This is a genomic window from Sphingomonas sp. CCH5-D11 (assembly GCF_001557395.1).
Taxonomy (GTDB): domain Bacteria; phylum Pseudomonadota; class Alphaproteobacteria; order Sphingomonadales; family Sphingomonadaceae; genus Sphingomonas.
In genome coordinates this window covers 1-53,977 of sequence record NZ_LSKH01000304.1, presented here as the reverse complement: position 1 = coordinate 53,977, position 53,977 = coordinate 1, and the positions used below count along the sequence as shown (strand labels likewise).

Annotated in this window: 58 protein-coding genes and 1 tRNA gene; 29 read left to right on the top strand and 30 right to left on the bottom strand. The window is 64.9% G+C overall.

The features are described 5' to 3' along the window. The 3 genes from AX702_RS18480 to AX702_RS18470 all read right to left on the bottom strand — a co-directional run. Positions 1 to 223 (bottom strand): hypothetical protein (locus tag AX702_RS18480; RefSeq protein ID WP_066781906.1); only part of this gene is annotated, 223 nt, incomplete at its 3' end. A 208-nt stretch (positions 224 to 431) separates the two neighbouring features. After that, a complete protein-coding gene (locus AX702_RS18475; RefSeq protein ID WP_066781905.1) occupies positions 432 to 1,682 on the bottom strand; it encodes an argininosuccinate synthase in 1,251 nt (416 codons plus the stop codon). Positions 1,683 to 1,785: 103 nt separating this feature from the next. Then, positions 1,786 to 3,075 carry an MFS transporter gene (locus AX702_RS18470; RefSeq protein WP_066781904.1) on the bottom strand — a complete coding sequence of 430 codons (1,290 nt, stop codon included), beginning with the start codon at positions 3,073 to 3,075 and terminating at the stop codon, positions 1,786 to 1,788. A gap of 193 nt (positions 3,076 to 3,268) precedes the next feature. On the opposite strand from AX702_RS18470, the gene AX702_RS18465 reads away from it, so the two are divergent. The 5 genes from AX702_RS18465 (at position 3,269) to AX702_RS23500 (ending at position 6,447) form a co-directional block, all read left to right on the top strand. Continuing rightward, a complete protein-coding gene (locus AX702_RS18465) occupies positions 3,269 to 3,883 on the top strand; it encodes a class I SAM-dependent methyltransferase (protein WP_066781903.1) in 615 nt (204 codons plus the stop codon). A 549-nt stretch (positions 3,884 to 4,432) separates the two neighbouring features. Further along, entirely contained in the window at positions 4,433 to 4,996 is a 564-nt protein-coding gene (locus tag AX702_RS18455) for a GIY-YIG nuclease family protein (protein WP_066781902.1), read from the top strand. Further along, positions 4,993 to 5,646 (top strand): hypothetical protein, encoded by a 654-nt coding sequence (locus tag AX702_RS18450; protein ID WP_066781901.1) that lies wholly within the window; start codon positions 4,993 to 4,995, stop codon positions 5,644 to 5,646. The genes AX702_RS18455 and AX702_RS18450 overlap by 4 nt, the downstream gene beginning before the upstream one ends. 53 nt (positions 5,647 to 5,699) lie before the next feature. Next, positions 5,700 to 6,122, top strand: a complete 423-nt coding sequence (locus tag AX702_RS18445; RefSeq protein WP_066781900.1) for a hypothetical protein — start codon at positions 5,700 to 5,702, stop codon at positions 6,120 to 6,122. A 190-nt stretch (positions 6,123 to 6,312) separates the two neighbouring features. After that, a complete protein-coding gene (locus AX702_RS23500; RefSeq protein WP_269450413.1) occupies positions 6,313 to 6,447 on the top strand; it encodes a hypothetical protein in 135 nt (44 codons plus the stop codon). Positions 6,448 to 6,961: 514 nt separating this feature from the next. Here the strand turns inward: AX702_RS23500 and AX702_RS18440 are convergent. The 7 genes from AX702_RS18440 to AX702_RS18420 all read right to left on the bottom strand — a co-directional run bounded on the left by AX702_RS18440 (position 6,962) and on the right by AX702_RS18420 (position 11,104). After that, complete coding sequence (locus AX702_RS18440) at positions 6,962 to 7,231, bottom strand: hypothetical protein (protein WP_066781899.1); 270 nt, start codon at positions 7,229 to 7,231, stop codon at positions 6,962 to 6,964. Positions 7,232 to 7,587: 356 nt separating this feature from the next. Continuing rightward, positions 7,588 to 7,737, bottom strand: coding sequence for a hypothetical protein (locus AX702_RS22225; protein ID WP_156455594.1), 150 nt, complete (start codon positions 7,735 to 7,737; stop codon positions 7,588 to 7,590). A 17-nt stretch (positions 7,738 to 7,754) separates the two neighbouring features. Next, positions 7,755 to 7,934 (bottom strand): hypothetical protein, encoded by a 180-nt coding sequence (locus tag AX702_RS21815; protein WP_082746355.1) that lies wholly within the window; start codon positions 7,932 to 7,934, stop codon positions 7,755 to 7,757. 118 nt (positions 7,935 to 8,052) lie between these two features. Continuing rightward, entirely contained in the window at positions 8,053 to 8,937 is an 885-nt protein-coding gene (locus AX702_RS18435; RefSeq protein ID WP_066781898.1) for a hypothetical protein, read from the bottom strand. Positions 8,938 to 9,036: 99 nt separating this feature from the next. Then, a complete protein-coding gene (locus AX702_RS18430) occupies positions 9,037 to 9,885 on the bottom strand; it encodes a hypothetical protein (RefSeq protein WP_066781897.1) in 849 nt (282 codons plus the stop codon). Next, entirely contained in the window at positions 9,807 to 10,544 is a 738-nt protein-coding gene (locus AX702_RS18425) for a hypothetical protein (RefSeq protein ID WP_156455593.1), read from the bottom strand. The genes AX702_RS18430 and AX702_RS18425 overlap by 79 nt, the downstream gene beginning before the upstream one ends. A 5-nt stretch (positions 10,545 to 10,549) precedes the next feature. Then, positions 10,550 to 11,104, bottom strand: a complete 555-nt coding sequence (locus AX702_RS18420) for a hypothetical protein (protein WP_066781895.1) — start codon at positions 11,102 to 11,104, stop codon at positions 10,550 to 10,552. A gap of 18 nt (positions 11,105 to 11,122) precedes the next feature. On the opposite strand from AX702_RS18420, the gene AX702_RS18415 reads away from it, so the two are divergent. The 10 genes from AX702_RS18415 (at position 11,123) to AX702_RS18375 (ending at position 16,808) form a co-directional block, all read left to right on the top strand. After that, positions 11,123 to 11,773, top strand: coding sequence for a hypothetical protein (locus tag AX702_RS18415; protein WP_066781894.1), 651 nt, complete (start codon positions 11,123 to 11,125; stop codon positions 11,771 to 11,773). Beyond that, the gene (locus AX702_RS18410) at positions 11,773 to 12,561 is read left to right on the top strand and encodes a hypothetical protein (RefSeq protein WP_066781893.1); all 789 of its coding nucleotides are present in this window, start codon (positions 11,773 to 11,775) and stop codon (positions 12,559 to 12,561) included. The genes AX702_RS18415 and AX702_RS18410 overlap by 1 nt, the downstream gene beginning before the upstream one ends. Before the next feature lie 312 nt (positions 12,562 to 12,873). After that, a complete protein-coding gene (locus tag AX702_RS18405) occupies positions 12,874 to 13,563 on the top strand; it encodes a hypothetical protein (protein WP_197420681.1) in 690 nt (229 codons plus the stop codon). After that, the gene (locus AX702_RS18400) at positions 13,560 to 14,096 is read left to right on the top strand and encodes a hypothetical protein (RefSeq protein WP_066781892.1); all 537 of its coding nucleotides are present in this window, start codon (positions 13,560 to 13,562) and stop codon (positions 14,094 to 14,096) included. The genes AX702_RS18405 and AX702_RS18400 overlap by 4 nt, the downstream gene beginning before the upstream one ends. Beyond that, positions 14,086 to 14,451, top strand: a complete 366-nt coding sequence (locus AX702_RS18395) for a Lar family restriction alleviation protein (RefSeq protein ID WP_066781891.1) — start codon at positions 14,086 to 14,088, stop codon at positions 14,449 to 14,451. The genes AX702_RS18400 and AX702_RS18395 overlap by 11 nt, the downstream gene beginning before the upstream one ends. Further along, positions 14,448 to 14,717 carry a hypothetical protein gene (locus AX702_RS18390; protein WP_066781890.1) on the top strand — a complete coding sequence of 90 codons (270 nt, stop codon included), beginning with the start codon at positions 14,448 to 14,450 and terminating at the stop codon, positions 14,715 to 14,717. The genes AX702_RS18395 and AX702_RS18390 overlap by 4 nt, the downstream gene beginning before the upstream one ends. A gap of 79 nt (positions 14,718 to 14,796) precedes the next feature. Then, positions 14,797 to 15,153, top strand: a complete 357-nt coding sequence (locus AX702_RS18385) for a hypothetical protein (RefSeq protein WP_066781889.1) — start codon at positions 14,797 to 14,799, stop codon at positions 15,151 to 15,153. After that, the gene (locus AX702_RS23495; protein WP_269450412.1) at positions 15,150 to 15,281 is read left to right on the top strand and encodes a hypothetical protein; all 132 of its coding nucleotides are present in this window, start codon (positions 15,150 to 15,152) and stop codon (positions 15,279 to 15,281) included. Before AX702_RS18385 ends, AX702_RS23495 begins: the two co-directional genes overlap by 4 nt. Continuing rightward, the gene (locus AX702_RS18380; RefSeq protein ID WP_156455591.1) at positions 15,278 to 15,448 is read left to right on the top strand and encodes a hypothetical protein; all 171 of its coding nucleotides are present in this window, start codon (positions 15,278 to 15,280) and stop codon (positions 15,446 to 15,448) included. The genes AX702_RS23495 and AX702_RS18380 overlap by 4 nt, the downstream gene beginning before the upstream one ends. 139 nt (positions 15,449 to 15,587) lie before the next feature. Then, positions 15,588 to 16,808, top strand: a complete 1,221-nt coding sequence (locus tag AX702_RS18375; protein ID WP_066781887.1) for a tyrosine-type recombinase/integrase — start codon at positions 15,588 to 15,590, stop codon at positions 16,806 to 16,808. Between the two features lie 21 nt (positions 16,809 to 16,829). Here AX702_RS18375 and AX702_RS18370 read toward each other — a convergent pair. The 3 genes from AX702_RS18370 to lon form a co-directional block, all read right to left on the bottom strand. Then, a tRNA-Val gene (locus AX702_RS18370) sits at positions 16,830 to 16,904 on the bottom strand. Between the two features lie 62 nt (positions 16,905 to 16,966). After that, positions 16,967 to 17,242 carry an HU family DNA-binding protein gene (locus AX702_RS18365; protein WP_066781886.1) on the bottom strand — a complete coding sequence of 92 codons (276 nt, stop codon included), beginning with the start codon at positions 17,240 to 17,242 and terminating at the stop codon, positions 16,967 to 16,969. Positions 17,243 to 17,401: 159 nt separating this feature from the next. Further along, positions 17,402 to 19,798 (bottom strand): endopeptidase La, encoded by a 2,397-nt coding sequence (gene lon / locus AX702_RS18360; RefSeq protein WP_066781885.1) that lies wholly within the window; start codon positions 19,796 to 19,798, stop codon positions 17,402 to 17,404. 123 nt (positions 19,799 to 19,921) lie between these two features. Between lon and AX702_RS18355 the strand changes: the two genes are divergently transcribed. Then, the gene (locus tag AX702_RS18355) at positions 19,922 to 21,649 is read left to right on the top strand and encodes a M1 family metallopeptidase (protein WP_066781884.1); all 1,728 of its coding nucleotides are present in this window, start codon (positions 19,922 to 19,924) and stop codon (positions 21,647 to 21,649) included. A gap of 97 nt (positions 21,650 to 21,746) precedes the next feature. Here the strand turns inward: AX702_RS18355 and AX702_RS18350 are convergent, their stop codons facing one another. The 13 genes from AX702_RS18350 to AX702_RS18290 form a co-directional block, all read right to left on the bottom strand. Further along, the gene (locus AX702_RS18350; protein ID WP_156455590.1) at positions 21,747 to 22,610 is read right to left on the bottom strand and encodes a hypothetical protein; all 864 of its coding nucleotides are present in this window, start codon (positions 22,608 to 22,610) and stop codon (positions 21,747 to 21,749) included. Positions 22,611 to 22,832: 222 nt separating this feature from the next. Beyond that, positions 22,833 to 24,725, bottom strand: a complete 1,893-nt coding sequence (locus AX702_RS18345; protein WP_066781882.1) for an XrtA/PEP-CTERM system amidotransferase — start codon at positions 24,723 to 24,725, stop codon at positions 22,833 to 22,835. Continuing rightward, complete coding sequence (gene xrtA, locus AX702_RS18340) at positions 24,725 to 26,245, bottom strand: exosortase A (RefSeq protein ID WP_066781881.1); 1,521 nt, start codon at positions 26,243 to 26,245, stop codon at positions 24,725 to 24,727. Before xrtA ends, AX702_RS18345 begins: the two co-directional genes overlap by 1 nt. Further along, positions 26,242 to 27,393 carry a TIGR03087 family PEP-CTERM/XrtA system glycosyltransferase gene (locus AX702_RS18335; RefSeq protein ID WP_066781880.1) on the bottom strand — a complete coding sequence of 384 codons (1,152 nt, stop codon included), beginning with the start codon at positions 27,391 to 27,393 and terminating at the stop codon, positions 26,242 to 26,244. Before AX702_RS18335 ends, xrtA begins: the two co-directional genes overlap by 4 nt. 1 nt (position 27,394) lies before the next feature. Then, entirely contained in the window at positions 27,395 to 28,417 is a 1,023-nt protein-coding gene (locus AX702_RS18330; protein WP_082746353.1) for a FemAB family XrtA/PEP-CTERM system-associated protein, read from the bottom strand. Then, positions 28,414 to 29,289, bottom strand: coding sequence for an XrtA system polysaccharide deacetylase (locus AX702_RS18325; protein WP_066781879.1), 876 nt, complete (start codon positions 29,287 to 29,289; stop codon positions 28,414 to 28,416). Before AX702_RS18325 ends, AX702_RS18330 begins: the two co-directional genes overlap by 4 nt. Continuing rightward, complete coding sequence (locus AX702_RS18320; protein ID WP_066781878.1) at positions 29,289 to 30,356, bottom strand: ExeA family protein; 1,068 nt, start codon at positions 30,354 to 30,356, stop codon at positions 29,289 to 29,291. Before AX702_RS18320 ends, AX702_RS18325 begins: the two co-directional genes overlap by 1 nt. Before the next feature lie 29 nt (positions 30,357 to 30,385). After that, complete coding sequence (locus AX702_RS18315) at positions 30,386 to 32,008, bottom strand: hypothetical protein (RefSeq protein WP_231731935.1); 1,623 nt, start codon at positions 32,006 to 32,008, stop codon at positions 30,386 to 30,388. 9 nt (positions 32,009 to 32,017) lie between these two features. Further along, a complete protein-coding gene (locus tag AX702_RS18310; protein ID WP_066781876.1) occupies positions 32,018 to 33,148 on the bottom strand; it encodes an AAA family ATPase in 1,131 nt (376 codons plus the stop codon). Beyond that, on the bottom strand, positions 33,145 to 34,662 hold the full coding sequence (locus AX702_RS18305; protein ID WP_066781875.1) for an XrtA system polysaccharide chain length determinant: 1,518 nt from the start codon (positions 34,660 to 34,662) through the stop codon (positions 33,145 to 33,147). Before AX702_RS18305 ends, AX702_RS18310 begins: the two co-directional genes overlap by 4 nt. A gap of 10 nt (positions 34,663 to 34,672) precedes the next feature. Next, entirely contained in the window at positions 34,673 to 35,320 is a 648-nt protein-coding gene (locus AX702_RS18300) for an XrtA/PEP-CTERM system exopolysaccharide export protein (RefSeq protein WP_066781874.1), read from the bottom strand. Between the two features lie 98 nt (positions 35,321 to 35,418). Then, positions 35,419 to 36,648: a pyridoxal-dependent decarboxylase, exosortase A system-associated gene (locus tag AX702_RS18295; RefSeq protein ID WP_066781873.1), complete on the bottom strand. Its 1,230-nt coding sequence runs from the start codon at positions 36,646 to 36,648 to the stop codon at positions 35,419 to 35,421. Beyond that, positions 36,645 to 38,189, bottom strand: a complete 1,545-nt coding sequence (locus AX702_RS18290) for an AMP-binding protein (RefSeq protein ID WP_066781909.1) — start codon at positions 38,187 to 38,189, stop codon at positions 36,645 to 36,647. The genes AX702_RS18295 and AX702_RS18290 overlap by 4 nt, the downstream gene beginning before the upstream one ends. A gap of 78 nt (positions 38,190 to 38,267) precedes the next feature. Here AX702_RS18290 and AX702_RS18285 point away from each other — a divergent pair, with 78 nt between their 5' ends. The 3 genes from AX702_RS18285 (at position 38,268) to AX702_RS18275 (ending at position 40,037) form a co-directional block, all read left to right on the top strand. After that, positions 38,268 to 38,540 carry an acyl carrier protein gene (locus AX702_RS18285; RefSeq protein WP_066781872.1) on the top strand — a complete coding sequence of 91 codons (273 nt, stop codon included), beginning with the start codon at positions 38,268 to 38,270 and terminating at the stop codon, positions 38,538 to 38,540. Positions 38,541 to 38,639: 99 nt separating this feature from the next. Then, on the top strand, positions 38,640 to 39,212 hold the full coding sequence (locus AX702_RS18280) for a hypothetical protein (RefSeq protein ID WP_156455588.1): 573 nt from the start codon (positions 38,640 to 38,642) through the stop codon (positions 39,210 to 39,212). 39 nt (positions 39,213 to 39,251) lie between these two features. Continuing rightward, entirely contained in the window at positions 39,252 to 40,037 is a 786-nt protein-coding gene (locus AX702_RS18275) for a hydrolase 1, exosortase A system-associated (protein WP_066781870.1), read from the top strand. Here AX702_RS18275 and AX702_RS18270 read toward each other — a convergent pair. Together AX702_RS18270 and trxB are read right to left on the bottom strand one after the other, a co-directional pair. Next, positions 40,024 to 41,532 carry a S10 family peptidase gene (locus tag AX702_RS18270; RefSeq protein WP_066781869.1) on the bottom strand — a complete coding sequence of 503 codons (1,509 nt, stop codon included), beginning with the start codon at positions 41,530 to 41,532 and terminating at the stop codon, positions 40,024 to 40,026. The two genes, AX702_RS18275 and AX702_RS18270, sit on opposite strands and share 14 nt — an antisense overlap. Before the next feature lie 123 nt (positions 41,533 to 41,655). Next, positions 41,656 to 42,624, bottom strand: coding sequence for a thioredoxin-disulfide reductase (gene trxB / locus AX702_RS18265; protein ID WP_066781908.1), 969 nt, complete (start codon positions 42,622 to 42,624; stop codon positions 41,656 to 41,658). Positions 42,625 to 42,773: 149 nt separating this feature from the next. Between trxB and AX702_RS18260 the strand changes: the two genes are divergently transcribed. Both AX702_RS18260 and AX702_RS18255 read left to right on the top strand, forming a co-directional pair. Further along, the gene (locus tag AX702_RS18260; protein WP_066781868.1) at positions 42,774 to 44,156 is read left to right on the top strand and encodes a leucyl aminopeptidase family protein; all 1,383 of its coding nucleotides are present in this window, start codon (positions 42,774 to 42,776) and stop codon (positions 44,154 to 44,156) included. A 51-nt stretch (positions 44,157 to 44,207) separates the two neighbouring features. Beyond that, a complete protein-coding gene (locus AX702_RS18255; protein ID WP_197420680.1) occupies positions 44,208 to 44,681 on the top strand; it encodes a nuclear transport factor 2 family protein in 474 nt (157 codons plus the stop codon). Between the two features lie 149 nt (positions 44,682 to 44,830). On the opposite strand, the gene tpiA is transcribed toward AX702_RS18255, so the two are convergent. Beyond that, entirely contained in the window at positions 44,831 to 45,565 is a 735-nt protein-coding gene (gene tpiA / locus AX702_RS18250; RefSeq protein ID WP_082746352.1) for a triose-phosphate isomerase, read from the bottom strand. Positions 45,566 to 45,648: 83 nt separating this feature from the next. On the opposite strand from tpiA, the gene AX702_RS18245 reads away from it, so the two are divergent. From AX702_RS18245 to AX702_RS18230, 4 genes are read left to right on the top strand one after another with little or no spacing between them, the layout of a single operon-like run. After that, a complete protein-coding gene (locus AX702_RS18245; protein WP_066781865.1) occupies positions 45,649 to 47,592 on the top strand; it encodes a peptidylprolyl isomerase in 1,944 nt (647 codons plus the stop codon). Further along, the gene (gene trpE, locus AX702_RS18240; RefSeq protein ID WP_197420679.1) at positions 47,576 to 49,084 is read left to right on the top strand and encodes an anthranilate synthase component I; all 1,509 of its coding nucleotides are present in this window, start codon (positions 47,576 to 47,578) and stop codon (positions 49,082 to 49,084) included. The genes AX702_RS18245 and trpE overlap by 17 nt, the downstream gene beginning before the upstream one ends. Then, complete coding sequence (locus AX702_RS18235; protein ID WP_066781864.1) at positions 49,081 to 49,398, top strand: YciI-like protein; 318 nt, start codon at positions 49,081 to 49,083, stop codon at positions 49,396 to 49,398. Before trpE ends, AX702_RS18235 begins: the two co-directional genes overlap by 4 nt. A 41-nt stretch (positions 49,399 to 49,439) precedes the next feature. Continuing rightward, positions 49,440 to 50,561: an alpha/beta fold hydrolase gene (locus AX702_RS18230; protein ID WP_066781863.1), complete on the top strand. Its 1,122-nt coding sequence runs from the start codon at positions 49,440 to 49,442 to the stop codon at positions 50,559 to 50,561. 90 nt (positions 50,562 to 50,651) lie between these two features. On the opposite strand, the gene AX702_RS18225 is transcribed toward AX702_RS18230, so the two are convergent. Beyond that, on the bottom strand, positions 50,652 to 51,119 hold the full coding sequence (locus AX702_RS18225; protein WP_066781862.1) for a hypothetical protein: 468 nt from the start codon (positions 51,117 to 51,119) through the stop codon (positions 50,652 to 50,654). Positions 51,120 to 51,260: 141 nt separating this feature from the next. On the opposite strand from AX702_RS18225, the gene AX702_RS18220 reads away from it, so the two are divergent. The 4 genes from AX702_RS18220 to moaC form a co-directional block, all read left to right on the top strand. Next, the gene (locus AX702_RS18220; RefSeq protein ID WP_066781861.1) at positions 51,261 to 51,839 is read left to right on the top strand and encodes an anthranilate synthase component II; all 579 of its coding nucleotides are present in this window, start codon (positions 51,261 to 51,263) and stop codon (positions 51,837 to 51,839) included. Next, a complete protein-coding gene (trpD, locus tag AX702_RS18215; RefSeq protein WP_066781860.1) occupies positions 51,836 to 52,825 on the top strand; it encodes an anthranilate phosphoribosyltransferase in 990 nt (329 codons plus the stop codon). Before AX702_RS18220 ends, trpD begins: the two co-directional genes overlap by 4 nt. Beyond that, positions 52,822 to 53,625, top strand: a complete 804-nt coding sequence (gene trpC, locus AX702_RS18210; RefSeq protein ID WP_066781859.1) for an indole-3-glycerol phosphate synthase TrpC — start codon at positions 52,822 to 52,824, stop codon at positions 53,623 to 53,625. Before trpD ends, trpC begins: the two co-directional genes overlap by 4 nt. Beyond that, positions 53,622 to 53,977 (top strand): cyclic pyranopterin monophosphate synthase MoaC (gene moaC, locus AX702_RS18205; protein WP_066781858.1); only part of this gene is annotated, 356 nt, incomplete at its 3' end. The genes trpC and moaC, both read left to right, overlap by 4 nt.

The window sequence follows — 53,977 nt, the reverse complement described above, 5'->3', positions numbered from 1 at the left end:
GCGGCGGCGTGGGGCACGGCGGAGCGGTGAAGGGCACGTAGGTGCCGTCCGGCGTGTAATAGCCGTCGACCATCCCGTCGCCGTCACGGTCAGCAGCCACGGTCCCGGCCAGAGCACCCGGACCAAGCGGCGGAGCCGGCGCTACCACTTCTTCCCGGTTGTTTGCACAAGCGGTGAGCACGGTCGCGCCGAGCAACAGCGCGCCGATTGTTGCACCCTTCATCGCAATCTCCCTCGAACTAGGGGCCTTAAGCCGCCCCAGGCGAAAGAAGAACGCCGATCGAGGCAGGATCGTTCCTGAAGGGCAACGATCGGGCGGCGCGGGATACGCTGCTGTGGAGACGGGGGCGGCTGATCGGCCTGACCTTCCGCCCCCGGCGCCCCATCATCCCGGCCGCGCGCCGGAACGACGGGTGACGCCATGCGATGAGTTAATCCCGATCGCGACGGCCCAGCAGGCGCAGGCGAAGCGCGTTCAGCTTGATGAAGCCAGCCGCGTCGCGCTGGTCATAGGCGCCCTGGTCGTCCTCGAACGTCACGACCTTTTCGCTGTACAGCGAATGGGGCGACTTGCGGCCGACCACGCCGACATTGCCCTTGTAGAGCTTCAGCCGCACGGTACCGGTAACCTTTTCCTGGCTGTAATCCACGGCCGCCTGCAGCATCTCGCGCTCGGGCGAGAACCAGAAGCCGTTATAGACCAGCTCGGCATAGCGCACTGCCAGCTCGTCTTTCAGATGCGCCGCGCCGCGATCCAGCGTCAGCTGCTCGATCCCGCGATGCGCCAGGTGATAGATCGTGCCGCCCGGCGTCTCGTACATGCCGCGGCTCTTCATGCCGACGAAGCGGTTCTCGACCAGGTCGAGGCGGCCGATGCCATGCTTGCGGCCAAGCTCGTTCAGCTTGGCAAGCAGCGTCGCGGGCGAGCAGCCCTCGCCATTCAGCGCCACGCCGTCGCCGCGCTCGAAATCGATGGTGATATATTCCGGCGCGTCGGGCGCATCCTCCGGGTTCACCGTGCGCGAATAGACGTAATCGGGCACTTCCTCCCACGGATCCTCCAGCACCTTGCCCTCGGACGAGGTGTGCAGAAGGTTCGCGTCGGTCGAGAATGGCGATTCGCCGCGCTTGTCCTTGGTCACCATGATCTGGTTCTGCTCGGCGAACTCGATCAGGCGGGTGCGGCTGGTGAGATCCCATTCGCGCCAAGGCGCGATTACCTTGATGTCGGGCGCAAGCGCGTAATAACCCAGCTCGAAGCGGACCTGGTCGTTGCCCTTGCCGGTCGCGCCATGGCTGACGGCATCGGCACCCACCTGGCGCGCGATCTCGATCTGGCGCTTGGCGATCAACGGCCGCGCGATGGAGGTGCCGAGAAGATACAGCCCCTCGTACATCGCATTGGCCCGCATCATCGGGAACACGTACTCCTTGACGAACTCCTCGCGCAGATCGTCGATGAAGATATGTTCCGGCTTCACGCCGGCCTGCTCCGCCTTGCGACGCGCCGGTTCCAATTCCTCGCCCTGGCCGAGGTCGGCGGTGAACGTCACGACTTCGCAGTTGTAGGTCTGCTGCAGCCATTTCAGGATGACGCTGGTGTCGAGACCGCCTGAATAGGCGAGGACGACCCGGTTGATGCCGGCATCGCCGGCGGGGCGCTTGATGGAGGAGTCGGTCATGGCGCGCGCGTCTAGGATTAGTTGAAGCGCCCGACAAGGCTTACGGGGTCAGCCGTTGATCACCCGCGGTTATGGCCAGGCGCCATGTGCGCCTAATCTCCCTTCAGATCACCGGATCGTCAAAGGCGGCGACTTCCTGTTCATCGGGCTCGCGCAGCGCGAACCAGCAGTAGATGAACAGCGCGACGCACCCGATCCCCGCCACCAGATACGGCAGCGAATGCCACACCTCGTACAGCCCCACGCCGATCGAGGGCCCCAGCACGAAGCTTGCGCCGTTTATGCTGGTCACCTTGCCCGCAACCGAGCCCTGCGCCTGCGGCCCGACCGCCAGACTAGACCCCGCGGTGAAGCCCGGCCGCGTGAACCCGAAGCCCAGGCTGGCCAGCGCATAAGCGGTCGCGATGCCGTAAAGCGAGCTGGCCAGCCCAGTAAGCGCCGTGCCTGCCGCCGCCAGCACCAGGCCGACGAGTACCAGCGCGCGCGGCGCGAGGTTCAGCGTCGGGATGATTCCCCATTGCGCCAGCAGCGCAGTGCCCGCCCCCATCATCAGCACGATTCCGGTGGGCTCCAGGGCAAGCGCCGGCGGCAGGTTGAGCCGATCGATCACCAGAAAGCCGATCGCCTGCCCGGTCATCGCCTGTGCATGGCCCATCACCAGCCCGGCAATCATCCAGGTGCGGATACGGCGGTCGAAATAGCTGATCTTTGCGCCGCCCTTCGGCTCGGTGGCGCTGCGCACGCTGGCGCCCGTCCCCTGCCCGCCGATGGAGGGATAGCCGGTCGTGCCGCCGTGGGTCCCCCCGGCCATGGCACGGTCGTCGGGCAGCATCGCCCGGATCGTCAGGAACATGGCGACGCCGAACAGGGTGAAGACGAATGCCGGCCCGGCCAGGCCGACCTCGATCTCGCCGATACTGCCCAGGATCAGATAAGGTGCGATTGCCGGCCCCAGGATGGTGCCTAGGCCGAAGGCGCTGGCGATCAGCGTAAGGGCGCGGGTTCGCTCCTCCCGCGTGGTGTCGCCGGCCACCATCGCCTGCACGGCCGGCGGCGCGGCCGAACCGAAGGTGCCGTAGATCAGGCGCCCCATGATGAAGAGGATGAATGCCGCCGTTCCGCTGATCCAGCCATTGATCCCGGCCGCCAGGAAGACACCGCATGTGGCAAGGCTGATGCAGAAACCGCCCATGCCCAGCAGGATCATCATGCGCCGGCCATGTCGGTCGGACCGGTTGGCCCAGAATGGCGCGGCGATCACCCAGAGCAGCGCCGACACGGAAAATGCCGCGGCGACCGCACTGTCGGCCACGCCCAGCGATCGGCCCAGCGCAGGCAACACTGATTGCAGCGCCGTGTTACCGGCGGCGATGGTCAGCATGACCATGAACATCAGGGCGAATCGTTTATCAAACGTCCGGCGTGGCCGTTTGCGCCGTCTCGCGGCGCTCCTCTCCTGTGCCGGATCCACTGTCATGGAACTTCGATTAGGCGCTTGGGGGCCGCGCGCAACCCCGCTATGGCAACTCTCTTGCTCGTGCCGCGTTCGGCATGGTTACGATCTTTCGGGGAGTTGTTGTTCCTTCATGTCAAGCTCCACCAGTGCGGCCCGCCGCGTGAAAACCCGCGCCAATGGCGTGCCCAAGCCGTGGCAGATGTTCTTCTCCGGCTTTCTGAAGCACCCCGTGATGGTGGGGTCCGTCATCCCCTCGTCGGCAAAGCTGATCGACAAGATGCTGGCGCCCGTGGACTGGGCAAATTGCAAGCTGTTCGTGGAATATGGGCCGGGCGTGGGCACCTTCTGCCGCCCGATCCTCGAACGGATGGCGCCGGACGCCTCGCTTATCGCGATCGACACCAATGTGGATTTCATCCGCTATCTCAATCACACCATCTCGGATTCGCGGTTTGAGGCGGTGCATGGTTCGGCGGCCGACGTGGAGACGATCGTGGCTGATCGTGGCCACGAATCGGCCGATTACGTCCTGTCGGGTCTCCCCTTCTCAACGCTGCCGCCCGGCGTCGGCCCGGCGATCGCTGCGGCCACGCACCGCGTCATCCGTCCGGACGGCGCCTTTCTGGTCTATCAGTTCAGCCCCAAGGTCCGCGACTTCCTGTCGCCGCACTTCGCGCGCATCGATCACGACATGGAATGGTGGAACGTACCGCCGGCCCAGCTCTACTGGTGCTGGAAAGACTGAACCGATCTCGGGCCGGCCACAGCCGGCCCTCCGCGCGAAACGCTCGCCAACGACTTACCGGCAGCCCAGGCCCGCTTCGCGCCTTGATGGTCCGCCAGCGCTCCCGTGCGTCTGCAGTCGCTTCCGGCGGCAGGAAAGCATCGCAAGGTCCTCGGCATCATGGTCGCGCAGCAATGCGAGGCCTGCTCCGAGCCACACCGTCACGCCGGGCTCGCCCCGGCATCCAGGTGTCAGCACGCCCCCGGCAATCGATGATGCGGGACAGCTCGGGTTCTGAGCCTGCAAGCACCGCCTGAAGTGCGCGCACCCGCGCCTGTCACGACGGGTATGACAGACGACCAACCCTCACATGAGCCAAGAACCGTCCCAGGCGGCGGCGCCGCGACATCATCTGAAAACCAAAAAGCCCCGCAGGTCATCAAGACCGCGGGGCTTGTATATGGTGGGCGCGACAGGGATTGAACCTGTGACCCCACCCGTGTGAAGGGTCCGACACACGCCGAAACGCTCTTAACGCCGCCTTAGTGCGGCAGAACGGAGCGTGATTCTATGGCGAACAAACGCGCATCTGCTGACCATATTTTGTCCACGCGCATAGTCCCGGAGGATGTTCGCGAGTCGTTCGCGAGCCTGTTCGCCCCTCCCCTTCCATTGCCGCTTATTAATGCTGCGAGGCGGATCGAATGGAAACTAGCCCCGTGCCATCATGCCGTCACGTTCAGTGGGGTGCGTAGCGGGGACCTCATCCCGGTCTATCACGGCAACGGGGTTCTCAGCTTCGTTTATGACCTTGCGGGGGGTCGCACATACAAGGCGGTAGGTAGCGCCCCTGAACAGGAAGACGATTGCACCATTTGCTATTTCATCGGCGGTGATGACGGCCCGGTGAAGATTGGCTTCTCGGCTAAGCCAGAAAGCCGCCTCCGTGATTTGCAAGTCGGATCACCCTACCCGCTCAAGGTATTGGCCACGATCGGCAGCGGGGCGCGAATGGAAGCGCTTTACCATCGCGAGTTCGCCTCGTCCCGCCTCCATGGCGAATGGTTCGAGCGCACCCCTGCCCTCCTCGCTGAGATCACCCGCCTCAACACCATCGCAGGAGAGGTTGCATGAGCGGGCGCACGGTCGCCGCGCTCTACGTGGAGGCGGACGGCTGCTACTTCGGCCTGCCAGACGTATCCCCATGGGACGCGCAACGCGACGCCCGTCTCTATGCCGGCCCGCATCCTGTCGTCGCGCATCCGCCTTGCCAGCGGTGGGGAAAGCTGTGGGCCGGGCAGCCGCTTTTCATCAAGCGCACCGGCATCCGCAAGAAGAAGGGCGACGATGGCGGATGTTTCGCCGCGGCGCTCAATGCAGCCCGTGCCTATGGCGGCATCATCGAGCATCCGTGGGGCAGCCATGCGTGGCCGCACTTCAACATCAACGTGCCGCCGCGCGAGGGCGGATGGATCGCGGCAGACTTCTATGGCGGTTGGACCTGCTGTGTCGAGCAGGGACGCTACGGTCACTATGCCCGCAAGCCGACGCTGCTGCTGGCCTACAACTGCGACCTGCCCGAGCTGGATTGGGGCATCGGGGAAAGCCGGCTGGACCCTGCCGTGATCGAGCGCATGGGGTTGAAACGCGCCAAGCGTCTCGGCGAGGTCGGCAGCAAGGGAGGCGGAACGGACAGCACGCCTCGCATCGGCACCCCCGAACCCTTCCGCGATCTGCTGCTGTCGATCGCGCGCACCGCACAGGCCCGGAGGATCGCAGCATGACCACCCCAACCCCCGCCCAGATCGCAGAGGGGCGCCACCCCAGGAGCAACACAATGAAGGCAGATGAACTACGGGCGCTGGCGGGCAAGGTTGCTGCGGCGACGGGGCCGGATCGCGCACTTGACGCCGCAATCAGTGCAGCCGTCCGCTTGGATGCTGTTCCCGAATGGGCGCGCATGTGGGCTGGCGAGTGGCGCGGGCACGATGACGGCACGGTGCACATGATCCATGACGATGGCTCGCTTGGCCCGCATCTGAAGGCGCGCGAGTGGACCGCCAGCCTCGACGCGGCGATGTTGTTGATCCCCAAGGGGCAAGACGTGATGCTGGCTGTCATGGATGGCGTCGCCTATGCTGGGATCGGCAAGGAGCGCAGCGACGATGATCGCTCGGCCGCCACCCCCGCCCTAGCCCTCACCGCCGCCGCCTTGCTCGCCCGCGCCTCCCTTATCGACAGTCAGACGGAGACGATGTGATGGGCGGCGAAGATTGGGCTATCTTGGCAATCCTGCTTGGCGGCTATCCACTACTGGTGTTGCTGGTCGCGATAACCGGGCCGCACAACGAAACAGAGCGCCGCGAACTTGCTGAACGTCGCCGCGCGCATCTCCTTTCGTCCGATAAGTCCCCTTGCTCCTCACCCGATAACGAGAGAGACTGACGGACATGAGCCCGGAGGAAATCGCATCGCTATCCGACCGCGATCTCGTCGCCGCGTACCAGCGCACGACCGGAGAGCCTGGCGACGCGGAGGCAGACGCGCTGCTGGCCGAGATCGCGCGGCGCAACCTGGACCTGTAAAGATCATTGACCGCCGGTTCGTCACCAGCTTCCTCGCCACGCTCGCGTTGATGGCGTTCGGGGTGTGGGTGGTGGGGTAACAACCGCTAACAGAGGGTAACGAGCGCTATACCGGGAGGCGGCCCAGACTTAATCCCTCGTGTTGTGTTTGGTCAGGTCGCGTGGCCCTTATTAAGCGCCAGCCCTTGCGGAAGGCCAAATGCTGCGACCGGGGCGCAAATCCCGGCTGACAGGGCGGTGTCCCGAAGGCTCCCTCGCTCTCTTCCGTACAGTTCAACCCTTCTTGGTCGAGCGCAGCCCGATCTTCATAGCATGCATGCCACCTTGTTGACTAGCGATAAACGTGCTAGCGGGGAGTTGCGCTGATCGCGGATGGATGAGGGGCAACCCGACAGGCCCTCACGCATAGCTCGCAGTAGGAGGCCACTACGCCCGGTCAGTGCTTCGGCATGGCGGCCGGCAACGTCGCAAAGTGGCTCGGCTCCATCAGCGCTGATGGATAGCCGGATCGCTGTCAGCGTTCCCACAACACCCGCGGCCTCTCCACCGGTTGCCGCTCATTCAGCTTCACCGCCCGCAACGCCGCGCCCTTGTGCCCGCACTTCTCGCAGCGGAACCGATACCCTGCCGCCTCAAGCGCCGTGTTCCACCCCTTCGCCATGAACAGGTCTTCCACGCCCTGTCGCTCAAGCACGACCTGATGCCCGCACTTGTTGCATGTGACGCCCAGGTGCGCGTCCACCTTCGCCAGGTCGTAGATGGTTCGGAAACGCAGGCCGCCCATGATCTAGCGCTTCGGAACCAGCGTCCATTCCTCGCCGTCCACAACAGCCTTCTGACCGCACAGGCGGCACACGGCTTTGGTCGCGCTGGCGCATTCGTAGAGCCTCGACCAGCGGTGCACGCCTCGCTCGCAATCGGTCTGTGTTCGCGGTTCGTTCTCCATGCCTCACGGATAGGTGCGGGAGGCGGGGGAGTCTAGCGGGGGCGGCAACTCATCGGAAATCCCGAGTAGTTGGGGGTGGTGCGCTGAGCAAAGGAAATCAGTCTCTACCCCGCAGAAAACTGCCGTTTTTGGGCGGTGCTGAGCGATATGGGAATCAACATATCGGGTAAGACAACGATCGTTTGCTTAACTCCTCACGGCTTCCGCGTCGCTGCCACGATAATCGGCGTCGCCTTGGCTGCTACCTTGGGCGCGACCAGCCCCAGCAGGACCAGCGCGAGTTCGGGGTTTTCGCGCGCCTTGGTGGCGATGGTCTTGGCGATGCGGGTGAGGTTGATCTTCATATAACGGAATCCTTATATTAGTGCTGCGTCGGCAACGGGGCGAGATCGACTTCGCCGTCAGGATTGCAGCAGCACGGCGCGCCAGCCCCACCGCAGCATTCTTCCGCTCCCGTCATGCCGGCCCAGGCGACGAAGGGGTGGTTCTCGCAGACCCAGCCGTGATCCTGGCAGATGTCGCAGGCGTGGTCTTCAGTCACGACGGTTCCTTTGTTGCCTGTTGTGCAACAATCGCGGCGTTGCGGTCGGCAAGTTCGCCCCCGCCTTTCGTGGCGCTGTATGCCCAGCCCACCACGTCCTTGATGAAGGCCCCGACAATCAGGGCAGCGATGGTCTTGAAGAACTCGTCGCCGCGCAGATCCGGGACGGTAGCGATGAGGGCGATAATCGCGCAGGTGAGCCCGAACACCGAAATGCCGATCCAACATGCGCGCTTGGCACCGTCAAGAAGATACTGTCGCTGTCGATCGAGGCGCAAAAGCCCGCCACGACGCTGACGCCGATCGGAATGTAATCGCGCGTTTGGCCGGTGTTCCAGCTTTCCGGCGCGCTGTCGTTCGTCCCGTAGCAGACGATCGTCACGTCTGGCTGATAGGCTGCGAGGTTCGCCTGCGGTGAAGGCCCACCACCCGGCGCCGGGTCGTTGAAGCTGACGATCGCCGCGCCGTTCACGCCGAAGTTCGCAAACTCCCATTCGCAGAAGCCGAATGGATCGAGCTGCGCCTTGGCCTGGCGCATCGCTACCTCGACCGGGCTGTTGCCCGCGCCGGCCAGCCCACCGCCCTCGTTCAGCATGTTGGACGAGCCAACACCCGCGAACTTGATCTTCGTGCCGGGCCCGTTGAACGCCGCCTGCCGGATCTTTCGGGCGAGGTTCGGGAGCGCTGACCAATCCGCCGCGGTCGACGCGAATTGCACAGAGATCAGGCCATCGGAACCGTCCTGGCCACCCCCGCCGCCACTGGTGTCGCCCGACAGGATCCACCGCCCGGCCTGCAGGTTGGTCAGGTCGTCGGGCTTGAGCGTTTCGTCGCCGTCATCCGCGGCAAAGGATGACGGGTTGAACGAGTAGAGCCCCACATACTTGACCAGCACGGTCGAGTATGTGCCGAGCCCGCCAGACGGCAGCGCCCGCAGTTCCTCGATCGACGGCACCTGCGCCAGATTGCCCGGGAACGTGATGTCTAGCGCCGATGTGGCCATGGTGGTATCCTGGAAAGCGTGAATCGACAGGTGGAAATTGCCATTGTCGCTGCCGCACTCGGCGCGACACGAGCCCTTTGGCCCAAGGTCCGCGCCCCGTTACGGCGGGGCATTGCTGTAGGCTTGCACAAGGCCGGGCGCGGCTATCGGGGCGCCACGCGCGCCATATTCAAGAAGTCGCGCTAGCTCGGGCGACGTAAAGCTCTCGCGCAGCATGGCGCGATTACCGGCGCGGGCGAGCGCATAGGGAACGGTCCCGACCGCCCCCAGCCCCAGAGCGATCAGATTGGATTGCGCCCACCGTCCCGCCGTGCCGCTGTCCGGCACCTCCGAAGGAAGGATATCGGACGCTGCGTCCGCAAGATCCTGGTTCAGCGCTTCGCCGCGCGCGTACCCGCGGGACCGCACGGTATCGGACGAGCGGCGCACCGCCTGCGAATATGCCGAAGGGCCGAACACGCCCTTGCTGTTCAGCGCGGCTCGCTCGACTTGCGTCAGGCTCTTCCAGCCCTGATTGATCGCGCGCAATCGCTGGGCAGACGCGGGGTTCTGCCGCGCAGCCGTCTCGCGCAGGGCGTCTAGCACCGAACTGAGCGCATCGCCCAATTCCTGCTGGTCAGCGTCCTGCGATCGAGCATAGCGGCGGATCTTCTCCCCTAGCCGCGTCTCAATCTCCTTCATCGCCTCGCCAGACACTTCCGTGCCGTTGACGAAATAGCGGTCGCTCAGATCGGCGAGGATGTTGTTGAACTGGCGGATCCGGCCGGGCGCCATGCCCTTCGTTTCAGCGTGGATCGCAACCAGATCGTCCGCGAACTGCTGATCGCCAGATACACGCAGCGTCGGCAGGATATCGTCATATGCCTTGCTCAGTTGGTCGCCCGCGTAGCGGATCGCCCGGCGCCCGAACGGCGTGTCCTTTGGCAGGGCCTCCCCGATCGGCTCCAACGCGCGGTTGATGGCAGCCGTGTTGAACGTCTCTCGGCTGCGGCGGGGTTGTCTTCGGTGAGGGTGTCGGCGCTCAGTTCTGCGTAGCGTTTGGCGTAGGCATCCAGCACGCGCTGGTGCAGCTGTGGGTTCGCACCGGCTAGCTTTTCCATCGCCTTCTTGCCGCCAGCCTGAATGTGCGCGAGGCGATCGAGATCTGCGGCGCCGACGACGAATGCGATGTGATCGTTCGCCCACTGCTCAGCCGACTGCCTGCCCTGCTGCTGTGGCGGCTGCTCAGTCTTGAGCGGCTTGATCTTGTGCAGCTTGCTCGCCTTCTGGCTTTCCTTGACGACAAGCACCTTCTCGCCGTCAATATCGGACGCCTGATCTATGCGGATGCCGCCAACCTTCACGCCTGCCCAAGTGACATTCGGGTCACGAAACAGGCGCAGCGACTTGCCGACATACTGGCTCGCATCCGCGCCCCACAGGCCGACGATCACACGGCTTACGGTCTTGCAGGGACGGAACAGCTTATCCGTGCCCTCCAGTGCCATCTCGACCGGCTGCTCGGTGCCAGGCTTGATTTTGACGCCCTTGATGGTGACGACGCGCGGGCCTGCGATCAGGTCGTCAGCGTTGATCTGGTCGCTCTTGGCGACGATGACGGCGGACATATCATTCATGCGTTTTCTCCCTGCCGGCGCGCGATCTCGCGCTCGGCATTCCATTTCAGATCTGCTTCCATTGTTGGTTGCCGGAGCATCCAGCCGAGGAACCCGGCCTCCACTTCGCCCCATGGCTGTCCGCGGAACTTGCCAATCGGGCACGTCGGCAGAAGGCGCGGCTCCTTCGTCCACGCGATCATGTCGCGGCCGGTTGCGCCTGCGTCGAACAGCGCCATGAGAATGTGCGCAGTCGTGTAGGCGTCGGGACCGGCGCGATGGGCCGGCTGCGTTAGCGCATGATCCGGCTTGATCTTCCCGGCGTCCTCCAGCCAGTAGCGCAGTGCGCCGTTGCTGTGGCTCGGCGCGTCCGGCCAGACGCGAAGAGCGGCCTTGTACGTGCAGATCACCGGCACCGGCGAGGTGAAAAACTTCGTCTCAAACTCGGCATTGTGCGCAGCGATGGCGTCAGCCCGGTTGCTGCGCGCGAACATCTGATCGGCGTCGAACGGCTGCCATTGCTGGCATTCGGCAAGGCTGATGTGGTGGACCGCTCGCACCTCTGGCGGCATCGCATCGACTAGGCATAAGTGATCGGCGGGTCGCTCGATCAGCCGCTGCTCAAGATGGAAGTCGCAGGTGCCAACTTCGCATACGAGTGGAACCCTGATGGTTCATTGCGCCCGATCGCTGGCGGCCCGGCGGATCCCAGCACCTCGACCAATCGGAACGTGCAGAGCAATCGCAAGGCCGAGGCGGATCTACGGAAGGAATTCAATGGCCTCCCGGAAGTAAAGCGCTTCAAGACGGTTCGTTCGGCACGCGAGCAGGTCCGGGCGATCATGTCGCGCCCGAACAAAACGGCGCAGGACGATATCGCGCTGGTGTTCAGCTACATGAAAATGCTGGATCCGGGCTCGGTCGTTCGCGAAGGCGAATATGCGACTGCACAGAATGCCGCAAGCATCCCCGAGAACATCCGCAACCTGTATAATCGCGGCGTCAGCGGCAATCGCCTGACCGAGCAGCAGCGCAAGAACATGGCGTCGCTGGTCGACCGTTTCTATCAGTCGGAGCGCGAAACCTACAACAGTGCTGCTACGCAGTACCAGGGTTATGCGCAGGATTACGGCATTGATCCCAAGCGGATCGCGCGCCGCTATGTGCCTGATCAGCGCCAGAAGCCGCAGCCGCAACGCATCTCGCCAGATCGCATGCGCCAGTTCCGGGTGATCCGCTGATGGCCCGGCAGTATGACATTCAGACCCCAGACGGGAAGACGATCCGCGTCGAGGGGCCCGATGACGCGACCGATGAGGAGCTGATCCAGTTCGCGCGATCACAGGTTGGCGATCAGTACCAGAGCAACCCGGTCGAGGTGGAGCGTAACGACGAGCGCCCCACGTCCTTCGCGCAGGGCGTCGCGGAGGGTGCGGCGAACGTGTGGAACCACGCCGCTGACTGGCTGGAGGGCGGCCTTGAGCAGATCGGGGTAGCCGATGAGGTAAGCGCCTTGGGTTCGGCGCTTGGCTTTGCTCCGAATGTTGAGCAGGCGGTGATCAACCAGCAGCGCCTGTCAGCGTCGAGCCCGTATCAGGGCAGCACGGCGGGGCGACTGTCGGGGGAGTTCCTGGCCTCTCTCCCCTTGGGACGGCTTCCAGGTGGCGCCGCGGTACAAGGTGCCGCCACTGGCGCGCTGATGTCCAACCAGTCGGACCTTGCCGGCATTGCCACAGATGCCGCGATCGGCGGTGCGGTCGGGAAGGTCGCCGATGTCGGTTTGCGTAAAGCGGCAGACTTGGCATCTCCTTTTGTCGAGGATGGTCTGCGTTCCCTGGTAAGGGCCGGCGTTCGCGTGACCCCCGGGCAGACCGCCCGCGCTGGCGACAGCTTGGGCTCCCGCATCGCGTCCACGATCGAAGATCGCGCGACCAGCCTGCCATTTGTGGGAGATGCGATCCAGGCGGGCCGGGCGCGCAGCGTGGAAGCGCGCCGACGAGGACATGGGCGAGTTTGGCGGGATGGATGATCTGACGGAGCGCGCGGAGTGAGCTGGGCCGCTGCGAACGAAGCACGGCAGGCCGGCTGCGACGAGAAAGCGCGGCGCTTGCAAGAGGCCATGAAGGTGGCGCGCTCAGTGAAGGAAGCCGACTATCTCGCCGGCATCCCACCGCGTACCGCTCGCCGCCTTCGCGCCCGGCTCCGTCGCGCATGATCCCCCCGGAAGCCCCGGCCGCACCCAGCGGCTCCACACTCGCGCGGTCCTTCGGGGCTGGGACTGCGCTGGACCTGTTTCCTCCAAGGGGCTGGTGGCTGCCTAACAAGCGCCACCAGTGAAATGATGAACGATGCGCATGTGATTGCTGACATTGATCCGTCACGCGAGCCGATTGTTCTCGTCGCGCTGGACGATCCTGAACACAATCCAAAGCTGTTTGCCTGTCGCACCTGCGGCAATGCCTACAGCGTCAAGCAGGTTGGCATCCTTAACGCTCGCGACATGGCGATCAACTGCACCGACTGCAATCCCAAGACTTACGCATGTGACATGTGCGGGTGTGAAACTCCGCGCTATTGGACCCGATGCTATAGTTGTCGACATGAAGCGAAGTTGGCAGCTGCGACGGAGGTTGTCGATGACGGCGGGCCCTACTGCGCTTTCGGCGGCGACACCTATTATTTTGACATGGGCGAAGCGGCAGATGCCGGCGTCGATTGGGTCAGCCCCTGCACTGTATCTTACCCGCAGATCAATGCCGATAGCGTGTTGGAAACACTGCTTGATGACATGTTCGAAGACTCCAGCATTGATGACATGGCGGGCGTGGAAGCGTTCTATGCTGCCGTAAAGTCATTCAACGACGCGCAGACCACGCCAACGTACTTTGGCGACGACAAGCGTAAAATCCGCGTGCCCCGCGATACGGATGGAAGCCCGGAGGGGCGAGACGCGCAGCGGCTCGACGGCGAAGCCGCGACAGCCGGGGCCGAAGGCATCGCCCAACCCTCTGGTTCGGAGCAATCAGCATGACGATTGATGAGAACCGCGCGCGGACGGTGTACCAGCGCATTGAGCGTGAGACTGGCGTAATGCCGCCGGAAGGATCGGCCATGCAGGAAGCCGTCATCCGCGCCATGCTCGCCCTCGCCACCGAAGCCGCACAGCCGGAGGGGTGGGTGCCGAGCGAGAAGGACGCGCGCGAAGACCTGAAAACGATCGCACGTCGCGCCAACATCCTGCTTACGGAGAACGCCGAGGTACTCACGGTCACCGTCGAACGGCATGTCAGGTCCATTCGCGACACAGCACTTCGGCTTGCCGCCGCCTCCCCGACACCACCCGCACCCCTGCGAGCAGATGCGGGGGAGGCTGTCACGACACTGGACGTGTTCTTGGCAGGCTATGCTGGCGAGCCGGATAGTGGACTGGTCAATCGCTGGCACAGCGATGATCTGCTGACGTGGGGACACCTGCGCACGATCTTGTCCGCCCTCACCACCCCCAAGCCGGATGCCTCGGAAGGGGAAGCCCTCGCCACCCAGGAGAACAACCATGCCGGGTGAGGAACTTCTGGCGTGTCCGTTCTGTGGCTATCACGCCGAGATAGAGGGGTCCGGCATTGTTGATGACTGGCAAGCTGTTTGCCAGAACGTCACCTGCACGGCGCAATCAGCCCATTTCGTCGCGAAAGAGCAGGCTGTCGCCGCTTGGAACACCCGCCTCGCCCATAGCGCATCCACGCGCGAGGGGGAGGCATCCCGTCCGCTGCCGACGCGGGAAGAGGTGGCGGAAGCGGCCTACACGGCGCACGTGAAGCGCAACAAGCCGTGGGCACAAGAGACCCTATGGGCGAAGGAACGGTGGAGAGCATCCGCCGACGCAATCCTAGCCCTCCTATCCCGCGAGGCGCAGTCATGAGCAAGGTCACTTATGAACAGGCGTTCGCCGACCACGCCTATCTGTGGGAAACTTACGGTCCCGCCAAAGACATGACGGGCGGTTATGTCGATCAGGGGGATTTAAGAGAACTACTTCGATCGCCAACCAAGGTGACTGCCAGGAAGTGCCTGGTCAGTCAGATTGAATACTGGTTTTCTGTCGGCCCGGAAGAGGGGCGCATGGACTCAACCGATCCGAAACTGATCGAGATTGCGGAACGGCATGACCAGGATCTGTCGTCATGAGCGCCGACGACCTGTGGGACATCACCTTCGAGCAGGACGAGCAGCTTGCCCGCGCTGCCCGGCGTCGGTGGTGGTGGAGGTGGGCGCTGTGAGTGTGGATCTGCCGCCGGTGATTGTGTGCCACGTCACCAAAGTCTCGGATGCCGATACCGTGACCTGTCGCAACGGCACGCGGGTTCGCCTGGCTGCCGTCAACGCCCGCGAACGGGACGGATCGTGCAACCACCATCCCTGCCCGCGGATGCGCCACGCACAGGCCCAGCCGATCGCGGCCGCGCTGATGCTCGGCAAGGTGATCCGGTTCCGGATCGTCGGCACCAACGGAGATCGGCTGGTCGGCGAGCATTACGCGACCCGCTGCGCGCTGTTCCGATCGGGCGCCGCGCTGCCGTGGGTCGAATACGAACAGGCTTACAAGCTTCGGAGGTGTTCATGACTTATCGCGATATTCTCGCGCGCAAAGAGCGCCGCGATCCCGTCACCAACCGCCCTGTGTGGCCTTTGCAGACCCAGGAATGGGCGAGCCGGCGCGGCCACAGCCCGGACGACAAGGAGGCGGCATGAACATCGAAGCAGCCCGCGCCGCAGCGGCCGAGGATTACCCTGAGTTCCTGACCGACAGCAAAGGCCGGGAGCATCCCAGCATCGCGCGCAAGGCGATCCTCTCAGGGGCTTGGGATACAGGGTCGATCGTTCGCCGCCACCTGGTGGAGAAGGAGGGGGGAGAGTGAGCCACATGACCGACATTGCCCGGAAGTACCGACGCGCGCTGCGCAACGGCACCGGGCTAAACCTTACCGCTGAACAGGCACGCGCGCTGGCCGAAATGGGCGCGCTCGACATCGTGACACAAGCTGAGAACCAGGAACTATGCCCCGCGAAAACAGCCCCTGTATCAATGGGGAATTCTGGCTCGACTTCCGTCGCGATGGCAAAGCTGCCGGCGTCTACCAGATCGCGTGGTACGACACCCGCACTCGACAGGTCCGCTATCGCTCAACTCGCACGACCGATCTAGCGGCGGCCAAGAGCGCCATCCATGCACACGCTGCCAGCGAACGCGCGATGGGAAAGCAGGAGCCGCAGGAGGCCCGCGTGGTCCCGCTGCTTTCGCTCTACTGGAACGAGCGCGGGCACCAGCTCACCAACCACGACCAGACCCACCGCAGCCTGCGGACATTTATCGCGTTCCTTGAGCAAGATCGCATCGGGCTCAACGCCGTGGTGACGGATCTCGTCCCCGTTGTGTTCGAGCGCTTCCGCAAGTGGCGCATGGGGCCGCACCGCTTCGATATAGATTGGGGCGGCAAAGCCACGCCATACGAATCGGCAGGCGTCTCCGGAGATACCGTGGCGCGGAACCTCAACGACATTCGTGCGGCGCTAAACCACGCCGAGATCAACGGACGCGTGCCCTACGTGCCGAAGGTCAAGACAGTGGAGGCCAAGCACCTCAACCCGCTTCGGGAGCGCGTGCTGACGCTGAACGAGCTTGGGCGCATCTTCTGGTACGCGAAGCAAGACGCCGCTCTGTTCCGATTCGTTGCGCTCCAGTTATGCACCAGCGTGCGACCCGACGCCGCCAAGCAGTTCAACCCGCTGCGCCAGTATGACGACCGCACCGGATTAATCGACCTCCAGCCCGGTGCCGCGCCGCGAACAAAGAAGCGCAACGCGATCATCCCGGCAATCCGGCCGATGCGCGTTGTGCTGCGGGCATGGGCGAAGGAAGGCTATCGCCCGGTTGCATCGAACAAGACGGCCTGGCGAATCATGCGCCGCACGCTCGGATTGAGCGCTGACGTGTACCCCAAGACAATTCGGCACACGATCGCGACATGGCTCTACAACGACCCCACCGTGCCCGAGCGGCAGGTGAGTGAGATGTTGGGCCACGGCAGCAAGCTGCACCGAACCTCGCTGCTCTATGCGAAGTACGATCCCGCCTATCTTTCCGATGTTGTGAGGGCGCTGACCACCATATGGCGCCAAGTTTCAGGAGAGGCGCGCCGGTTTGGCGCTGACCATCTGCTGTCCACTGGTCGAAACGAGCAAGGGAGATTCCTTGCTCGCTCGATCCAGAAAGTGTAGCATTACCGAGCGTTTCGGTAATGGTGGGCGCGACAGGGATTGAACCTGTGACCCCACCCGTGTGAAGGGTGTGCTCTACCGCTGAGCTACGCGCCCGGTTGAAACCGGAAGCGGGCCTTTAGGGGGCGCTGCACCCCCTGTCCAGCCCGGATCGAAATTTATGAGTTGAGCGAATCCTTCAGCACCTTGCCCGCCTTGAACTTCGGCTGGCTGGATGCCTTGATCGTCATCGGCTCGCCCGTCCGCGGATTGCGGCCGGTGGATGCCTTGCGCTTGGTCACCGCAAAGGTGCCGAAGCCCACGAGACGCACTTCATCGCCCTTCTTCAACTGCGCGCTGATCGTATCGAACACGGCTTCGACGGCCCGGGTCGCATCGTTCTTTGCGAGCCCAGACACATTCGCAACCGCCGCGATCAACTCCTGCTTATTCATGCAACGACCCCCGTTTCGCTGTGCGGATATTCAAAAAAGTGGATTCGGCCGCGCAGGGCCGGTCGTACCAGTAAGACGGCTGGCCGGTTCAGTGTCAAACGAAACCACGGCGGCTGCGATGAACCGCCGTGGTTACCGTTACCTTACAAGTCGATAGACTTAATGATGAAGCTCGCCGCCGGCCGGTGCGATCGGCGCCGGAGGCTGTGCCGCCAGCTCGTCCGCATCGGTCCAGTCGATCGCCTCCAGCGGATCGGTAAGCGCCAGGCGAAGCACCTCGTCGACATGCGTGACAGGCACGATCTTCAGGCCGTCCTTGATGTTCTGCGGAATGTCCGCGAGATCCTTCTCGTTTTCCTGCGGAATGAGCACGGTGGTGATCCCGCCGCGCAGTGCCGCGAGCAGCTTTTCCTTCAGCCCACCGATCGGCAGCACGCGGCCGCGCAGCGTTACCTCGCCGGTCATCGCCACCTCGCGCTTCACTGGCACGCCGGTCAGCGTGGAGACGATGCAGGTGACAAGGCCGATACCCGCTGACGGCCCGTCCTTCGGCACTGCGCCCTCGGGCAGGTGAACGTGGACGTCCTTGCGATGGAACAGGCTGGGCTTGATCCCATAGGACGGCGCGCGCGCCTTGATGAAGCTCATCGCCGTTTCCGCCGATTCCTTCATCACGTCGCCCAGCTTGCCGGTCAGCTTGATCGCGCCCTTGCCGGGCACCGTCACGCTTTCGATCGTCAGCAGTTCGCCACCCACCTCGGTCCAGGCGAGGCCAGTGACGGCGCCGATCTGGTTTTCCTCTTCGGACAGGCCATGGCGGAACTTCTGCACGCCCGCGAACTCGTGGAGGTTCTCCGGCGTGATCGTGACGCTCGTCGCCTTGCCTTCCAGGATCTGGCGCAGCGCCTTGCGGGCGAGCTTGGCAATCTCGCGCTCCAGCGTACGTACGCCGGCCTCACGGGTGTAGCGCTGGATCAGCGCGCGCAGGCCCTCGGGCGTCAGCGTGAACTCGCCGTCCTTCAGCCCATGCGCCTCGACCTGCTTGGCGATCAAATGCCGCTCGGCGATCTCCACCTTCTCGTCCTCGGTGTAGCCTTCGAGCCGGATGATCTCCATGCGGTCGAGCAACGGCTGCGGCAGGTTCAGCGTGTTCGCAGTGCACACGAACATCACGTCGCTGAGATCGATGTCGATCTCCAGATAGTGATCGTTGAACTTGCTGTTCTGCTCCGGGTCCAGCACCTCGAGCAGCGCGCTCGCCGGATCGCCGCGGAAATCCTGCCCCAGCTTGTCGATCTCATCGAGCAGGAACAACGGGTTCGCGGCGCCCGCCTTGCGCAGGTTCGTCACGATCTTGCCCGGCAGCGAGCCGATATAGGTGCGCCGGTGGCCACGAATCTCGGCCTCGTCGCGCACGCCGCCCAGCGACTGGCGGATGAACTCGCGCCCGGTCGCCTTCGCGATTGACTTGCCCAGCGAGGTCTTGCCCACGCCCGGCGGGCCGACGAGGCACAGGATCGGCCCCTTCAACTTGTTGGTGCGCGCCTGAACCGCGAGATATTCGACGATCCGGTCCTTCACCTTCTCCAGCGCATAATGATCCTCGTCGAGGATCGCCTGCGCGGCGGCGATGTCCTTCTTCAGCTTCGACTTCTTGCCCCACGGCAGGCCGAGCAGCACGTCGAGATAATTGCGCACCACCGTCGCCTCGGCGCTCATCGGCGCCATGGTCTTGAGCTTCTTGAGCTCGGCGGTCGCCTTGGTACGTGCTTCCTTCGAGAGCTTAAGGGTCGCGATCTTCTGGGTCAGCTCGGCGACCTCGTCGCCCTCGCCTTCCTCACCCTCGTTGCCCAGCTCGCGCTGAATCGCCTTCAGCTGCTCGTTGAGATAATATTCGCGCTGCGTCTTCTCCATCTGGCGCTTGACGCGGCTCTTGATCTTCTTCTCGACCTGAAGGACGCCCAGCTCGCCCTCCATAAAGGCGAACACCATCTCCAGCCGCCGCGCCGGATCGGTTTCGATCAGCAGCGATTGCTTGTCGGCCACCTTGATCGAGATATTGCCCGCGACGGCATCGGCCAGGCGCGAGGCATCCTCGATCTCGCCCAATTGCGAGGCGGTTTCCGCCGGCAGCTTGCGGTTGAGCTTGGCGTAATTTTCAAACTGGTCGATCACCGAACGCATCAGCGCGGAAATCTCGGTGCTTTCCGCCGTGACCTCCTCGATCGAGGTTACTTCGGTGGTCATGTAGGTGCCGGCATCCACCAGCCCGCCGAGCCGTCCGCGCTGCTTGCCCTCCACCAGCACGCGTACCGTGCCGTCGGGCAGCTTCAGCAGCTGCAGCACGGTTGCCGTCACGCCGATGTCGTACAGATCGTCTGCCTTGGGATCGTCTTCGGCCGGGTCGAGCTGCGCGACGAGGAAGATCTCCTTGTCGGCAGCCATGGCCGCTTCAAGCGCCGCCACGGACTTGTCGCGCCCGACGAACAGCGGCACGATCATGTGCGGAAACACCACGATGTCACGCAGCGGAAGAACGGGGAAGGTCTGGGTCATGAACACTCCGGTGCCGCTTCGAACAGGCGGCATGCTTCTTTTATATGGGGTGCGCGGCGTTTCCATCAATCATCGCGCAATGATCATGGAGCAAAGCGCCCATTGATCGCATTTTAGGACCACATGATCTCTCCATCCCTGTGGCTGGCCGCCCTGCTCCTCCCCCCGGTATCGGCGCCCGGTCCGGCCGGCCTGCCACAAAAGGGCGAGCCGCCACTCACCGCACAGACGCAGATCTCCGGCGGCCCGCGCCCATCGGAGCAAACGGGCGTGACCTTTGACCATGCCGACCTGTCGATCGAGGTACGCCCGAAGCAGCGACGGATCGAGGGATCGGCCACCCTGTCCTTCACCGCGCGCGCGCCGCTCGCCCGTCTCGTCGTCGATCTGGACCGGAACCTGCCGGTGTCCGCCATCGCCATCGACGGGCGAGCGCTGCCAAGGCGTGCCTGGTCCAATCCCGATGGGCAGTTGACCATCGCGCTTCCCCGCCCGCTCGCCGCCGGCGAGAAGGTCAGCGCCCGGATCGACTATGCCGGCACGCCGCATGTCGCGGTCAATCCGCCCTGGGCCGATGGCATGGTCTGGAGCACCACCGCCGATGGCAAGCCATGGGTGGCCAGCACAACCGAGGGCTATGGCTGCGATCTGCTATGGCCCTGCCTCGACTTCCCTCCGGGCGAGCCGCGCGCCGTCGATCTGCACATCACCGTGCCGGCCGGGCTCAAGGCGCCTTCCAATGGTCGCCTCATCGGCGTCGAAACCTTTCCCGATGGCCGCACCCGCTGGAATTGGCAGGCGCGCCAGCCCAACACCTACGCCATCTCACTGGCGGTGGGGCCCTTCGAAGAGATCACTGGCACCTATCAGAGCCGCTACGGCAACAAGATCCCGCTCCATTATTGGCATCTGCCCGGCAAGGAAGAGCAGGCTCGCGCGCTTTTCGCCGAATTTGGCCCCACCCTCGATTTCTTCGAAGAGATGATCGGCCCCTATCCCTTTGCGGACGAGAAGCTCGGCGTGGTTGAGACGCCGCACATGGGCATGGAGCACCAGACCATCAACGCTTACGGCAACAAATACGCCAAGGCGCCGGAGGGGTTCGACTGGCTGTTCCAGCACGAACTGAGCCATGAATGGTTCGCCAATCAAATGACGGTGGCGAACTGGGACGATTACTGGCTCCACGAAGGGTTCGCGCAATATATGCAGCCGCTCTACGGCCAGTGGCGCGAAGGCGACGCGCGCTACTTCGTCATGCTGGAGGCACAGCGCAATCGCATCACCAACATCGCGCCCGTGGTGCGCGACAAGCTGCTGACCGAGGAAGAGGTGTACGAGCCCACCAAGGGCGGCGCGGGCACCGACATCTATTTCAAGGGCGCCTGGACGCTCCACACGCTCCGTTGGCTGATCGGCGACCGTGCCTTCTTCGCCGCCACGCGCCGCCTCATCTATGGCCGCCCCGATCCCCAGCCCGGCAACTTCACGCCGCGCTACGCCTCCACGCGCGAGTTCGAGACGTTGGTCAGGGAGGAGGCCGGCCGCGATCTCAGCTGGTTCTTCAACGCCTACCTACGCCGCGCCGCACTGCCCGAGCTGGTGGAGACACGCCAAGGCGACCAGCTCACGCTGGAATGGCGCGCCGGCGGCCCGTTCGCGATGCCGATCGAGGTAAAGGTCGGCGACCGCATCGAAAGGCTGACCATGGATGGCGGCCGCGGCGTGCTGACCATACCCGCCGGCGCCCATGTGGTGATCGATCCAATGGCCCGCGTCCTGCGGCGATCGGTCGCGGTGGAACAATTGCAGGCGTGGCAGGCCCGACAGACAGCGGCCGCTCGCCCATAACATCCATCAATCCGCAGCGACACCGACAACGGGGACCGCCGCATCCCGTACAATCTACCCGCTTGTCACGAGAGCAGCGGCAGTGCGATAGCGAAAGCTATTGCTTAGCTTCGCGCGACTTCGACAGTATTTTGCGCAAATTGGCAATTTGGGTGGATATCTCAGGCTCGCCACAGATTGCCCGATCGAATGGGTTCGGCGCATACAGGCGAATACATGCTGATGCCACCTGTTGTCGCGGGATCATGTCGAGCGGTTCGATGCTCGCATCGCCACGCTTGATCACCGCGCGCAGCTTGGAAATGTAGCCGTTCCAGCCACGTTTCTCATCGATCCGCGTAAGCATTTCCTCAGCCTGCCGCCTCAAGCGTTCCGCCTTGCCAAACTGCTTCATCTGACGGGCGGCATTCGCAGCGCGCGCCTGAAGCCATACTCTGTCCTCGACGGCAACCGTAGCATCCAGCGCACGCACTTCGCTGATGAACGTGTCCTGGTACCGCCCGAGGCGCGGATCGCCCTTCTCGACACCCTCTTCGGCCAACTCGCCTGGCGACACTTGCCAGATGGCGGAAAGAAGCAATCCGAGCGCCTCACGCTTGGGCCGGCCCAGCGCCGTGGCTAGCCAGTAAGCACGATAATAGGTCGTATCGGCCTCGACCAAGCGTTTGTACTCACCAGTTGTTATAAGGCGAGCGAGCTTCTGTGTCTCTGCTTCTGAAAACTTGTCGAACACGATCAGTTTGTTGCTCGGACATTCGGGAACGGGAAGCGGAAACGGCAGATAGCTGTAGGGCCGACCATCGGGTCGCTCGCCGTAAGTGCTGTACATCGACGGCTGCCATGCCGCGAATTGCTCGCCGCCTACTGGACAAGTCCTGTACTCCGGACCGCCATGAAGCGGCGGAACTGGCGCGGGCGGCGCCGCCGGAACAGCTTGCAGGAGCAATGCGATCGACAGCAACCTTCACCTCTTCGTCCGTACCTTCCGGCGGAGGCTATGCCGTCACTTGCACCGGCACAACGCCGTCCCGCGCATGATCATCGCCACAGCCGCTCTTCCCACTTCACGCCGGTCCGCCGCCCCGCCTTTACCTCATCCGCCGCAACCCGCTGGTCTGGTCCGGAAGCGCGACATGCTTTTCCGAGCAAAGCTACGAAGCCGATGCGCCTCGTCTAACAGCCCTCACCCGAACAACCGCTTCAGGCTCCGCTCCAGCATCACGAACTGCCACAGCGTCCGCCCATGCTCCTCGCGCGCGGCGCGGTGCGTCTCCGCCAGTGACCGCAGCACTTCCATGTCGAACCAGCCCGTGTCGGCAAGCACGCGCGATCGAGACAGCGCCGCCGCTTCCCCGGCTAGCGGCCCGCGAAACCAGTCGCTCACCGGCGTGACGAAGCCCATCTTGGGGCGATAGAGGATGTCGCGCGGCAGATAGCGTTCCATGGCTTTCTTCATCAGCCACTTGCCCTCGCCGTGCCGCAGCCGCATCGATGCGGGCAGGCGGGCGGCGAAGGACACCAGCCTATGGTCGAGCAGCGGCTCGCGCGCCTCCAGGCTCACCGCCATGCTGGTCCGGTCGGTTTTCGCCAATATGTCGCCGGGCAGCCAGATCTTCATGTCGGCATATTGTGCCCGATCGATCGGATCGCGCGCCGGCGCATCGCGCATCGCCGCAACATAGCGGTCCTCGGCGCGATGCCCGTTCAGCGCGCGCCGAGCGGCATCGTTGAACAGCCGTGCGCGCAGCGCGGGCGTGGTCACACCGACCGACCGGGCATAGGCCTCCGCGCCATCGTCGGCGAGCGCCAGCAGCGTTGTCTTCGCCCGCAGCGGGCGCGGCGCCCAGTCCGCCTTGGGATAAAGGCCGCCCAGCGTGCCGAACACCTGGCTGCGGAACCGTGCCGGCAACAGCGCGCGCACCCGCTCCTCCGCCGCCTGGAAGCGGTACCGACGATAGCCGGCCATGATCTCGTCCGCGCCATCGCCCGACAGCGCCACCGTCACCTTTTCGCGAGCGAGCGCGCAGACCTGATAGGTGGCCAGCGCCGATGCATCGGCAAACGGTTCGTCGAAAGCGGCGACCACGCGATCGAGGAGGCCGAAATTCTCCGCATCCACCACGCGCGTGTCATGATCCGTCCGGAACCGCTCCGCGACCGCTGCGGCATAGGCCCGTTCGTCATGATCGGCTTCCACGAAACCGATCGTGCAGGTGCGCACCGCCTGCGGGCTCGCCTCCGCCATCAGCGCGACCACGGCGGAACTGTCGACGCCGCCGGACAAGAAGGCACCAAGCGGCACATCGGCCACCAATCGCGACCGCACGGCTTCGCGCATATGGGCGATCAGCTCTTCTTCCAATGACTTGGCGGAGCCTTTTGCCCGGTCGGCGAAGGACACGTCCCACCATTTCACCGGCGCCGGCACCGGCTTGCCGCGCTGCACCAGGAGGTAATGGCCGGCCGGCAGCTTGCTCACCCCCGCCACGATGCAGGCATCGTCCGGCACATAGCCGAACGCCAGATAATCCTCGATCGCGCGCAGATCCGGCACTCGCCGCATCAGAGGATGTGCCAGCAGGCCCTTGAGCTCGGAAGAGAAAGCCAAAGCTCCATCGGCCAACCGCGCATAGTGCAGCGGCTTTACGCCCATCCGGTCGCGCGCCATGAACAGCTGCTGAGTGCGGGCATCATGGATGACGAAGGCGAACATGCCGTTCAGCCGTTCCAGCATCCCCGGCCCCCAGGCAGCCCAGGCGGCAAGCAGCACCTCCGTGTCGCCGTTTGTCCGAAAGACCCAGCCTTTTGCGCCGAGTTCGGTCCGTAGTTCGCGATAATTGTAGATGCAGCCATTGAAGAGCACGGAGCACGCGCCCGTCTCGTCATGCATCGGCTGGGGGGAACCCTCCACATCGATGATCGACAGCCGCCGATGCCCAAGCCCGACCCCCGGCGCCGTCCAGACCCCCTCTCCGTCCGGACCGCGCGCCGCCATCGCCTCCGTCATCGCGCGGATGCGTGCCGGATCCACCGGCTTGGGCGTCTCGGGATAGTAAAGGCCGGCCAGCCCGCACATCAGCGCATGATCTCGGCTGATACGCGGTCCAGCGCGCCGAGGTCCGCCCGGAACCGTGCCACCGCCGTCCTCGCATCATGGCCCGGCCGCTCTTCGGCGGAGAGATGCAGCGCCACCGCCCCCGGCTCCCCGCCGAGCAGCCGCGCCTTCAGCGTCGCCAGCTTGACCCTGACCGGGGCGCTCGTCACCGTCCCGTCCACGCGATACCAGGTCACCACGACCCGCTGCACCGGCCCAGGCGCCGTGATCCGCATCGCCGTTCCCCCGTCAATCGCCGGCAAAGATGCCACCCGCACCCAGCGGTCGCCCTCCCGCAGCACGCCCGTGCCATAGGAGATCACTTCCCTTCCCTCCTCCTGCCGCGCAAAGACGGCAACGGCGAGGTCCACTGCGTCGCCTCGATCATTGACATAGCGTCCGATCAGCCGGTGATCCGCGCTCGGATAAAAAGGCGCCCATGGCGCGCGCGTGCTGAGCGGCGCACGGCTCCAACCGGGCACCGCTGGCAGTTGAAGCTGCTGCGGCAAAGACTGCACACGCCCCCCGATCGCCGCCGCCCAAGAGACGAACAACGCCGCCGTCACGATGCACAGCAAGGCTGCGTTTATCGGCCCGGTGCGATGCTGCCGCGGGGCGGAAAAGCGGGCGGGATCGCATGCCGCGTCATCAGGCGCGCGATCAAACCACCGCCACGCAACCGCCATCACCGCCGCCATAACCAAGGCGAAGAACAGCCAGCCATAAACGAGGTGATCAAAGCCGGTCGCCGCTTCCAGTCCTAGAAATTGCGCCGCCCAGATGGTGCCGAACGCGCGTATGCCATTGGCGAGTATCGGCACCACAAGGGCAGCCGCCAGAAAGATCCCCCGTCGTCGCCATGAGCGGAAACAGGTGTTGGCCACCAGCGCACCAAAGGCCAGCATCGACAGCACGAACTTGGAGCCGGAACATGCCTCGGCAACCTCGAAATAATAGGGCCCGGCATGGATCAGCACGCCTTCCACCGCTGCTGGCACGCCGGCGAGGTGGAGCAGCGGCATGACCATCGCCACCGTCACCTGCTGTAGCGGGGGCTCCAGCCAGGCGCCGAACGGCACCGCAAAGAACGCGTAAGACAGCGGAAATAGCAGCGCGCGCGCAACATGCGGCCCCAGGATTGCCACCACGCTGCCCTGCAAGACGATCAGCACGCCGAAGTGCCGCGCACCCGCCACGCCGGCCGCTTCGCCCAGCAACCACCCGAACCCGCCCGCCGCAACCACGGCAAGCCCCGGCCACCAGGCAGCGGGGTTCATCGCGCCGAGTTCGCGCCGCCGTATCCACACCAGCCAGCCGACCACCGGCAGGATGAAGAGGCAATGACCGTATGTCGTGCTGGTCCACCACATCCGAACCAGATCGGCGACGTCACGGTGGAACAGCGCCAGGACGCACAAGCATGAAGCGCCAAGCGCGGCCAGATGAACGCGCCATCCGGCGGCGACCTCGTCAGCGCTTCGGAGCTGCACCGCAGGCGTCACTGGGCGCGATCCGCCAGGCACAGGCCCAGCATGGCGTCCAGCGAAGCAAGCCGCGCCTCCCAAGCGTAACGCTTGATCACCTGTTGCCGGGCCGCTGCGCCAAGGGCCATCGCACCCGCCGGATCGTGAAGGAGCGCCGCAACGCAGTCTGCGAATTCCTTCGCGCCCGCCGCGATCCGGATCGTCCCGGCATGGTCGATCCCCTCAGCAGCGGCGTGGCTGGCGACCACCGGCCGGGCCATGGCCATGGCCTCCAGAACCTTGTTCTGCACGCCGCGGGCCAGGTGCAGCGGGGCGACCACCACATCCGCCGCCGCAAGCCAGCCGCGAACATCCGCGACCTCTCCCGTGACCGTCACTTGCGCACCCGCCAAAGCGCGGACCGCCGCTGTCGGCGCTCGCCCGACAATCGCGAAATGAGCGTTCGGCAACAGCGGCAGCACCGATTGCGCGAACCAGCTCACCGCATCCACGTTCGGCCGGTAATCCATCTGGCCGGTGAAGACGATCAACGGCCGTGCACATTGAACCGGAGCTGCGACGCCGGGATCATAATGGACGGTATCGATGCCGTTCTCCAGCACGCGACTTCCCGGCAACAGCGCTGCCTCCGGCGCGCTGACAAACAGAGAGGCAGACGCCCGCGCACTCACTGCCCGCTCATACGCGCCCAGCAGCCGTGCCTCGCGCCGCATCATCCAGCGCATCGGTCCGCTCGCATCCTCGGCATAGGCGGCGAACTTGGCCGAATCCAGATCAACGAAGTCCATCACGATACTGGGTCCGGGCACCGGAGCATATTGCGCCATCTGCCCGGAGAAGACGTACATCGCATCGATCGGATGGCGGGACAGAACATGCGTCACCGCCTCGCTCACGCGCCGATCGGCGAACGCGGTCAGCGACACTGGCTTCCGCAGCGCCAGCGCTTCCGCCGCGGCACGAAGCTGGGGCTTGCTGCGCCTCACCAATGTGCAGGTTTGGACCATCGCGCGATGCTCGTCCGTCACCGCCGCATCATCATCGACGAACGAGATCAAATGAATGCGGGCCCGCACCGCCAGATATTTGAGCACATTGAAACTGCGGATCCGGTCTCCGCGATCTGGCGGAAATGGCGCACGATGCGCCAGAAACAGGATATCCACGTCAGCCCAGCCCTCGGCTGATCCATGGACCGACAAGGTTGGCGACCGGCAACGGCAGCTTCTTCCAGCTACGCACCATCATCGCATATTTGGGGTTCTGCGGATTGACCTCGCGCACAGGTCCGTCAGACCATTTGGCGTAGCGCAGCGGCGTGCCCAGAAAGCCCCAGTTCTTCTTGAATGCGGCTGGCCCCGTGCCCGTCTTTGATCGCCCGAAATCGAAGTGTGTGCAGCCTCGTCCGCGTGCGTGCGTCATCAGCGCGAAGTACATCCGATCGTTGGCGCGCAGGTGACGCGCGGCCGCAACGCCGCCCCCCCAATAAGGAAACACCGTTCCCCCGAAATAAAGACTGAGGACGCTCGCGACCGCACGACCCTGGTGCCGCACCGTCAGAATATCCGCGTCCATCATCTCCAATACCGATCGGAACAGCGATCGCGGAAAGACCGGCGTTCCCAGGTTCCGGACGGATTCCGCATAGACGCGGTAATGCTCGTCGGCCAGGGCCAGCCCCCCGGTCACGACCTCCAGATCGGCGGACAGGGCCTTGCGCACCTCGGCCCGCTGCTTGCGCGGGACGGCGAGAAGCTCGGCACCCTCGTCCTCCGCCAGCGGCCGGACAAAGCCGAGATAGGTGTCTTCATCCACGGTCCAGCCAGCAGGCACCGGTCCGCCGCGCAATTCCACTGCGGGATAGCCGATCGCGCGCGCCGCGGCCGCCAGCGGCTCGACCCCTTCGCCCAGCACGCCGCCATCCACCGCGAACCCGGCCGAAACAAGCGCCGCGCCGAAGAGGGGCGAACGCATCTCGCTAAGCGGCAGATAACCGACGATGTCGCCGGCACGCTCCGCCACCAGAGAGCGCCCCCGCGGCCCACAGCCACGCTCCACCGCGCGTGTCCATGCGGTCAGGTGAAAGGGCGTGGCTTCGGGATGATTGGCAACGAACGCATCGATGCGAGCGTCCTCCGCCACTGCTTCACGAACGACCACTTCTCCGCCCGTAGCGGCAGGCGTCTTCACCCGCGCCGCTCCTGCATTGCCACCGCATCGACCCGGCCCCAGCTATGTCGCTTCAACAGGCCGCGCAGCTTGCCGCTCATCGCCCCCAACCGGCTGTAATGCCGCAGCCGGGACCGCATCGGCGCGTTGGTGACCCGTGGCTGGTCGGGATCCACCTCCCAGGGATGAAAATAGAACATGCCGCCATGGCCCGCGCCATTCGCCTGGCGCACCGCGAGATCGGTCAGTGCCGCGGGCAGCAGGCGAAAGAATCCGCCACCCACCGCCATCCGCCGCCGTCCAAGCTCGGCAACCGACACGGGCAATTCGATCATGTCGCTGTCGGATAGCGGCTGCCACGCGAATCGCGGGCTTTCGCGCCATCCGTAATGATCATGAGCGACGGGCGCGACGCTGGAGGAGTAAAGATACCCCTCTTCGGCAAGAACCGCGTGCGCCCAGGGGGTTCGCGAATCGATCGAGAAACTCGGCGCGCGATATCCGGTGACGGCAACGCCGCCCGCATCCTCCAGGGCGGCGCGCGCACGGCGGAGATCGGCGCGAAACTCTGCCGCGCTCATGGTGAAGACGCGCTGATGATCCCAGCCATGGCTCGCAATTTCATGACCCGCGCCCACGATCCGGCGGATCAGCGCAGGGTGTCTGTGGGCCACCCAGCCCAGCGTGAAAAATGTCGCGGTCACGCCGCGTTCGGCGAACAGATCCAGTACGGCGCTGGTATTGGTGACGACCCGGCTTTGCAGATCGTCCCACGACTGCTTGTCGATCGTGTTCTCGAACGCGCCGACCTGGAACCATTCCTCCACGTCGACCGACATGCCATTGATGATCCGCGCCGCGTTTGCGGCATTTTCGCTACCGGGAACGGTCATCAGGCCGCAGCGCCGCGCACCGCCTCCAGGCTGCCGCGCGGTGCCGGTGCGTCGCTTTCCACCCAGTCGACCAGCAGCGTCAGCATGCGGCGAAGCGCGGCATCCTGCTCCTTCACCTGCTGCTCGAGCCGAGCGATGCGACCGAGCAGTTCGGGATCGGATCCGGCCGGCGAACCGCCCTCCATGGAACGCGACGGTTCCGGTGCAGCCTTCGGCACGGCGCGCACCGTCGGCGTGATGGCGGAGGCGCTGGGCAGATCCTTGGCTGCGTCCGCCCGCACGGCGTTGACCAGCGCAGCGTCGATCACCTTGGCATCGGTGATGGCGGCATGTAGCAGCACCCGCCCCATCAGTTGGTTCAGGCGACGCGGAACGCCGCCGCTCGCGCGGTGCAGGACAGGGAAGACATTGTCCGCGAAGCTCGGTTCGCCCTGCCACCCGGCGATGCCGAGCCGGTGCGTGACGTAGCTCGCCACTTCATCGGGTCCCATCGGCTCCAGATGATGAATGGCGATCACGCGCTGGCGCAGCTGCTCCAGCCTGTCCGATCCGTTCAGCCGTTCGCGAAACTCCGGCTGGCCGAGAAGGAATATTTGCAGCAGCGCTCGCCCGCCCGCCTGAAAGTTGGAAAGCATGCGCAGCTCTTCCAACGCCGACACGGGCAGCGCCTGCGCCTCATCCACGATCAGCAGGGTACGGCGCCCCGTCCGCGCGACGGCGTGAAGTCCGCGCTCCACCAGCGTCAGCAACTCCGCCTTGGATCGACCCGCCGGCTCGATGTTCAGCCCGGTTGCGACGACCCGCAGCAGGTCGTCGCCCTCGATCGCGGTCGAAACGATGGTGATGACGTTGAGGTTCGCCGGATCGATCTGGGCTGTGACATGGCCCACCAGCGTCGTCTTGCCCGCGCCGATGTCACCAGTGATGACGATAAAGCCTTCGCCCTGGGCCAGACCATAGCCGAGATAGGCCATTGCCTTCCGATGCGTGGCCGAATCGAACCAGTAACGCGGATCGGGCGTCAGCTGGAACGGCCGTTCGGTCAGGCCAAAATGTTCCTCATACATGCCGGGCGACCCCTTAGATTGCTGTCCGGTTAGAACGTGTAACGCGCGCCAAGCAGCGCCTGCGCCGACCATTGGCTATCAAAACCTTCTTGATCGAAGGTATAAAGGCCGAGCGACGCGACGGTGCCCAAACGGCCGAATTGGTGGGAATAAGTGCCGGTCGCGCCAAGATTGAACACGCCATTGGCCAGCGGCAGACCGCTATCATAGTAATTCGCGAAGAGGTTGGCGTCGACTTGCGACACCCGGCTCAACGCCCGCGACCAGAACAGCTGAGCGTAATAGCTCTCGTCGGTGACGCCGAGGGCGACGGTGCCGGGCGCGACATCCGGCGTGTTCAGCCGCCGATTGGCATATCCAAGGCCCAGACCATAAGCGGTGCGCCCACGCGTCGCGGAAATGACCCCGTCGACGCCGCGCGCTCTGTAGCTTGCGGTCGAGATCGACTGAAAGACGTTGTTCAGGCATCCCCCGGCATCGGCCCCGCCAGCCCCAGGATTGCCGCCGAAAATGCAGCCGTTGAACTGTTGCCCGAAGGGGTTGGCCGTACCCTGGAACGCGGTTGGCAAGGTGCGGAGACCATCGCGCAGCTGCCGCCCGAACGTTTCGATTCCGTCATAGACGACGATCTGCAGCCCACTGTCACGGGCGAACTGCCAGTTCAGCGAACCAAAATAGGTCTCGCCGCCATAGCGGTAGCCGGCGTTTGCCTGCAGTTCGAAGCGCGGACTCGGACGCCAGATGACGCCTGCGTCATAAATCAGTCCGTCCGTATTGTAGGCGATCCGTTCCGGCGAGGCAGGGTCGGTGACGAACCGTCCGTTATCGTCCACCACCGGGTTGCCGCTGGCATCAAGCAGCGCATCGCGCTGGGAAGCCGTGATTTTTTCGTATCCCGCACCTGCGCGCAGAGCGACAGTGCGGCTCACCGGCATGGTCACGTCGCCGCGCGCGTAAAAACCCTCGTACGTCTGATCTAACTGCCCAGCTTCCTCACGCTCATACGCGCCGCTGACCGTTACCCCCACGGGCAGCACGGCGCCCACCGGCACGCCAGCGGATGCCTGGGCCAGCACGCTCTTCGAATCGTCGAAATAGTCGAGCCGCTGCTGGCCGGCTGCCAAGCCCGTCGACACCGGCGCTTCTACCTTGGTGTAGCCGCCGAACGCCGCGGCGGCGATCTCCACCGGCCCCGCCCTGGTGGTGAGACTGGGGCCGGCGTAGACCGAATATACCTGGGTCACATTGTCGACATTGCCAACGAAGCTGCCCGGCGCCGTCCCCCGAATGTCGGCCCGCGCTCGGGTCGCGACGGCACCACCTTCAACCGTAAATCCCGGCGCAAGCGTTGCTGATGCGCGAGCCAGGCCGGTATGCACATTGTCGTCGGCGATGCGGTCGTCCCACTGGATCCGGCGCTCGTAGCGGTAGCTTACCTGCCCTTCGACACGCCGCCCGCTGATCCCGGCATCGATGCCCACCGCCACCTGCGAATAGGTCAGCACCTCGTCGTTGCTGAGACCCACGTCGAGAACCTGCGCAACCTCGATATAAGGTGCGACGTAGCGATCGCGTGCCTGGACGCTGGTCGCAGCAAGAAGCATCACCAACGTGACGCTGCAACCCAGTGCCCTCTCTTGAAGCCTCAGCACGCTGCCTTCCTAACCGTAATAGCTTCCGAACCGGCCGCGGCCGGGCTCGTAGGATCGTGAATTCAGGACCAGGCTGATCTGCTCGCAACCGTCCAAAAGATTGACCGCCTCACGGATCTCCGCCTCGGTCGTCCGGTCCGCCCGCACGACCAGCATCACCTGTCCGACAAGCAGCGCCAGGACAGATGCGGGCGACGCGGCGAGCGCGGGCGGCGTGTCGAAGACGATGATGCGGCGCGGATCGTTCGCCAGCAGGCGCTCCACCACCTCCCGCGTACGCGCGCTCGCGAGCAACTCGGTATCCGAGTGGCTGCGTTTGCCCGCCGGGAGAAGTGACAATTGCGGCACGTCGGTGCGCACCACGAATTGTTCGGGATCAAGGCTCCGATCGGCAAGTATGTCGAGAAAGCCGGTAGAATCGTCCAGGCCCAGCGTCGCCATGACGTTCGGCTTCGCGAAATCGCCGTCGATCAGCAGCACCTCGACGTCGCGCTCTGCCGCCAGACTGATCGCAAGATTGATCGCGCAGAAGGTCTTACCCTCGCCCGGCTTTGCGGACCCGACGAGAATGGTCCGGGAACGCTCGCCTGCAGGCCCGGACGCGAGCGCGCGGGCGCCCAGAAGAAGCTGACGCTTCACCAGGCGGAATTCTTCCGCGAGCGCACCGATCGGCGCGCCGGGAACCAGCATGCCCTTTTCCGCCAGCATGGCCCGATCAACATGCGCGATCCCGTCAAGGAAGAGCACCGGATCTTCTTCGGGCTCCGCGCCAGCCCGCAACTCCGATGGGATCGCCATCAGGGTCGCGGCGGCTTCGCGCGACAGCGTTTCCGCGCCTTCCGGCGCCGGCGGCGCAGCCGCGATCAGGTCGAACGCAGGATCATCTGCCGCCGCCTCGCTCTCCGTACGACCGAAATCTTCTGCAGGAGGCACCGGGGCTGTATCCGCCGCCATGCCGTCGATCTGCTGCTCCGGAGCATCTGCCATGGCCTGTACGACTGGTGCGGATTCCGCGATCTCGGGAGCGGAAACCTGCGCCGTATCGGGCGCGTCCCGCCGTCGCAGGTGCGCCCCGAAGTCATAGACCCGAGCCGCACGCTCGATGAGCGACTCATCATGCTTCTTGTCGGCGTTCGTCATGCTGCAAGACCCCGCTGAAGCATTTCGACGCCAAGCAGCGCCACATAGCCAAGGGCGAGCGCCCCTACCCCACCGATGAACACTTTCAATTGCTTCTGCCGCAGCTCCGCTTGCTGACGCGTCAGCATTTCACCGATGGAGCCGATGACCGGCATCCCGGACATTTTTTCGAGCCGCTGGGCGGTCGGAAAGGTCGCCTGGACTTTGGAGATGGCGAAGGCGCTTCCGATGCCACCGAGGATCCCGGCGATCAGCACGCCGGTCAGCAACAGCGGCCGGTTGGGCGCAGAGGGTGTGCGCGGCTGCGTTGGCGGATCGATCACGCTGAACTTGACCGCGTCGGTCTGCGACTGCGCCTGGCTGCGCAAGTTCACCTGCTCACGCTGCGCGAGAAGGCGGTCATATTGATCCTTCAGCACCGTATAATTGCGCTCGATCTCGCCCTGCTGCGCGGCCACCTCCGGGTCCTCCGACAGCTTGGCCGTCAACGTGTCGAGATCGGCCTGGAGCTGCTGCTTGCGCATCCGCAGCGCCGCGACATTCGCCTGCCGGTCGGCCAGCATCGACTGCAGCGAAAGATAGGCGGGATTGGGCACGCCGCCGGAAGCTGCACCCGAGGGCTCGCTTCGCACCGCGGCCTGCGCCTGGGTCAGCTGCGCCTTGAGGGCGATCACGTCGGGGTGATTGTCCGTATATCCTCGGCCGCGCGCGTCGGCGAGCTGCCCCTGGATCGCCGCCAGCCGGGCTCGCGCTGGCCCAACGCCCACCGTGCCAGCCGCGCCAGCGATGCTTTGCGGCGTTCCCGCAAGCTGCCCCTGCAGCGCTGACAGGCTGGAGCTTGCCGCCGCCAGATCCCCGTCCACCTGGCTCATCTGCGCACGGGCCGCGCCGATCCGGTCGCTGACTGATCCGGTGCCGGGTAGCGATCCAAGATAGCGATTCTGGAAATCGGCCCTCTTCGCCTCCGCATCCTGCAGCTTGGCGCCCAGCGACTGCAACTGCCCGTCCAGGAACTGGAGCGTCTGGGTGCTCTGCGCGCGATCGTCCGACAGGTTCGTCTCGACGAAGATGTCGATCAGCTTCTGCGTGATGCTGGAGGCGAGCTTCGGCGTGGCCGCCGTGCTGACGATCTCGAAGAGATTGTCCTGCTGCGCGGTGATCTTGATCGCATTCTGCAGGCCCGCCGCCCGGTCGGCGACCTCCTGATCGGTGGAGGCGGTCTTCGCCAGATCGGTGCCGCGGACAACCTTTTGCAGGTTCACCGAAGAGGTGAGCGTCTGGCGAACGGTATCGATGTCACGCTGCTGATCGCCCATCGCGCTGGCATCGCCAACAGACGGCAGGACCGATCGCATCTGCACGAACACGCGCGCGCGGCTTTCATATCGGCTGGGGATCTGGCTGACGGCCAGCCAGCCAAGCAGGCAAATGGCCCAGGCGACGCCGAGCGCCAACCAGCGCCGGGTCCACACGGCATGAACCGCGATTCTGACCTCTTCGTACAGCCCGGTCACCAGCGCGCCTTCAGAACATGCTCTCGGGGATGATGATCACATCACCCGGTTCCAGCCGAACGTTCGCCTTCGAGTCGCCGTCCTTGAGCAAGCGATTGATGTTGAGCTGATATTCAGCCTGTTTGCCGGTGGCGCGATCATATCGGATCAGGCGCGCGCGGTTCCCGGCTGCATATTCGTTCAATCCCCCGACGGCGATCATCGCATCAAGCAGGGTCATGTTCGCGCGATAGGGCAGCGCTGCCGGCTTCTCGGTCGCGCCGACGATGCGCACCTGCTGGCTGTACGTGCCGGAGAAGCTGTCCACGATGACGCTGACGATCGGGTCCTTGATATATTCCCGCAGCGCGAGCTTCATGTCGTCCGCGAGCATCGCCGGTGTCTTGCCGACGGCGGGCATGTCGTTGACGAGCGGGGTCGTAATGCGCCCGTCCGGCCGCACCTGCACCTTCGCGGACAGTTCCGGATTACGCCACACGAAGACCTGGAGAGAATCGAGCGGGCCGATGATATATTCGTCACCCGGCTGTTCGCGCTGAGCGACGAACGCCGCTGGCGGCAATTCCGGTCGGTTGCTCGCGATGCTCGCGCATCCGGCCAGCATCGTCATAGCGAGCAGGGCTGCAGGCAAGGAAATGTACCCTCGCGATACGCGCATCAAATCACCTCCGTCAGGCGCAAACCATCGGTACAGGGAGGGTTATCCCCTACCGGTTTCTGCCAACTTCCTCTTGAAAGTAAGAGGTGAAGATAGCGTTAGGAGCGCCGAACAACCACCTCGGTGGGGGACGGGTGTCCCAAAAAGGCACTGGGGCTGGCCGTTGCGCCATACGCCCCCGCCAGAAAGATCGCGATCACATCGCCTACGTCTGCCGTTGGCAGGGCCACGCGATCTGCCAGCCGGTCGAGCGGGGTGCACAAGCATCCGACCACCGACACCTCATCCTGCGCTGCCGCTCCCAGCCGCTGGGCAACCGCAACCGGATAGTTCCGGCGCACGACCGTGCCGAAATTCCCGCTGGCAGCCAGTTGATGGTGAAGGCCACCGTCGACGATCAGGAAAGTTTCGCCGCGGCTATCCTTCCGATCCACGATGCGCGTCAGGTAGACACCGGATTCAGCAACCAGCCACCGCCCCAGTTCGATGGCAAACGACGTACCGGCCGAAGCAAGCGATGAGACACTGATGTTCTCCGCCAGTGCATTGCCAATCGCATGAAGATCGATCGGCATGTCGCCCGCGAAATAGGGCACGCCGAACCCGCCGCCCAGATTGACCGAAGGTGGCCGGTGTCCGGCTTCAACGCTCAGGCGCTCGGCCAGCATCAACGTTGCCGCCTGCGTCTCGATCAACGCCTGGCTGTCCAACGCCTGGCTTCCGGCGAAGATGTGGAATCCCCGCCAATCGGCACCGGCGCGAACGACCTCCTTGACCAGCGCGGCCGCGCGCTCGGCATCGACGCCAAAGGGTGACGGTCGCCCACCCATCTTCATGCCGGAGCCTTTGAGCTCCATGTCGGGATTGACCCTCACCGCCAGTCGCGGCGCAATGCCCAACCGGTCGCCGATGATGATCGCGCGAGCCGCTTCGCCCTCAGATTCAACATTCAGCGTGGCGCCGCCAGCAATGGCTGCCTCCAGCTCAGCATCGCGCTTGCCTGGCCCCGCAAAGCTGATCGCGTGAGCGGGCTTAACCGCACATGCCTTCTGCAATTCGCCCGCGGACGCGACATCAAGTCCGTCGACCAGAGGCGCAACCACCTCCAGCAATCCGGGATGCGGGTTTGCCTTGATGGCATAATGAAGGTCGACTGCCGGGAACGCCGCGCGGAACGCATCGACCCGCGCCGCCACGATCGCCGGATCATAGACGAATAACGGCGAGCCGAACTCGGCGACCCAAGCGCTCGCAGCACGCCCGCCGATGATCAGCTCGCCAGTCTGCGTGGCGAACTCCGGCGGCAAGGGGCCGAACGGCTTGCTCATTCTTTTGGGTCCTGCGCCAGTGTCGTCCGCTCGCCATTTTGGTCGTGAACAAAGGCGCGAATGGCCGCTCGGTCCAGCTTGCCGTTGGCATTGCGCGGCAACGTCTCGAGCCAGTGGAACCGGGCAGGCTGCATGAAATTCGGCAGGTCGCGCCGCAATCGATCGCGCAGGTTGCTTTCCCGCGATTGATCCCCTCGCAGCACCAGCACGATGGCTTGGCCCAGACGCGTATCCGGCACGCCGACCGCGACCGCTTCCGCCGCCTCGCCGCCCGCCATCACCGCTTCCTCGAGTTCCCCGGGGCTGATCCGATTGCCCGCTGACTTGATCATCTCATCGTCTCGCCCGACGAAACGCAGCAGGCCGTTTTTCTCCAGGATCGCACTGTCGCCGGACCAGACAGCGGTCCCCCCGTAGCGTGAAAAGGCCGGAGCAGGCCGAAACCGCTGCGCCGTACGCTCCGGATCCTGCCAATAGCCCTGCGCCACCAGCGGCCCTGCATGGACCAGTTCGCCTGGCTCGCCCACCGCCGCTCGCGCACCGGTCGCGTCAACGATCATCACCTCGGCATGCGGGATTTCCTGTCCGATCGACTCCGGGTGGAAGTCGACCAGGGCCGGATCGAGGAACGTTGACCGGAAGGCTTCGGTAAGGCCGTACATTGGATATAAATCCGCTTCAGGGAACCGCTGCCGCAAGGCGCGAACCATGCGAATGGTCAGCGCGCCGCCCGAATTCGTAAGGCGGCGCAGCCGGTTAGCGGCCGCGTCGGGCCAGTCCGTTTCGAGCAGTTGCACCCACAGCGGCGGCACGCCGGCAAGCGTTGTCGCGCCCACGCGCTCCACCGCTTTCACCACGTCGCGCGGCGTCAAATAATCCAGCGGCGCAACCGATGCGCCCGCGAGCCAAGTGGACAACAATTGGTTCTGACCATAGTCGAAGCTAAGCGGCAATACGCCCAGAACAACATCATCGGCTGCAAGGCGCAGATAATGCGCGACACTGTTCGCTCCGAGCCAAAGGTTCGCATGGCTGAGCATGACGCCCTTCGGCCGCCCGGTGGACCCCGACGTGTAGAGAATGGCGGCAAGAGCGCTCGTGTCGCCCCCTGATCGCGGAAGATTGTCTCCAACCCCGGCGGCATGGTGAACGGCCACCTGCGCTACGTCCTGCGGCTCCAGCGTGGCTGCGCGTGCAGGCTGGGTCAGAAGCAACCGCGCCCCGCTGTCTGCCAGGATATGGGCGACTTGAGCCCGCTTCAACAAAGGGTTGATGGGAACATGGATCAGCCCTGCCCGCGCCGCCGCCAGCGGCATCAGGCAAGCCTCCCTCGTTTTCGGAAGCCAGGTGGCCACCCGGTCGCCAGCCGCCAGCCCCTGTCCTGCAAGCCGCTGTCCTGCCAGCCAGCCCGCCAGCCTGCCGACCTGCTCCTCGGCATCGGCAAAGGTCAGCACGCCCGCACGATCGACCAGCGCCGGGGCACTGCCGTCGCCCAGCAGGACATGATCTATTCGCCGGGGCGTCTCATCAACCGCAACCATCAGCCTGTCATAGCGCCGGGGCGTTGCGGATTTCATCCCCCCGGCTTAACGGCACTTAAGAATTTTGAGGGGACGCAGGTGATTCCGGAAGGCAAACCCGAAGTCGACGCAACCGTTCGCGCCGTGCTCAAGGACGTACTTGCCCTGTCTGACGAGCGTGTCTCGGCCTTTGATGATTCGACGCCGTTGTTCGGTGCGCTTCCGGAACTCGACTCCATGGCGGTCGCCGGCGTTCTGACCGAGATCGAAGATCGGCTCGGGATCGTCATCGATGATGATGAGGTCGACGGGGATATGCTCGAGACCTTCGGCGCTCTCACCACCTTCGCCGCCAGCAAGTCGCTGGTCTGAGCCATGGCGGGCGCGCCCGGCCCGCGCATCGATCATTATGATTGGGCCGGCGGACGCGAAATGATGCTCTGCTTCGGCCCGGAAAGCGGGCCGCGCGTCATGGCCGCATTGCCGCTGTTCGAAGAAGGCAACCGGACTCGCGCCGCTTTGGTCGACGTGCTTCGACAATTGGCGGCACGCGGGATCGGCGCTGCGCTCGCGGACCTTCCGGGCACCGGTGAAAGCCCCATCGAAACGAAAGATGCCACCCTCCAGACCTGGAGAGACGCGTTTGCGGCCGCCTGCCGCCACGTGAGAAATCCGGTGCATATTTGTGCCTGGCGCAGCGGTGCGTTGGTCGACGGTGACGCTGATGCTGCCTCGCGCTGGTATCTGTCACCCCAGACAGGAGAGGGCTTGGTCCGCGAACTGACGCGTGTGCGAGCATTGGCCGGCAGCGCCGACGTGGCAGGCAACATAGTGTCGGACGAGATGTTCGCGGCGCTGGCATCCGCGCAGCCCATGACGAGCGGCCCGCTTCGGGTGGTGCGCCTCGACAGTGACACCAAGGCGGCGGACCGGAAACTGGCCGGTCGGGCGCTATGGCGGGTCAGCGAGCCAAGTACCGACGCTGCTCTACAAAGCCTTGTCGCGGACGATCTTTTCGCCTGGATCAAAGCTCAGCCCGGATGATGATCTTCGTCATCGATCCGCGTCGCGGATGACCCGTAGATGACCGCTCGCCGTCACATCGCCTTTCCCGTTGCCGAAGAAATGCTCCTCGGCACGCTGGACGAATCCATCGGTGGGACCGGTTTGCTGATCGTCACCGGCGGGAACGAGATCAGGGCTGGCGCCCATCGCGGCATGGCGCTTCTCGCGAGACGCCTCGCAACCACGGGAACGCCGGTGTTCCGTTATGACCGTCGCGGTGTGGGCGACTCGGGTGGGCGGAACGGCGGTTTCGGAAGCGCGCGCGAGGACCTTCTTGCCGCCGCCGCCATATTCCGGGCGAACGCGCCACAGGTGAAGCGCCTGGTCGGCTTCGGCAATTGCGACGCCGCGACCTGCCTCGCCTGGTGGGGTCGGGAAGCAGGCTGCGACGCGGTGATCCTGGCCAACCCCTGGGTCGTGGAGGGCAGCGCGACCCTTCCCCCGCGCGCCGCGATCAAGGCGCACTATCTTTCTCAGCTGCGAAGCCCCTCCGCCTGGAAGCGGATTGCGACACGCGGCCTCTCGCCGCGCAAACTCATCGCCGGATTGCACAGGCTCGCCGTCCCCGAGATCGAAGAGGATCTTACCACTCGCACCATGCGGGCGATCACGGATTGGCACGGGGACGCAACGATCATCCTGGCCGAACGCGATGGAACCGCCGTCGCCTATGCCGATGCAGCGCGGCGCGCGGGGATTGCCCCGCGCACCGTCACCATTCCCACCGGGTCACACAGCTTCGCTCGGCCGGAGGATGGCGAGGCCCTGGAGCACGCCATCCGAGCCGTTCTTAGCGAGCTTTGATAAAGGCTCGCACGTCAGCGGAAAGCTTCCGCAAATCCTCATCGCGAACGTACATCATGTGGCCGGCATTGTACCAATGCCAGGTGATCCGGCCGTCGTTCGGAATCCCCGTCCGGTTGAGCGAATATTCAGCGCCGAAGAACGGCGTTGCGAAGTCGTAATAGCCCTGGCCGACGAACACGCGCAGCCCACTGTTCTCTCGCATGGCCCGGCCGATGTAAGGCGCGACGTTGACATATCCCGCCCCGCCGCGCGGGCCGCCGATCTGCCAGTCCCAGTCCCGAACGCCGCCGATCGACACATAGGTTAGGTCCGGCGAATATTTCAGCGTTTCGCGGGCATAAGCATTCATCGCCGCGGTATAGGCACCATCGATCGCGTAGAAGCTCGGATCATTGTCCGGCTCCTCACCGGCATTGTCGTAATCCTTGCCCAGGTATCGCGTGTCGAGACGGCCGATCGTCTGCCCACGATCGCGCAAAAGCTCCTTGTAGAAACGACCAGGCGCAAGCCGCAGATCGGCGCGCGCGAGATAGTCCTGCGACACCCCGGTGTAGCGCGAGAGCTGCGGCAGGATCGCCTGCCGTTCCTCGGCGCTTAGCGCATTCCCCTTCAGCAGGGCTGCGGCATATGGGCCGATGGCAAACGCCTTCGCCTCTGCAACGAACTGTTCCACCGTCGCCGGACGATCGGCAACCTTGTTGTGATACCAGGCCGTGGCCGCCATCGATGGCAGGTTGGTGATGTAGCCGATCTCGTTGCCCGGCGTATCTGCCGCCGCGCTCAGATCCAGGATCGAAGAGATGAGGATGATTCCGTTCACCGACACATCGGTGTAGGTTCCTTCAAGCTCGTTGATGACGGCGGCGGACCGGGTCGTGCCGTAGCTTTCACCGCCGATGAACTTCGGGGCGTTCCAGCGTCCATGCTCGTTCAGCCACAGCCGGATGAAGGCCGCCATGGACTTGGCATCCTTGGTAACACCCCAATAATCCTTCGGATCGGTCTTCCCAAGTGCGCGGCTGAAGCCGGTGCCTACCGGATCGATGAAGACGATATCGGTAACGTCCAGCAGCGAATCGACATTGTCGACGATCGGATAGGGCGGCGCGCCATCGTCGCGCGCGTCCGACGGAATTACCACGCGCTTGGGCCCGAAAGCGCCCATATGCAGCCACAGCGACCCGGAGCCTGGCCCGCCATTCCACAGGAAGGTCACCGGCCGTTTCGGATCGACCGGCCCCTCCTTGATATAGCTGTAAGACGTGATGGCAGCGAGCGGCTTGCCATCCTTGTCCTTCAGGTACGTTTCACCGGCGGTCGCACGATAGTTGATGCGCGTGCCACCGAAAGTGCCGCTGTGGCGGGTGATAGAAACGACCGGCGGCGGGATCGCCGCATCATCCGCGCGTTCAGTCTTGGTCTCGGGCTTATTTTGTGCGGCAAGCGGCGCGGCAATGGCGGCGGTAAGCGCCAGTACGAATTTCAGCTTCAAGCAACCCCCCAGATGTCTGTCGTGCCGGGCATCTCGCGATCCCCAACGATGCGCACCGTTGTGCACTCTGGCGTTTGCGACACCAGCGTCAACGGAACAAGCCCGGCCCGACGAAATGGGAATTTATTCGGCTGCCTCCGCCATCCTCTCGAAATCGGCTTCCGCCAGGAAGCGCTCCGCATCCAACGCGGCCATGCAGCCGGTACCCGCTGCCGTGACGGCCTGACGATAGACCTTGTCCATCACGTCGCCGCACGCAAAAACACCGGGAACGCTCGTCCGCGTGGAGCCGGTCTCGACCTTGATGTAATGGTCCTCATCAAGCTCCAGATGGCCACGGAACAACTCGGTTGCCGGGTGGTGGCCAATCGCGACGAAACCGCCCTCGACGTCCAGTCGGGAATGCTCGCCCGTCACAGTGTCGCGCAGGTCAAGTGCGACGAGCCCGGCATTGCCGCCGCCGTCGACGAACTCCCGAACTTCCTTGTTCCACAGAACCGTGACGTTCGGGTGAGCAAACAACCGTTCCTGCAAAATCCTTTCTGCACGCAGGCTGTCGCGGCGATGGATCAGCGTCACGTCATCGGAATGGTTGGTCAGATACAATGCTTCCTCGACCGCGGTATTGCCGCCGCCGATCACCGCGACCTTTTTCCCGCGATAGAAGAAGCCATCGCACGTCGCGCAGGCGGAAACGCCCTTGCCCTTCATCGCCTCTTCGCTGGGCAGGCCCAGCCACTTCGCCTGCGCGCCGGTGGCCACGACCAGCACGTCGCCCTCGTAAACGTCGCCGCTGTCGCCGGTGAGGCGGAAAGGCCGGCGCGTCAGATCAACGGCGACGATGGTGTCCCACATCAATTGCGTGCCGACATGTTCGGCCTGCTTCTGCATCTGCTCCATCAACCACGGACCCTGGATCACATCCGCGAAGCCCGGATAGTTTTCCACGTCGGTCGTGGTCATCAGCTGACCGCCGGGTTGGATGCCCTGAACCAGAATCGGCTTCATCCCGGCGCGCGCACCATAGATGGCTGCGGAAAGTCCAGCCGGGCCGGACCCGAGGATGAGCATGCGAGTCGAATGTGTCGTCATGCGCCCGATGTAGGATGCGCGGTGGATCAAGGGAACCATTCGGCCAGGGCCTGCTTGCGAGCTCCGGGGCGGACGGGCATGTCCGAAGGCCGACACAGACTCGTGCTTCCGAAATCCTCCATCTGCCCGGAGGAGAGACAAAGGCTGCAATGACCGACTTCAGCTCCTTCCTCGCACCCGATCTGGGCCAGCCAGCACGCCTCATCCATGTCGTCCATCCGGATGATTTTGCCGAGTGGCTGGCACAGCAACCCGCCCGCAGCCGAACCGCCGTTGCCGCCAGCAAGGTGACGGGAAAGGCCGGCAACCGCGCCATTCTTCCCGGTGACACGGCGGAGGACTGGTCGATGCTGCTGGTCTGCAACGAGGCGGAAAGTTCGCCTTGGCGGATCGCATCCCTTGGCGATGGCCTGCCGGAGGGCACCTATCGCCTTGCAGCGGGAGAGCCCGGGGCCGCCATGCTGGGGTGGGCGCTCGCACAACACAAATTCACGCGCTACCGCACGACCGAACCACAAGGCCCGCGCGTGCTGCTGTCCGGCGAACCGGCGCGGATCGAAGAGATCGTCCGCCTTGCCGAGGCGACCGCGTGGGTCCGTGATCTTGTCGACACAGGCGCGTCGGACCTTGGCCCGGCCGAACTCGAGGCAGTGGTAGAGGCGCTGGCGAAGAAGCATGGCGCTGCGTTCAGCTGCATCAGGGGTGACGCACTCGCCGAAGGCTATCCCATGATTCATGCCGTGGGGCTGGCCGCAGTGAAGAGCCGTGCCCCGCGGCTGATCGAACTTGAATGGGGCAATCCGGCGCATCCCCGGATCGCGCTGGTCGGCAAAGGGGTGTGCTTCGATTCGGGCGGCCTCGATATCAAGCCGTCCTCCGCCATGCGGCTGATGAAGAAGGACATGGGCGGCGCCGCGCACATGATCGCGCTGGCCAGCCTCGTCATGGCCGCCAAGCTGAAGGTGAGGCTGCACCTCCTGATCCCGGCAGTGGAAAACGCGATTGCCGGCGATGCCTTCCGTCCCGGGGACGTGTTGCGCACGCGGCAGGGGCTGACCGTGGAAAATACCAACACCGACGCCGAAGGTCGCCTGATCCTGGCCGATGCGCTCACCAAAGCGGCCGAAAGTGCGCCGGAACTGATCCTCGACTATGCCACCCTGACCGGCGCGGCGCGCGTCGCTCTCGGACCGGATCTGCCGCCGGTCTTTGCCAATGACGATGGCCTGGCTGCGGATTTCCTGGAGGCGGCCGCGGCATCCCATGATCCGATGTGGCAATTGCCGCTGTGGGACGGATATGAGGACATGTTGAAGTCGGACATCGCGGACATGGTCAATGCGCCGGATGGCGGCTTTGCCGGTGCCGTCACCGCCGCATTGTTCCTCCGCCGCTTCGTCCCGAAGCAGATCGCCTGGGCTCATGTCGATACTTTCGCGTGGCGCCCCGCCGCCAAGCCGGGTCGGCCAAAAGGCGGCGAGGCACTTGGCCTTCGGGCAGCCTGGGGCGTGCTGAAGAAGCGCTACGGCTGAGGTTCGCGCCGTGGTAGGTTGCCGGACGGCCGAATGGGCCAGGAGGCAACCATGCGAAATCTTCTGCTTTGCCTTTCCTTCGCTACCGCCAGTCCTGCGTTTGCCCAGGATGAATCAAGCCTGCGCCGCGCCGATGCCGCGCAGCATGAGGCAGCTCGTACCCGCAACGCCGATGCGCTGGCAGCGATGATGCACCCGATGTTTCAAGTGAACTCCCCGGAAGGGGAGATGTGGTCGCGAGAGAAAACGGTGAGCATGTGGCGCGACGGCGGTATCGGTCACGATCGGTTTGACCGCTTCGTGGAGACCACTTCGCTGGACGGAAACGTCGGCGTGGTCGCCGGGCGGGAGATCGTTCAACCCTCGGCAAACAGCGTCGCGGGCAAGCGCCGCGCCGACGGCGGGCGCGCCGTGGAACGCCGCTTCACCAACGTCTGGCTGTGGAAGGACGGCCAGTGGTGGTTCTTCGCTCGTCACGCCAACGAGCGGCCTTCCGTCGGATCGAAGCCACCAGCGAGCCGCTGAGCCACGACCGGGCCTCGTCGTCGAGATTGAGATGCCCAACGTTGCGATTGCGCCGATAAGTCGCGCGCCATCTTCATCGGCTGAAGCCAGCCCGGGCATCGGATCGCCGTATTCCGTTCAGCGATCCGATGCTTGAGCCTGTGATTGGATCAGCTGATGGCCGCCGTGATGATCGGGCCGAACTTCGCCGCCGTCAGGCTTGCGCCGCCCACAAGCGCGCCATCAACCTCCGCCGCGTGGAGCAGGCCGGCTGCATTTTCCGCCGTCACCGAGCCGCCATACAGCAGACGAATGCCTCTGCCGCCGTCCGCCCCGAGCGCCTCCACCAAGGCACCGCGGATGGCCGCGTGCATCGCCTCCACGTCTTCAACCGTGGCGACCTTTCCAGTGCCGATCGCCCAGATTGGCTCGTAGGCGATCGCCAGCCATTGCCCGTCCGCGTCCGCCGGAAGAGACGCAAGAACCTGCGCCGTCACGACTTTTTCCGCTTCACCGGCTTCCCGCTGCTCCAGCGTCTCGCCCACACACAGGATCGCGTCCAGGCCATGGCGGTGGCAGGCTTCCGCCTTTGCCTTCACATCGGCATTCGTCTCGCCCTGCGCTTGGCGGCGTTCCGAATGACCCACGATGGAGAAAGCGGCGCCGGCCTCCTTGATCATCGCAGCGGAGACGCAGCCGGTGTGCGGGCCGCTGTCGGCGCCGTGAACATCCTCGGCACCGATCCGAAATTCAGCACGCTGCGCAGCGGGTTGGATCAGGGTGGCGGGCACTGCGACAGCAACATCAACACGCGGGTCGATCGAATTCGCGATGGCGTCAAGCTCAGCCAGGGCCGCGAGATTGCCGTTCATTTTCCAGTTCCCAGCCACGAACTTGCGACGCATGCTCTCTCCCCCTTGTCGGTTGCGCCGTTGCGGTAACGAAGAGCCGCCCTTAAAGCGAGCGCCGTTCAACGGATTGGCGCTGCATGCTCGGGTTCTTTCGACGTATCATTCATTCGCGCTTCGGCATCATCATCACGATGGGCGTGCTGGGCGTCATCGCCCTGGCGTTCGCGCTGGGCGACATCACTGGCCTGCAAAGCGCCGGGGTCAGCGGCGCCACCGTCGCCAAGGTCGGTGGGGAGAGCGTTTCCGAAACCGATCTGACGCGCCGGGTGCAGGATGAACTGCGCGGTGCGCAGCAGCGCAATCCTTCCGTCGACATGAGCCAGCTTTTGGCCGCCGGCGGCGTGGAAAGCGTATTGGATCGGATGCTGAACGGCCTCGCGCTGCAGGAATTCGGCGAAGATCAGGACATGGTGGTAAGCCGTGCCCTGGTCGGCAGCGAACTACGCAACATCCCCGCGCTTCAAGGGCCGACCGGCAAGTTCGACCAGACGATCTATGAGCAGGTGCTGGCCCGCAACCGCCTGACCGATGCGCAGGTGCAGGCCGATATCGCCCGCGAAACCATGGTGCAGTTCCTGCTTCGCCCGCAGATGGGCGCCAGCCAGGTTCCGCAGTCGCTGGCCCTCCCCTTCGCCTCGCTGATGCTGGAGCGTCGCGCGGGTCAGGTGGCACTGATCCCGGCGTCCGCCCTCACTGCTGGCGGCGCGCCGACCGACGCGGAAATTCAGGATTGGTACAAGCGCAACGTTTCGCGATATTCGCTGCCAGAGCGCCGCGTAGCCCGCTACGCGATCGTGACGCCCGAAACGGTGAAGGCGCGCGCCATCCCGACCGATGCGGAGGTCGCCGCTGCCTTCAACGGCGACAAGGCGCGCTGGGCCGCCCGCGAGACCCGCTCGGTTTCGATCGTTACCGTGCTTGATCAGAAGGCAGCCGCCGCACTCGCGGACAAGATTCGTGCTGGCACCTCCGTGGCGGACGCGGCACGCGCCGCCGGCCTGGAGGCACGCCGGCTTGAGGCCCAGGACAAGCAGGCGCTGACCAAGGCAACCTCCGGTGCTATCGCCGAGGCCCTGTTCGGCGCGCAGCGTGGCGGCGTGATCGGCCCGGTGCGCGGACCGATCGGCTTCGTGGTCGGCAAGGTGGATGCCGTTGCGCAGGTGGCCGGCAAGTCTCTGGCCGAAGCGCGCCCGACCATTGTCGAGGAACTGACCCAGAAGAAGACCGCAGACGCCCTCGCCTCCATTCGTGACGGTCTGGAGGATGCGATCGCCGACAATGCCAACTTCTCCGAACTCGTTGCCGATCAGAAGCTGACGGCGCTGACCACACCCGCGCTGACGGCAACGGGCGGCGACCCGGAAAAGCCGGCGGCTCAGCCGGATCCCGCGCTGCTGCCAATCCTGTCCACCGCGTTCCAGTCCGAGGAAGGCGATGATCCTCAGGTAGTGCAAACGGCGGCCGATGGCAGCTTCGCGATCGTCGCGCTGGACCGGATCGTCCGCGCGGCACCGCGCCCGCTCGCTGCCGTGCGTGATCAGGTGGCGCAGGACTTTGCCGCCGATCGCGCCCGCCGTGCAGCCCGTACCGCGGCCAGCAAGGCGCTCGCCGCAATCAACAAGGGTACGGCAATTGACAAGGCGCTCGCCGATGCCGGCGCACGTGGCGGCAAGGTTGAGCGGGTGGTAGCAGCCCGTTCGCAGGTGAACGCGGATCCACGCGGCCCCAATCCGGTGCTGGCGCTGATGTTCAGCATGAAGGGCGGAACGGCCAAGATGCTGGAATCACCGGCCGGTAATGGCTGGCTGATCGTGAAACTGGAGCAGATCACACCGGGCGACGCCGCCAAGATGCCGCAGGTCCTCGCCGCGACGCGCCAGGACCTAGGCCGCGTGGTGGGCGGCGAATATGCTCAGCAATTCACCGAGGCCGTGAAGAAGGCGATGAACGCCAGTCGGAATCCCGATGCGATTGCCCGTGTGAAGGCCAGCCTCGCCGGCCAAGGTGGTTCCAATCCGTAACGCTGCCGCCCGTCAGGCGCTCGCGCAGGGGCGGCCGGCGCTGATATGGCGGCGGCGGATCGCGGATACTGAGACGCCGGTCGCGGCGGCGCTCAAGCTGATCGAACCGGGCCGCGGCGACTTCCTGCTGGAATCGGTTGAGGGTGGTGCGGTGCGGGGGCGGCACAGCCTGATCGGGCTTGCCCCGGACCTCGTGTTCCGCGCGCAAGGCAGTCGCGCCGCCATCAACCGCAGCTGGCTCGCCGATCGCGAGGCGTTCGAGCCTTGCGAAGCGCCGACACTAGCGGCGTTGCGCGATCTGGTCGCTTCTTGCCGCATGGACGTGCCGGAGGAGCTGCCTCGGGCGCTGGCGTGCCTGGTCGGCTATTTCGGCTATGAGACCATCGGCCTTGTCGAGGATCTCCCCGCGCCCAAGTCCGATCCTTTGGGGCTGCCGGACATGATGTTCGTGCGGCCAACGGTGATCCTGGTCTTCGATCGCCTTGCCGATGCCTTGTTCCTTGTCGCGCCGGTATGGCCGGACTCGAGCCGGACGGAGGATGCGATCGTCGCGGCTGCGGAGGATCGGCTCGACGCAATCGAAGCACGCTTGGAGAAGACCGCGCTGCCGCCGCGCGTGCGCGGTGAACCAGCAGATATCGCGCTGACTCCCGTGCTGCCCGAGGGCCGATATGGCGAAATGGTCAGGGCGGCGAAGGAGTATATCGTCGCGGGCGATATCTTTCAGGTCGTGCTTGCCCAGCGATTTACCACACCGTTCGCATTGCCGCCGTTTGAACTCTACCGCGCGTTGCGGCGGATCAATCCCTCGCCTTTCCTCTATCACCTCGACCTGCCTGGTTTTGCGCTGACGGGTTCGAGCCCCGAGATCCTGGTCCGAGTGCGCGATGGTGAAGTGACGATCCGGCCAATTGCCGGAACACGGCCGCGCGGAAAGACGGCGAGCGAGGATGAGGCAAACCGGAACAGCCTGCTTGCCGATCCGAAGGAGCGGGCGGAGCATCTGATGCTGCTGGATCTCGGCCGCAACGACGTTGGCCGCGTCGCCGCCGCAGGGTCTGTCATTGTGACGGACAGCTATACCGTCGAATTCTACAGCCACGTGATGCACATCGTATCGAACGTGGTCGGCCGGCTCGATCCGAAGCGCGATGCCATCGACGCCCTCTTCGCCGGCTTCCCGGCTGGAACGGTGAGCGGCGCGCCCAAGGTGCGGGCGTGCCAGATCATCGCCGATTTGGAAGGCGAGAAGCGCGGCGCCTATGCCGGCGGCGTGGGCTATTTTTCCCCTGACGGATCGATGGACTCCTGCATCGTGCTGCGCACCGCCGTCGTGAAGGATGGCACCATGCATGTTCAGGCGGGTGCCGGCATCGTCGCAGATAGCGACCCAGCCTATGAGCAGCGCGAGTGCGAAGCCAAGTCCGGCGCGCTTCTCGCCGCCGCCCGAGAGGCAATAGCGCAGGCGAGTGCTGGCGGATTCGGGCAGTGAATGCCCCCACCCACCAGCTGCTGATCTACGACCTGGCGTCTGATTATCTCAGCCGGCGCGGACAGTTTCGCGAGGAGCACCTGCGGCTGGCTTGGGAAGCGGCGGACCGAGGTGGATTGGTGCTGGGCGGGGCAGTTGGCGATCCCGTGGGATCGGCGCTGCTGCTATTTCGAGATCGCGCCAGCGCGGAAGCGTTCGCCACGGCCGACCCCTATGTCTCGCAGGGGCTGGTCCGCTCATGGCGTGTCCAGCCCTGGCACACCGTGGTGGGGGCCGATGCCGCCACGCCGCTGCGCCCCGGCACGGACGCGTAACGACCCTTTTCCCAGCGCCCAACCGCCGATAGGCTACTCCGATGCGCTTTCTTCCGCTTCTCGCCCTGGCCGTCGCGCTTGCGACTGCACCGCCCGCTTCGGCCCAGATCACCCAGCCCCTGGCCACTCCCGCCAACCCAGCGCCGGCTCCCGCGTCCTGGCCAACGACGGAAGGCGACGTCATCCTGCCTTCGTTTCGGTTCAACACGGGCGAGACCATGGATGTGCGGATCCACTACACAACACTGGGCTCACCCCGGCGCGGCGCCGATGGGCGGATCGATAATGCCGTGATGGTGCTTCACGGCACCGGAGGATCAGGCAAGCAGTTCCTGTCGCCGCAATTCGCCGACGAACTTTACGGCCCCGGCCAGCCTTTCGACATTCGCACGCATTATGTGATCCTGCCGGACAATATCGGGCATGGCGCTTCTTCCAAGCCATCCGATGGCAAGCGCATGGCCTTTCCCAAATATGATTATAACGACATGGTCGCGGCGCAGAAGGCCATGCTGGAGAAGCTGGGGGTCACGCGGCTGAACGTGATCCTGGGCACGAGCATGGGCTGCATGCATGCGTTCGTCTGGGGCGAGACCTTTCCCGGCTTTGCGGAGCGGCTCGCGCCCTTCGCCTGCCTGCCGGTACCCATTGCGGGGATGAACCGCATGTGGCGCAAGCTTCTGATCGATGCGATCCAGGCCGATCCGGCGTGGAACGGCGGCAATTATACCAGCCAGCCGGAGCAGGGCCTGCGCACCGCGGCGAGCCTGTCCATCATCGCAGGCTCGAACCCGTTGGCGCTGCAGACGCAATATCCCACCCGCGCCGCGGCCGAGACGTTCCTGGCACAGGCGTTCGCCCGCAACAGCGCCGGCCGAGACGCCAACGACTATATCTATCAGGTGGATGCGTCCCGGAATTACGATCCGTCACCGGCGCTGGAGAAGATCAAGGTACCGGTGCTTTGGATCAACTCGGAAGACGATTTCATCAATCCTGCTGGTTATGGCATCACAGAACCAGCGGCCAAGCGCATGCCGCGAGCCACGTTCCGGCTGATCAAGGCGACCCCGGAGACGAAGGGGCACGGCACGCATACCTGGGCGAAGTTCTGGAAGGCCGATCTCGCCCGGCTGATGGCGGCGCCGGCCGGCGAGCCGTAAGGCTGACCATATCAGCCCTCCACCCAGATGCAGCTCTGAGCGGTTTCCACTTACCCTGATCCGCTCGTTCTGAGCCAGTCTAAGACCGTGTTAGCGCTGGGGTTCTTCCTCCACGTCGATGTCGGTGCGGGTTTCCGGCGCCCCGGCCTCCTGCTCCCGGCGCGCCTGCTGCCGCTCTGCCGCCCACGCCTGACCGGCCGCGACGCCGCATCCGGTTGCGCCGCCGGCACCTACCGGCGAGCAGGTATTCGGCAGACCGCCGGCAACGCGCCCGACGCGGTCAACCGTCGCCGCGCGGTTCACCCAGCTCTGATTCTGCGCCGGCACTTCCGGTGGGCGACGCAATTGCTTGGGCACGCGAAACTGCTCGTTCGGATCGAGCCGGCTGCACACCACGATCTCGTCCGCTGCCGCCGTCGGGCATTTCTCATCCCCGGTTAGCGTCACCTGCCGAATCCGCTGCGGCGGCTGCCCGCTTTCCGCCTGCGACTGGGCCATGGCACTTGCGGGAACCATCGCCGCGAACACGGCAGCGGGCAGAACGAGAGAGCGAAACATGGAAGGCGACCTCCTGGGCAATCACACAACGATCGCAGCCGCGGCTTTTATCCCGCGTGAACGTCGCGTTCGCGCCTAGGCGAAATTACGCTCGCGCAACAGTCGTTGCGGGACGCGGGGGTTGCGCTATTGACCAGGCACATGATCCTGGTCGTCGACAATTACGACAGCTTCACCTGGAACCTGGTCCATTACCTCATGGAGCTGGGCGCCGAGGTACGCGTCGAGCGCAACGATGCGCTGACCGCGGCGGAGGCGCTGGCCTCCAATGCGACCGGCTTTCTTGTGTCCCCGGGGCCTTGCACCCCCAATGAGGCCGGAATCAGCCTTGATCTCGTGGCGGCCTGCGCGGAGGCGCGCCGCCCTTTGTTGGGCGTTTGCCTCGGGCACCAGGCGATCGGGCAGCATTTTGGTGGGCGCGTCGTGCGTGGCGGGCTGATGCACGGAAAGACCAGCCCGATCGAGCATGATTCGACAGGTGTCTTCGCCGGCCTGCCAAGCCCCTTCACAGCGACGCGCTATCACTCGCTCGTGGTGGAGGATGTGCCGGAGGTGCTGGTTCCTAATGCCGTGGCGGCGGACGGATCGGTGATGGGGCTGCGGCACCGCGAGTTGCCAATCCACGGCGTTCAGTTCCATCCCGAAAGCATCGCGACGGAGCATGGCCATGACCTGCTGGCAAATTTCGTCGCCCTGACCGGGGCCAAGGCTGGATCATGACCACCATCTCCCTGTTGCCCAACCCTTCCAGCCCCTTGTCGCGCGAGAGCGCGGCGCAGGCGTTCAGCGACATTCTGGACGGGCGCGCGACCGAGGAGGCGATCGCACGTTTCCTCATCGACCTGTCCGACCGTGGCGAGACATCGATCGAGATCGCCGAGGCGGCGCGCGCATTGCGGGACCGGCTGATCCCGATCAGTGCCCCGGCGGGTGCGATCGACGTATGCGGCACCGGCGGCGACGGGCACCACACGCTGAACGTGTCGACGGCCGTCAGCCTGGTGGTGGCCTCCTGCGGCGTGCCCGTGGCGAAACACGGCAACAGAGCGGCCTCTTCCAAGGCTGGTGCGGCCGACACACTGGAGGCGCTTGGCCTCGACATGGAGCGGGCAGGCGCGCTTGCCGAAGAAACGCTCAACGAACTGGGCATCTGCTTCCTGTTTGCGGCGAACCATCATCCCGCGATGAAGCGGATCACGCCGATCCGCCGGCAGATCGGCAAGCGCACGATCTTCAATCTGATGGGGCCGCTCGCCAACCCGGCGCATGTCACGCGGCAGCTGATCGGCATCGCCAGACCCGATTACGCGCCCGTCTATGCCGATGCGCTGGAGCAGCTAGGGACCGAAGCGGCATTGGTGGTTTCGGGAGAGGAAGGGCTGGACGAAGTATCGGGCGCGGGTCCGACCATCGCGGTCGCCATCGGCGCGGTACAGCTCGGCAATCGGATCGAACCGGAGGACGCCGGGGTCCGGCGCCATCCCATTCACGCCATCCGCGGCGGCGATCCGGCGCATAATGCAACGGCGCTTCGGCAATTGCTGACCGGTACGCAAGGTGCCTATCGCGATGCAGTGCTGCTCAACGCCGCTGTCGCGCTGACGCTGATTGGTGAGCCGCTGGAAAGCGGCGCGCGCCGGGCGGCCGAGGCGATCGACAGCGGCGCTGCCAATGATTTGCTGAACCGCTGGATCGCCTGGGCATGACGATCCTGGATCGCATCCTCGCCACCAAGCGCGACGAAGTGGCGGCTCGGCGTAGCACGCGCTCCATCGCCGACCTCGACGCGCTTGCCCGCGAACAGACGGCGCCGCGCGGGTTCAAGGCAGCGCTGGACCGGGTTCGCCAGCAGGATCAGGCTGCGCCCAGTCCGCACTATGCGCTGATTGCCGAGATCAAGAAGGCCAGCCCGTCCAAGGGGCTGATCCGCGCCGATTTCGACCCGCCGGCGCATGCCCGCGCCTATGCCGAGGGTGGCGCGACCTGCCTGTCCGTGCTGACCGACCACGCGTACTTCCAGGGACATGAGGATTATCTGGTCGCCGCCCGCGCCGCGTGCGACCTGCCGGTCATTCGCAAGGATTTCCTGGTCGATCCCTGGCAGGTCGCCGAGGCGCGCGCGATCGGAGCAGATGCGATCCTCATCATCATGGCGGCGCTGGACGACGTCGCCGCCGCGGAGATCGAGGCAGCGGCGATCGAACGCGAGATGGACGTGCTGGTCGAAGTGCATGATGCGGCGGAGCTGGAGCGCGCGCTGGCGCTTCGCTCACGCCTGATCGGCGTGAACAATCGCGACCTGCGCGATTTTTCGGTCAGCTTCGACCGCACCTACGAACTGGTCGGACGCGCGCCCGCGGGCTGCACCTTTGTCGCGGAAAGCGGGCTGAACACGCGCGCCGATCTCGACGCGATGGCGGAGCATGATGTGCGCTGCTTCCTGATCGGCGAGTCGCTGATGCGCCAGCCGGATGTCGCCGCCGCCACGCGCGCGCTGGTTGCATGACGCGACTCACGCATCTGGACGAGGCGGGCGCCGCGCGCATGGTTGATGTGGGCGGCAAGAATGAGACCGCGCGCGAGGCGGTGGCGGGGGGTCGTATCGCCATGTCCGCGGAGGCTGCGCGGGCGATCGCACAGGGCGCGGTGGCAAAGGGAGATGTTCTGGCCGTGGCCCGTGTTGCTGGGATCATGGCCGCCAAGCGGACCAGCGAGCTGATCCCGTTGTGTCACCCCCTGCCCCTGTCGAAAGTTACGATCGATCTGACCGTGGAGGCGGACGGCGTCTCTGCTACCGCTACTGTCGCAACCACCGGCCGCACCGGCGTGGAGATGGAGGCACTGACCGCCGTCTTGAC

Bases quoted from the DNA above. Each gene is read 5' to 3' on its own strand.
- AX702_RS18475 (WP_066781905.1), bottom strand. From the start codon at position 1,682: ATGACCGACTCCTCCATCAAGCGCCCCGCCGGCGATGCCGGCATCAAC.
- AX702_RS18470 (WP_066781904.1), bottom strand. From the start codon at position 3,075: ATGTTCATGGTCATGCTGACCATCGCCGCCGGTAACACGGCGCTGCAA.
- AX702_RS18465 (WP_066781903.1), top strand. From the start codon at position 3,269: ATGTCAAGCTCCACCAGTGCGGCCCGCCGCGTGAAAACCCGCGCCAAT.
- AX702_RS18455 (WP_066781902.1), top strand. From the start codon at position 4,433: ATGGCGAACAAACGCGCATCTGCTGACCATATTTTGTCCACGCGCATA.
- AX702_RS18450 (WP_066781901.1), top strand. From the start codon at position 4,993: ATGAGCGGGCGCACGGTCGCCGCGCTCTACGTGGAGGCGGACGGCTGC.
- AX702_RS18445 (WP_066781900.1), top strand. From the start codon at position 5,700: ATGAAGGCAGATGAACTACGGGCGCTGGCGGGCAAGGTTGCTGCGGCG.
- AX702_RS23500 (WP_269450413.1), top strand. From the start codon at position 6,313: ATGAGCCCGGAGGAAATCGCATCGCTATCCGACCGCGATCTCGTCGCC.
- AX702_RS18440 (WP_066781899.1), bottom strand. From the start codon at position 7,231: ATGGGCGGCCTGCGTTTCCGAACCATCTACGACCTGGCGAAGGTGGAC.
- AX702_RS22225 (WP_156455594.1), bottom strand. From the start codon at position 7,737: ATGAAGATCAACCTCACCCGCATCGCCAAGACCATCGCCACCAAGGCG.
- AX702_RS18435 (WP_066781898.1), bottom strand. From the start codon at position 8,937: ATGGCCACATCGGCGCTAGACATCACGTTCCCGGGCAATCTGGCGCAG.
- AX702_RS18425 (WP_156455593.1), bottom strand. From the start codon at position 10,544: ATGTCCGCCGTCATCGTCGCCAAGAGCGACCAGATCAACGCTGACGAC.
- AX702_RS18420 (WP_066781895.1), bottom strand. From the start codon at position 11,104: ATGCCGCCAGAGGTGCGAGCGGTCCACCACATCAGCCTTGCCGAATGC.
- AX702_RS18410 (WP_066781893.1), top strand. From the start codon at position 11,773: ATGGCCCGGCAGTATGACATTCAGACCCCAGACGGGAAGACGATCCGC.
- AX702_RS18405 (WP_197420681.1), top strand. From the start codon at position 12,874: ATGAACGATGCGCATGTGATTGCTGACATTGATCCGTCACGCGAGCCG.
- AX702_RS18400 (WP_066781892.1), top strand. From the start codon at position 13,560: ATGACGATTGATGAGAACCGCGCGCGGACGGTGTACCAGCGCATTGAG.
- AX702_RS18395 (WP_066781891.1), top strand. From the start codon at position 14,086: ATGCCGGGTGAGGAACTTCTGGCGTGTCCGTTCTGTGGCTATCACGCC.
- AX702_RS18390 (WP_066781890.1), top strand. From the start codon at position 14,448: ATGAGCAAGGTCACTTATGAACAGGCGTTCGCCGACCACGCCTATCTG.
- AX702_RS23495 (WP_269450412.1), top strand. From the start codon at position 15,150: ATGACTTATCGCGATATTCTCGCGCGCAAAGAGCGCCGCGATCCCGTC.
- AX702_RS18380 (WP_156455591.1), top strand. From the start codon at position 15,278: ATGAACATCGAAGCAGCCCGCGCCGCAGCGGCCGAGGATTACCCTGAG.
- AX702_RS18375 (WP_066781887.1), top strand. From the start codon at position 15,588: ATGCCCCGCGAAAACAGCCCCTGTATCAATGGGGAATTCTGGCTCGAC.
- AX702_RS18365 (WP_066781886.1), bottom strand. From the start codon at position 17,242: ATGAATAAGCAGGAGTTGATCGCGGCGGTTGCGAATGTGTCTGGGCTC.
- lon (WP_066781885.1), bottom strand. From the start codon at position 19,798: ATGACCCAGACCTTCCCCGTTCTTCCGCTGCGTGACATCGTGGTGTTT.
- AX702_RS18355 (WP_066781884.1), top strand. From the start codon at position 19,922: ATGATCTCTCCATCCCTGTGGCTGGCCGCCCTGCTCCTCCCCCCGGTA.
- AX702_RS18345 (WP_066781882.1), bottom strand. From the start codon at position 24,725: ATGTGCGGGCTGGCCGGCCTTTACTATCCCGAGACGCCCAAGCCGGTG.
- AX702_RS18325 (WP_066781879.1), bottom strand. From the start codon at position 29,289: ATGACCGTTCCCGGTAGCGAAAATGCCGCAAACGCGGCGCGGATCATC.
- AX702_RS18320 (WP_066781878.1), bottom strand. From the start codon at position 30,356: ATGTATGAGGAACATTTTGGCCTGACCGAACGGCCGTTCCAGCTGACG.
- AX702_RS18310 (WP_066781876.1), bottom strand. From the start codon at position 33,148: ATGACGAACGCCGACAAGAAGCATGATGAGTCGCTCATCGAGCGTGCG.
- AX702_RS18300 (WP_066781874.1), bottom strand. From the start codon at position 35,320: ATGCGCGTATCGCGAGGGTACATTTCCTTGCCTGCAGCCCTGCTCGCT.
- AX702_RS18295 (WP_066781873.1), bottom strand. From the start codon at position 36,648: ATGAGCAAGCCGTTCGGCCCCTTGCCGCCGGAGTTCGCCACGCAGACT.
- AX702_RS18290 (WP_066781909.1), bottom strand. From the start codon at position 38,189: ATGGTTGCGGTTGATGAGACGCCCCGGCGAATAGATCATGTCCTGCTG.
- AX702_RS18280 (WP_156455588.1), top strand. From the start codon at position 38,640: ATGGCCGCATTGCCGCTGTTCGAAGAAGGCAACCGGACTCGCGCCGCT.
- AX702_RS18275 (WP_066781870.1), top strand. From the start codon at position 39,252: ATGACCGCTCGCCGTCACATCGCCTTTCCCGTTGCCGAAGAAATGCTC.
- trxB (WP_066781908.1), bottom strand. From the start codon at position 42,624: ATGACGACACATTCGACTCGCATGCTCATCCTCGGGTCCGGCCCGGCT.
- AX702_RS18260 (WP_066781868.1), top strand. From the start codon at position 42,774: ATGACCGACTTCAGCTCCTTCCTCGCACCCGATCTGGGCCAGCCAGCA.
- AX702_RS18255 (WP_197420680.1), top strand. From the start codon at position 44,208: ATGCGAAATCTTCTGCTTTGCCTTTCCTTCGCTACCGCCAGTCCTGCG.
- tpiA (WP_082746352.1), bottom strand. From the start codon at position 45,565: ATGCGTCGCAAGTTCGTGGCTGGGAACTGGAAAATGAACGGCAATCTC.
- AX702_RS18245 (WP_066781865.1), top strand. From the start codon at position 45,649: ATGCTCGGGTTCTTTCGACGTATCATTCATTCGCGCTTCGGCATCATC.
- AX702_RS18230 (WP_066781863.1), top strand. From the start codon at position 49,440: ATGCGCTTTCTTCCGCTTCTCGCCCTGGCCGTCGCGCTTGCGACTGCA.
- AX702_RS18225 (WP_066781862.1), bottom strand. From the start codon at position 51,119: ATGTTTCGCTCTCTCGTTCTGCCCGCTGCCGTGTTCGCGGCGATGGTT.
- AX702_RS18220 (WP_066781861.1), top strand. From the start codon at position 51,261: ATGATCCTGGTCGTCGACAATTACGACAGCTTCACCTGGAACCTGGTC.
- trpD (WP_066781860.1), top strand. From the start codon at position 51,836: ATGACCACCATCTCCCTGTTGCCCAACCCTTCCAGCCCCTTGTCGCGC.
- trpC (WP_066781859.1), top strand. From the start codon at position 52,822: ATGACGATCCTGGATCGCATCCTCGCCACCAAGCGCGACGAAGTGGCG.